The sequence below is a fragment of the Granulicella sibirica genome (assembly GCF_004115155.1).
Taxonomy (GTDB): domain Bacteria; phylum Acidobacteriota; class Terriglobia; order Terriglobales; family Acidobacteriaceae; genus Edaphobacter; species Edaphobacter sibiricus.
In genome coordinates, this window is record NZ_RDSM01000003.1 from 173,015 (window position 1) to 230,685 (window position 57,671).

The window sequence follows — 57,671 nt, forward strand, 5'->3', positions numbered from 1 at the left end:
CTTGCACAGGATCGCCCAATGAGACCGGGCTTCTCACTGCGGCATCGTATGCCGAGGCTTTCAGAGACCACTCCCGAAAGATACTGGGCTACTCCGCCGATCAGCGGACGATTGTGTGTGGCACCGTGAGAGGCTATTTTCTGCTCGAAGACGGGCGTCCCATCGGCGTAGCTCGTTCCCTCGGAGACGATGACGACTGCCCAGCCGATTCTGCGAACGGTGTTATCGAGGTTTGAGAGGAAGGTGTCACGGACGAAGGGTACCTCAGGCAGATAGACAAGGTGGGGCGCGTCGCCGGCATCTTGCTTGGCCAACGTCGATGCTGCGGCGAGCCAGCCAACGTCGCGCCCAAGGGTCTCGAAGATCGACACGGGCTGCGGGAGCGAACGGATATCCATCGCGAGGTCGAGGGTTGACTGAGCCACGAAGCGCGCGGCGCTTGCAAATCCTGGGCAGCGGTCGGTTGCGGCGATGTCATTGTCGATCGTCTTTGGGACACCGATAATCTGGATTTCGAAGTTCAGCTTATTGCAGAACTCGCGAAAGAGTTGCGCACCTCGCATGGTTCCGTTGCCGCCCATGAAGATAAGGTGCCGGACCTTTCTTTGTCGCAGATGCTCGACGCAGTGCTCCAGGTCTTCCTCGGTTGGCTTGAAGCGTGAGGAACTGAGGGACGCGCCGGGGCTGTTTCGAAGTGCGACAAGATGAGCCGGCGTCAGGTTGGTCAGTTCGATGAGGTCGCCTGTCGATAAACCTTTCATCCCGGAGCGTGCGCCGAAGATCTGGCTGATACGAGGCTGTGACATGGCCTCCTGAATGATGCTGGCGAGACTGGCATTGAAGACGGCCGTTGGGCCGCCTCCCTGCACAATCAACAGATTCTCTTCGGGCATGCGGTGTTCCTCTGGGTAGGCTACCGGGTGTTCGTCACGACTTGCTTATTGACTTTTCTGACTCTGTTCAGAGGCCTTGAGGAGGTCGTTGAGGGGGTCGAGGATTACGAAGTCCAGCAGTTCCTTGTGCAAACTTGCCCTGCTGAGGACCTCCTTCTGCGTGGTAAGCCAATCGGACGTTGGGGCATTCCGAGATTCAATGTACGCCATAGCCTCAAGACCCAGGAAGGCCAGTTGCGGCAGTTCTCCTCGACGCTGGCTCACTTCGGCAATGAGCGGGCGGGTTGCTGCGAGTGCGTTCACCGCTGAGGAGCTTGCGAGCCACGACATGAAGATGCCGTGCAACTGAGTCCGGTATGCTTCATGCTTCTCGGGATTGCGATCGTGCAGGTAGGCATCGACCAAGATGGGAAGAGTGCGGCGCGGGGAGGGATCGGGCGCGGTGAAGTCGGCCAGGTGGCCAACGGGCGTCACGGTCGAAGGGTGCTGCTCTTTAGAGCGCTCACGGTAATCGACAGGCTGCAGGATAGAGGTGAATAACGCAAGCTTCCGGGCTCCTTCTTCACTGCCTGCCATTTGTCTGAAGGCACGCTGTGGCTCTACGAGATGATTGACGCCAATTGCGTCAAGACGGAGGGAGGTGGCATCCAGGCGGCGATACATGTCCACCGTATCGCGTGCGGTGGCGGGAGACCAGAGACGTTCGGCCACAACAGCGGAGCGTGGCCAGATGCGTGACTCTTCGTTGATCCAGGAGAGATGATTGCTCCACATGCAGGCTTCTCCCCCGAGTACCAATTTCGCCTGGGCTGGCGACAACGTGTTGCCTTCGGGCAGAGGATCAGCCGCGTACATCTGCGCGGCTGAGTACATGTGATCGAGATACCAGGGCTGAGAGAGAAAGCCGCGGTGGCCTTGACGGGCTCCGTTGCCAAGAAACTCCGTTCCGCGCCAGCTTTGGATGATGACGTCGGATGAGAGCTCCGGTTCAAGGATCTCGTCCCAGCCGACCATCTGCTTGCCATGTTTTTTGAGGATAGCCTGCACGCGGAGATTGAAGTATGCCTGCAGGGCTTTGCCGTCTTTGAGGGAATGCTTCTGCATGAAGATGACGATGGCCGGGTTCGCCATCCAATCGACGGTCTTCGCCTCGTCTCCACCGATATGCATGTACTCATCGGGGAAGAGACCGGCCATTTCACCAAGTAAGACATCGAGGAACTTGTAGGTCGAGTCGCGCGTGGGGTCCATGACCGCGTTGAAGATCTTGTTCTCGTGCTCGACGTGGTAGGGGCCGGGCGCCGCTGCGAGTTCCGGGTAGCCCACGAACCAAGCGGTGGAGTGGCCGGGGATGTCAAATTCTGGAACCACGCGGATTCCTCGCGCCGACGCGTACTGAACGATGTTGCGAGCCTCTTCCTGCGTGTAGTACTGCCCCTCCGAGCCAAGTTCGTGGAGCTGCGGGAACTTTTTGCTCTCGATCCGGAAGCCGAAGTCTTCGGTCAGGTGCCAGTGGAGGACGTTCAGCTTTACGGCGGCCATGCCGTCGAGGGTTCTCAGCACCTGCTCGACCGGCATATAGCGGCGTCCGGCGTCGAGCATGAGGCCTCTCCACGGGAAGCGGGGGCTATCAACGATGTGGACGGGTGGGATAACGAAGCCGTTGGGGCTCGGCTGGACAAGCTGAAGGAACGTCTCGAAGCCATGCATCGCTCCGAAGATGGTCTTCGCGCGCAGAAGCACTTTGCCCTGCGCTCCGTTGACGTCGAGGGAGTAGCTTTCGTCGACGCCCAGGGTCGGCCGAGTCATTGACGTGTCGTCGACTTCGATGCTCAGGATGGCTTCCGCCGAGGAGCGTGGATTCTTATCCAGTTGCACGAGCGTCTGTGCTTCGAGGCGGTCCAGCAGTTGTCTCGCGCTGGCGATAAGAAGAGGGTTCGTTGCTCCTTTGAAGGACAGGGCGAACGCAGAAGTGATCGCGACAGGGTCGCCGGAGACGTTCAGCGTTGACGGGAGCGGCATCAGATCGTTCTCGAAAGGCGCCCGCTGGCCCCTGGAGTGAATGGCTCCGAAGAGCGACACGGTGGCGAGAAGCGGGAGCAGGCGCTTGACAAGTGTTTTGACGCTGGGGTTCGTGCAGTATGCGGCGAGATTCGAGAGGCCGGTGCCATTCGTGAGATTGCGTTTCATTTCGAGGGTCCTCCTGCGGGCTCTTGCGCACACCGCGACCTCATCTGTGCGCTTTCGTTTCCAGTAAACATGAGAAAACGATTATAAAAAACATTTCTTTGCGCTTGCTAGGATGCAAAACGTAATGCATACTAGCGTCACCCTTCTCATAACGAAGCAGTAACACGGTCTTTCGACTCGACACCTTGCATTCGCCATCACACTGGAGGCTCACCATGAACAAGCCCTGTAGAAGGAATGCTTTCCTTTCTTCGGATCGATCCGGATTGGAATCCATCCGCCGCTTTCTTCTTGTTGCCAGCCTTGCCCTTTGCTTCCTGGTATTGCGGGTGCCGCTGTCCGGGCAGACGGTGAACGCCACCCTGCGCGGAACGGTGACGGACGCGTCCGGCGGTGCAGTTCCGGCGGTTCATTTGAGTCTTGTGGAGCCCTCGACCGGACAGGTTGTGCGCGAGGCCACCTCAATGGCGAATGGAGACTATGAGTTCGGGGAACTGAAGCCGGGTACTTACGAGCTTCGGTCGACAGCGGCTGGATACAAGATGTTCGTGGCGGCGAACATCCTGCTGGATAGCGGTCAGATACGACGCGTCGATGCGCAGCTAGCGCTCGGTGAGGCGGCTGAAGAGGTGACGGTTTCAGCGGGAGCTGCGCTGATCGCTACTGAGTCGGCGACGATCCAGGGTGTGTTCTCGGCGAAGCAGCATGATGAATCACCGCAGGTAACGATCTATCCCACGACCTACTCGATGCTTACGACGCTTTCCGGCGTACAGGGCGGAACGGGAACGCCGATCGCGAATGGGCAGCAGCAGGCGCAGCAGACGCAGACCTTCGACGGTATTCCGAACGATCTGCAGGGAGCGCAGAGCAACAACGCGAACTTCTTCGAAGAGGTCTCGGCGACGCTGTTCAACGCGCCGGCGGAAAGCGCGGTTCCGGTGCAGATCAACGAGGTAACCAAGCGCGGCAGCAACTCGTTTCACGGCAAGGCGAGCTATCGCATCTACGATTCGGTCTTCAACGCAGAGGGTTTCTACGATACTTCGAAGACTCCTTACATCCAGCATGAGTGGAACATCGAAGGTGGCGGGCCGATCTGGAAGGATCGCACCTTCTTCTATGGGCAGTGGTTCGCGCAGCGGATTCCACTGGGAACGCAGTATCACGCGAGCGTTCCGACGACGAACTGGAGAGCGGGCGTATTCGCTACCACGATCATCGATCCGACTACCGGGCAGCCGTTCGCCAACAATACGATTCCGACCAGCCGCATCAGCTCTGTCGCTCTGGCGTTCCAGAACAACTATCTCCCGGCTCCGAATACTGCTTCGAGCAGCCAGGTCAACGACTACTCGTTTCACTTCCCCTTCAACAGCGATCTCTATCGCGGTGACTGGCCGATTGCGCGTGTCGATCACAACCTGACGAAGAACAACAGCTTCTTCGTTCGGTGGTTGATGCGGCAAACTCCTTACGTGCTGAATGACGGTTTGCCTTCGTTGGTTTGGACGCGTCTTCGGCGGCACCAGCAGTATGCCGCTGGCGATACGCACATCTTCTCGGCGCGGCTGTTGAACAACTTCCGGTTTGGCTACTCGACTGACTATCTTATCGATGGTCAGTCGGAGGCGGGACAGACTCCTCCGGATGGAAGCAAGGTGCTTTCGACGACGGGACTACAGGGATCGAATCCTAGCGGGCAGACTGGTCAAGGGTTCCCGACGGTTACTATTACTGGGTTGACTTCGCTGGTGAATGTTCCAGGTGGTACGAAGGCGAATAATCACATCATCACGGCGAATGATTCCATTAGCTGGCAGGTCGGAAGACATGTCTGGAAGTTCGGTGGCGATGTGGAGCACTTCGATAACTTCTACGGACGTGTAACCGACTACGGAACGTTTGCGTTCGATGGTTCGATCACTGGTAGCGCTTATGCGGACTTCCTGCTTGGTCTGCCGAGGACGACTCAGAGGACGAATCCGCTTGGAGACCGGGAGCAGACGCTGACGGAATATGGTCTGTATGCGGAGGATTCGTTCAAGCTGACGCGTAAGTTGAGCCTGGACTATGGCATCCGCTGGGATCTGTATGGAACGCCGAGCGCGCAGGATCACCTGATGTATAACTTCGATCCGACGACTGGAGATGTGATCGTGGATCCTGCAGCGCTCTCGAAGGTGAGTCCGCTGTATCCCTCGACGATCACGGTGAAGACTGGCGATGTGCAGGCGATTGCCGATAAAACGAACTTCGTTCCGCGTCTCGGAGCGGCTTACCAGTTGTCCGATCACTCGGTGGTGCGGGGTGGATATGGGATCTATATCTCTCGTCTTGGTACTGCTGGCGCGTTCAACAACTTCCTTCCCATCAATCCGCAGCTTGGTTCTACTGGGCCGTTCGCGTTGAGCGAGATCTATGCGCAGAACACGCCGAGTCCGACGACTCCAGCGTTGCTGTCGTTCCCGAATCCTTATCCCTCGAGCACAGCGCTTGCTTCGGTTCCGAGCCAGAGTGTAAATGCTTATCCGCGGAATATCTCGAATGGCCATATTCACCAGTTCAGCGGAACGTATGAGGTCGAGTGGCGAAAGATCGGCATTCGGAGTTCGTATGTCGGTTCGCGCAGCACGGGTTTGAACTATTCGTTGAATACGAACAATCCTCCTGCGGGGACGACGGCTTTTACGACGAGTTCGCGGCCTTATCCAAATCTTGTTTCGACTACGTTTCTGCGGTTCGATGGTGGAGCAAAGTATGACAGCCTCCAGGTCGATGTAAAGCGGCGCGCTGGCGGGTTTACGTTCAATGCGAATTACTCTTACTCGCGGAGCAAGGCAAACTTTCTCGATACCGAGAATGCGTATGACGTGCTGAGCCACTGGTCGAACGATGGTTTGACTCGTCGACACTATGCGGTTGGAAGCGTGGTCTATGCGCTTCCATTCGGACACGGACGGCAGTTCCTTTCAAACAGCAATGGCTATCTTGACCGGGCTGTCGGGGGCTGGTCGACGAACCTGATCACGTACCTTGCTTCGGGAACTTACTTTTCGCCTTCGTTCTCGGGCTCGGATCCTTCGCACACGAATACGTTTGGCGGACTTCCGGACCTGGTTGGCGATCCGAACGCGGTTCCTGGCGGTAAGAGCAAGACCGACTGGTTCAACGTGGCGGCGTTTTCGATTCCTCAATCCGGACACTTCGGCAACGCGCTTCCGAACAGCCTGGAGAGCCAGAAGCTCTACCTGACGCACCTTTCGCTCATCAAGGAGACGGCGATCACGGAACGGGTGAAGTTCCAGTTCATCACGCAGATCTCGAACCTCTTCAACCATCCGCAGTTTGTTCCTCCGAGCGGAAGCATCACCGTCGCGGGTGGAAACCAATTTACGACGCAGGTTGGAACGTTCAGTTCACTCGAGGTGGCGAAGCCACGGCAGATCACTTTCCAGGGAGGCTTCACCTTCTGAGTTGTTTGCGAGACAGGCTGTGGGGGGGGGTACCCCCCCCTCCCATAGCCCGCGTCTAACTTATTTCTTTTCAATAAGATGCATACCACAAACCGCTGTAACTTACTCATAATAAGGAACTTACGGCTAAATATTAGATATCAAAGAAGTTAGGAACGAGCAGCGCAGGAGTCACTGGGACAACGCGGCTTTTTTTCTTCTTCTTCCATTATAGTGATCTGACCTAACTAAACGGACATGGCTAACCCTATTGATTTGAATGGGTTAGGTGGTTTCGGGGCTTGACACGCGAATTTGCTGGTGTTTTTGAAGGTGCTTCTCGAAAGTTTTCTAAAAAAGGAGCTCGGCGATGGGAAAGAAAGAGCAAGGGATGCCAGAGGACAGCACCCGGAGGGACTTTCTCCGTCTTGGCGCAGTGGCGACGATCGGAATCAGTGCGGCAGCGGCTCTTCCGGCGCAGGCGCAGAAGACGTCTGTAGGGACGATGGTGAACGTGCCGTTCGAGGCGAAGACCCCGCGCATCGCGATCGTGGGCGTGGGCGGGCGGGGAACTTCGCTGCTGAAGAACCTGCTTGGGACCGATGCGGAGATTGTCGCACTTTGCGACATTTACGAGGAGAAGGCCAAGAAGGCACAGGCTCTGGTGGAAGCTGCGGGACGGAAGAAGCCGGAGATCTACTTCGGCAATGAGCACTCGTTCGAAGACCTGATGAAGCGAACGGATGTCGACCTGGTGATCGCGGCGACGTACTGGCAGTGGCATGCGCCGATTGGCGTGGCGGCGATGGAGAGCGGAAAGCATGCGGCGCTCGAGGTTCCGGCGGTGACCACGATGGAGGACTGCTGGAAGATCGTGAACACTTCGGAGAAGACGCGAAAGCACTGCCTGATTCTCGAGAACTGTTGTTATGGGTACAACGAGACGCTTGTGCTGCGGATGACGCATGCGGGCGAGCTTGGCGACCTGCTGTATGGCGAGGGGGCTTACCTGCATGACCTGCGCGACATCCTGTTCTCGAGCGAGGGCGAGGGGCTTTGGCGGCGGGCGTCGCATACCCAGCATGATGGGAACCTGTATCCGACGCACGGGCTTGGGCCGGTGGCGAACTTCATGGGGATCCAGCGTGGCGACCGGTTTACGACGATGGTCTCGATGAGCTCGAGGCAGCGCGGACTGGACGTCTACCGCGCGCAGACGGTGAAGGCGGGCGATCCGCGGATGGCAGAGAAGTACATTGCGGGCGATATGAACGTGTCGCTGGTGAAGACGGCCGGCGGAAAGCTGATCACGGTGAAGCACGACGTGGTGAATCCGAGGCCTTACTCGCGGGTGAATACGGTTTCGGGGACGAAAGGTTTGTTCGAGGATTATCCGCCGCGCATTTATATCGATGGGCAGGCGGGTGGTGAGAAGTATGGGACGCTCGATGCGTGGAAGCAGTATGAGCATCCGCTTTGGAAGAACGAAGGGGAGAACGCGAAGAAGATGGGCGGTCACGGCGGGATGGACTTCCTGATGCTGTTTCGGCTGGTGCAGTGCATGAAGGAAGGGCTGCCGCCAGATATGGATGTGTACGACGCCGCGGCCTGGTCGTCGATTGGGCCGCTTAGTTTTGATTCGGTGGCGCATGGGGGCGGGCCGGTGGACGTTCCGGACTTTACGCGTGGGCACTGGCGGGATCGCAGCGCTTCGGCGATTGCTTTGCAGGCGTAGCTTCCGTGGATGGGCGGAGGGAGTTACGAGACGGGTCGTTGCGGGCGGTTGTGCTTGCCGATGAAGGTGGGCGGGTGCAATCGCTGCTCGATGTGGACACGGGTGTGGAGTTTCTGCTGCAGGCGGAGGGGACGTGGCGGGAGCAAGAAGCTTCGCTGAATGCGCGGTTCGAGGATGGGTGGTGCGCGGGGATTGAGGAGTGTCTGCCCAGCGTTGGCAAGTGTGGGCCGGAGACTGACGGTGGGGCCGTGCCGGATCATGGGGATTTCTGGCAGACGCCCTGGGTGGTGGAGGACGGACAGGGTGGGGTGAGGCTGACGGCTTTGGGCTTCAGCCGGCCACTGCGGTTTACCAAGACGATGGCGCTGCGGGGCCGGGCTTTCCTGGTGGATTACGTGGTGGAGAATGTGGGCTCAGAGACGACTTCCTTTCTCTACGCCTGCCATCCGCTGCTTGCGGTTGAAGAGGGCGACGTTGTGGTGATGCCGGCGGAGGTTACGCGGCTTGCGGTGCATTCCTCTCTTGGGGCTCGGCTCGGTGGGGAGGTTTCGTGGCCGGAGCATGAGGGGATGGACCTGGGGCTTGTGCTGGGGCGGGATGCGGGGGTGGCGGAGATGCTTTACACCCCGCGGCTGACTGCCGGGTGGTGTGGGGTGTATCGGGCTAAGGCTGGGCAGGGGATTGTGCTGCGGTTTGATCCGGAGATGCTGCCTTACGTGGGGATGTGGCTCTGCTATGGGGGCTGGCCGGTCCCTGGAGCGGAGCCGGTGCAGTATGCCGTTGCGCTGGAACCTACGGTGGCTGCTTGCGGGACGCTGGCGGAGGCTGAGAGGCTTGGGGTGGCTCGGGTGCTTGCTGCGGGTGGTACGGGTGGTTGGTGGATTGAGTTTGAGGTTTCGCAGGCGGGGATGGGGTTGGAGGAGTTTCGGGGGTTTTGTGATGGGACGCGTTCGTAAGGCAGAAGCAAACGCAGATTCCCTTCGGGAATGACAACCGGATAGGCAACGGCAAGTGCAACGACATCCGCGGGGTGCCAGTTTCAGGGGTTGGGGTGGGTGGCTAGGAAGTGTTCGCGGAACAGGGGGTCGCGGAAGGCTTCGGTGCCGCCGGCGCGCTGGGTGGAGAGGGCTCCGGTGATGTTGCCGAGGGCGGCGGCGCGCGTGGGGGATTCGCCTCGGAGCCAGGCGGTGAGGAAGCCGGTGTTGAAGCTGTCGCCGGCTCCGATGGTGTCGATGGGCTGAACGGTTAGGGGTGCGATGTGGTCGCGCTGGGAGCCTTGCTGGACGATGGCTCCGCGGCTACCGCACTTGACGACGATGAGGGGGATGCGCGGGGAGAGCTTGTCGAGGGCTTCTTCGAGGTTAGAGGCGCGGGCGATGCGGAGGATCTCGTCCTCGTTGGGGATGAGGATGTCGATGAGGTCGAGGAGGGGCGAGAGGACGCCGGACCATTGGTCGGCGGGGTCGTCGTTGGTGTCGAGGGAGAGGGTGAGGCCGCGGGACTTGAGGATGGTGAAGAGGTAAGGGAGGTCGGGTGCGAGGGCGGTCTGGAGGAAGAGGGAGGAGAGATGGAAGTGGCGGGAGTCGGCGAGGTAGTCGATGTCGAGGTCGGCGAGGTTCATCTCGGCCATGACGCCGGGGTAGGTGAGGATGTGACGCTTTGAACCGTGGGGGAGGAGAACGGTGACGCCGGTGCCGAGGGTGGGGTGGAGGGTGGAGCGGGAGAGGTCCACGCCGCTGGAGCGGAGGCGTTCGAGGGCGATGGCGCCCATGTCGTCGCGGCCGGTCTGGGTGATGAAGCCGACACGGTTGCCGAGGACGGCGAGGTTGTGGGCGAGGATGGCGGAGGAGCCGCCGAGGGTGAGTTGGAAGGCGTCGCCGAGGAGTTCGCGCTCGACAGGCATGTGTTCTGGGAGGCCGTAGAGGATGAGGTCTAGATTGGTTTCACCGGCGAGCGTAAGATCGAAGCGTTTTGTGCTTGGGGAAGAATCGGGCATCGAACGAGGGGCTCTTTTCTTTTGAAATGAAGCGAGCGAGCAGCTTGTTTGTTATTATTACTTATCTTTACTTACGATTCGCGAAAAAGAGAGGAACATCTTTGCGATGGCAAGCACTCAAATGACGACTTTAGCAGGCTTTCTTGAACTTTCGGTCGAGGAGCAGGAAGCCCGCGGGCTGCGGTTTACGCCGCAGGAGATCGCGCAGCAGCCGGATACCTGGGAGGCGACGGCGCGGCTCTTCCGCGAGAACCAGGGGCGGATCTGCGAGTTTCTGGATAGCGTCGGGGTGCGGTCGGGGGTTGAGGCAAAGCCGGTGGTGCTGCTGGTGGGGGCGGGGACGTCGGACTATATCGGGCGGTCGCTGAGCTTGCTGCTGCGGCGGACGTGGGGATGCGAGGTTTCGGCTTGTGCGAGCACGGAGCTGCTGCCGAATCTCGAGGACATGATTGTGCCGGGGCGGAAGTATCTGTGGGTTTCGTTTTCACGCTCGGGCGACTCGCCGGAGGGTGTGGCGGTGATCGAGCAGGCGGTGAGGCTGTATCCGGAGATTGCGCACCTGGTGGTGACGTGCCATGCGGAGGCGGCGATGATTTCGGTGGCGAAGAAGGCGGACCGGTCGTGCGTGCTGGTGCTGGATGACGCGGTGAACGATCGCAGCCTGGCGATGACGAGCTCGTTTACGAACATGGTGGTAGTGGGGCAGTGTTTGGCGCATGCGTGGTCGTTCGACGAATATGAACGGGTGATGGAGCGGCTGGCTCGCGCAGGGCGGGAGATGCTGGTGAGTGCGGGGAAGGAAGCCGAGCGGCTGGCGTCGAAGGGGTATGGGCGGATTTGCCTGGTGGGTACGGGGGCGCTGGCGGGCGTGGCGAAGGAGAGCGCGCTGAAGGTGCTCGAGATGACGGCGGGGCAGGTGAAGACGATTCCAGAGACGGTGCTTGGGCTGCGGCATGGACCGATGGCGGCGCTGGATTCGGGGACGTTGTTTGTCTGCTTTGTTTCTCAGGATGGGCGGCGGGCACGGTATGCGGGGGATCTGCTGCGGGAGATTGGGGCGAAGGGTGTTGCGGCGGAGAGGATCGCGGTTGGGCCGGCTTCGATGCGGGAGGAGTTTCGTGGGTGCTGCGAATCATACCTGGCGGTTCCGGATGAGATTGGCGATGGATATCGGCCGGTGGTGGATGTGATCTTCGGGCAGTTGCTTGGGCTTTTCAACTCGGTGGCGCATGGGTTGAAGCCGGATGCTCCGAGCCCGGGGGGCGTGATCAGCCGCGTGGTGCAGGAGTTCCGGATTTACTGATCGGAGTAATGGATGCGCCGTAACGCTGTTGAAGGTACTGCAAAGAAGCCGGTGGAGGAGATCGAGGGCGGGGCGCAGATGCTCATCGAGGAGCGGCGTCAGCACATCCTCGGGCTGGTGCAGCAGCATGGGCGGGTGCTGGTGGATGACCTGTCGCAGGCGCTGGGGATTTCGCGGATTACGATTCGCAAGGATCTCGATGCGCTGCAGATGCGCGGGGTTCTGCAGAGGACGCATGGCGGGGCTCTGCTGCCACAGGCTGGGACGCTGTTCGATCCTTCACTGAAGGAGAAGGAGACGCAGCGGTCGGAAGAGAAGGTACGGATTTCGGCGGCGGCGGTGGAGCTGGTGAAGGAAGGTCAGTGCGTGCTGCTGGATTCGGGTACGACGACGTCGGCGATTGCACGGGCGCTGAAGAAGTTCAGCCGGCTGACGGTGATTACGAACGCGGTGAATATAGCGGCGGAGCTGAGCAGTACGGACTTCGAGGTGATCATGACGGGTGGGTCGCTGCGGAAGAACTCGTTCTCGCTGGTAGGGCCGCTCGCGGAAGAGATGCTTCATGAGATGCATGCGGACATACTGTTTCTCGGGGTGGATGGGTTCGACCTAGAGATGGGGTTGACGACGCCGAACATGATGGAGTCGCGGGTGAACCGGGCGATGGTGAAGGCTTCGACGATGGTGGTGACGGTGTGCGATTCGACGAAGTTCAATCGGCGGAGCTTGTCGAAGATTGTGGATATTGGCGCGATTCATCATGTGATTACGGACGACAAGCTGCCGAAGGCGACGGCGGATGCGATCCGGAAGATGGGTATTCAGTTGACGTTGGTTTAGGTCTGCTTAGGAGATCGTGTGGCGGAGATTGAGGATAAGTTTGTTGCGATGGTGTCGGCGAAGGCCGAGGTTACGTTGCCGTTGAGCCAGTTTCATCCGCGAAGCATGCTGCATACGGCAGAGCACGAGATTTTGCGGCCTCGGTTTCCGGTGATTGATTATCACAACCACCTGGATGCGCAGGATCCGGCGAAGGTGCTCGCGATCATGGACGAGTGCGGGATCGAGCACACCGTCAACATCACGATGATGGTTGGAGATGAGGCGCTGCGGCAGATGGAGCGGTATCGGCTGGCGAGTGAGACGCGGTTCTCGACGATCGGGTGGATGGACTGGTCGGACGCGACGCATCCGGAGTTCGTGGAGCGGAGTGTGAAGCGGCTGGAACGGCTGGTGGAGCATGGGGCTGTGGGGTTCAAGATATGGAAGGATCTTGGGCTGTCGGTGAGAGATGCTTCGGGCAAGTTGATGCAGGTCGACGATGAGCGGCTTGCGCCGATCTTCGATCGGGCAGGGGAGCTTGGGATTCCGGTGATGGTGCATATTGGGGATCCGCTGGCTTTCTTTGAGCCGATCGATGGAAACAACGAACGGTATGAAGAGCTGGCGGCGCATCCTGACTGGGGATTTCATGGGGCGCAGTTCAGCAAGGCGGAGCTGCTGGAGCAGAGGGATCGGGTGTTCGCGCGGCATCCGGGGACGACGTTCGTGGGGGCGCATATCGGGGAGGACTCTGAGAACCTTGAGCGCGTGACGGCGATGATGGAGGCGAACCCGAATGTGATGGTGGATATCAGCGCGCGGGCTTCGGAACTGGGGCGTCAGCCTTACTCGGCGCGGAAGTTCTTTCTGCGGTTTGCGGATCGGATTCTGTTTGGCGCGGACCTGGTGCCAGAGGTATCGATGTACCGGCTGTACTACCGGTTCCTGGAGACGGCGGATGAGTACTTCGAGTATCCGACGCATGCATCGGGGCAGGGGCGATGGAATATCTACGGGATCGATCTGCCGGACGATGTGCTGCGCAAGGTGTATCGGGGGAATGCGCTTCGCCTGCTTCCCCGGCTTTCTGCTTAGTGGTTGAGGGGCAGCGGCTGTACTCTGGATTCAGATCCAACGCATCCTGAACGGCTGGAGTGAATGCCATCGAAACGTCTGTGCTCGAGACGACCGACGCACCTATCAGCGGTATCGAACGCTTTGCCATTCAGCCTGTCCCGGACTATCTCAAGACGGTCCGGTGGCCGGATCTGTTTCTGCTTGTCAGCAACTTTCTTATCAATCCTTCGACGATCGTGATTGGCGGGCTTGCGGTTGCATCAGGGCTGTCATTCTGGTCTACCGTAGTTACGTCGACGCTTGGGATACTTACTGCGTTCTCGGCTTACATCATCATGGCAACCGTTGGTGTCGACTACGGCATTACGGGACAGGTTGCGTGCCGCATGGTGTTTGGGATCCAAGGGGCGAAGTGGCTTCCTTCGATCATGCGGGTGATTGCTTCGACTTACTGGTTTGCGGTGCAGACGATTGTTGCGGCTAGTGTTGTCGTTGCTATCCGGCACCAGCTTACTGGTGGGAGCTACTCGGTGGTGTGGACCGGGATTGTGCTTGCGAGTGCGCAGGTTGTGCTGGCGCTGGTTGGATACGACTGGCTGAAGCAACTCTCGCGCTATGGGTTTCCGATCAAGATCGGCGGGATCGGATATATGTTCTGGCTGCTTGCGCATGTGGCCGAGCCGAGCTACCGGCCATCTGCCGTGCTGCATTTTCAGGAGCATACAGGGTGGCACTATGGGTTGTGCGCGGTGTGGCTCAACAGCATGGTGGCGGCGTGGCTTACGATGATCACCGATGCGGCGGACTTTTGCCGGTATACCCGCAGCCGCGGGGACATGTGGTGGGGAACGATGCTCGCCGGTTTGCTTGCGACCGCGTTCTCGGTCTCGCTTGGAGCTTATGCAGGGTGCGCCTCGCTTGGACGTGAGTCGAACCCCTTCTCGCTGGCGGCTACTATCGATCCGCACTGGTTTACGCTTGGGCTTATCCTGCTGGTCATCACGCTCGACGAGACTACGATCAATGTGATGAATCTTTATACGGGCGGGCTCTCGCTGACTAACTTCATCGAGCGTCCGGGGCGGTTCTGGAATACCCTAGCGGTTGGCGTCGTCAGCGTTGCGCTTTCTGCCTTTCCTTCTCTTCTTACACGGCTTCTTCCGTTCACTACTTTTCTTGGGAATCTCTTTGCTCCGCTGGCTGGAGTGCTGCTCTTCCACTATCTCTTCGTCGCGCGCATGCATATCGACCTACCGGCGCTGTTCGATCCGGACGGCATCTATCGGTACTTTCATGGGGTAAATGTCGTCGCGATCGCGTGGTGCGTGCTGGGTTATGGCTTCTACTCCGTGCTGCCTACTGGTGCGCTGCCAGCCGTGCTTACGCCCGTGGTTACCGGGCTTGGCTATCTCCTCTCGATGCGCCTGCTTCCCCATCAGTTTCGCCAGAGCCTTGGATAAGTGATGTCTACACCGCGCCGCGTTCTCTTCGATACCGATCCCTCGCCTGATGATGCAGTTGCTTTTCTGGCCGCGCTCGCCTCGCCTGATGAGCTTGACGTGCTTGGGATCACGACTGTGGCGGGGAATGTTCCGCTTGAGCTTACGACAAAGAATGCGCTGAAGGCTCTCGAACTTGGGCGGCGAACCGGTGTTCCTGTTTATGCCGGGGCGTCCGCGCCTTTGGTCCGCAAGCTCGTTACGGCAGAGCACGTTCATGGCCGGACCGGATTTGATGGCTACGACCTGCCGGAGCCCACGATGCGGCCACAGGCGGCCTTTGCGCCGGATGCGATTGTCGATCTCGTGATGAGCCTTCCGGCGCGCACAGTTACGCTTTGCTGCGTGGCTCCGCTTACAAACATTGCGCTTGCGATGGCGCGGGAGCCACGTCTCGCTGAGTATCTCGAAGGCATCGTGCTGATGGGTGGGTCGATGTCCGAGGCTGGGAATATCACACCCGCTGCGGAGTTCAACTTCTATGTCGATCCCGAGGCTGCCGCGCGGGTTTTTGGAAGCGGCGCGCCGATTACGATGATTCCGCTCGATTGCACGCACCAGGCCCTCATTACAGATGCACGTCTTGAGATGCTGCGCAAAGCCGGAACGCCAGTTGGCGACGCTTTCTATCATCTGCTCGAGTTCAACAAGCGCTTCGATCGGAGTAAGTACGGCTGGGCCGGCGGCCCGCTGCATGATGCTACCGTGACGGCTTACCTGCTGCAGCCGGATATCTTCGAGGGGCGGCACGTGCATGTCGATATCGAATGCAGTAGTGTGCTCACGCTGGGTGCAAGCGTGGTGGACTGGTGGGGCGTGACGGATAAGACGCCGAACGTGACCGTGCTGAGAAGCATGGATGCGGATCGTTACTTCGAGCTTATCTTCGGGCGGCTGCTTCGGTTGTAGGAGTTAGTTGACGGGCCAAGATCCAACAAAGATGCCTCCCGCGAAGTTAGCGCGGGAGGCATCTTTGCGTGGCCTGCTGTTGAGTTGTGCCTAGAACTTATAGGCGAAGGAGAACTGAAGTACGCGTGGAGGCGTGGACTGGTTGACGGCGGTCAGGGTCTGGAAGCCACCTGCGCCGTTGTTCGGCGTAAGCGTGCAGGTCTGGTTGATGGTCTTGCCGTCTCCGCAGGTTGCGCCGCTGGCCAGGTACTGGACCTGGTTGATGCCGCTGCCTGCATAGACGAAGTAGTTGGCTGAGTTGAGAAGGTTGAAGGCCTGGACCTTGAGGGTGATGAAGTTACGTTCGCGGATCTGGAAGGCGCGCTCGATGCCGAGGTCGGTCTCGGTGATCGGTGGTCCGGTGAAGGAATTGAGTCCTTCGCCAGGCGCCAGGCCGTAGCCGGGAGAGTTGCCGCCTACGAGGCCGGCTGCTGTGTTGGCGGTTGATTGCAGGGCTGCGGAATCGTTGAGGGAAGCGCCGAGGGCCGAGGCACCGATGACGCCGGTGTACGGGCGGCCGGAGTTGAGCTGCGTGATCATGCTTACCTTGAAGCCATTGAGGATGGCGCGGGCTGTCTCGCTGCCGCCGGTGAGGACGGGAGAGTAGACACCGGCGATCGAGAGTCGCTGGCGTTGATCGAGGAGAGAAAGACCGTGGGTCTGGTTGAGGGCGAACTGGTTGTAGAAGTCGACGCCGCTCTGCGTGCTCTTGGCCCAGGTGTAGGAGACGATGACGTTCGCGCCCCTGGCGACCTGGCGGTTGAACTGCACGAAGAGCGAGTTGTAGTTATTGATGCCGGGGCTAATGAGGGCGTTGATCTGTCCTACGCTCGAGCTGATGAGGCCTTCCTGGAGGAGGTTGCTATCGAGGTTCGGAGCTGTGACGCTGGTGCCGTTTGGCAGCATGTACTGCGTTGTTCCGGTGGGCTGCTTGAGGTTCTCGTCATAGGCTGTCGAGGAGGTGAGGTGCATGCCGTGCGACCAAAGGCTTCCAACGGTAAGGATGGTTCCCTTGGCGATCTCCTGGTCGATCTGGAGGCTCGAGTTGATGACCGAGGGAGTTTTGTAGTTGCTGGCCACGGTGACGATATTTCCGCCGGTGCTGAAGAGCGGGCTTGAGGCTGGGAGCGCGGCGGGATAGGCGGGACTCTGGTTGGCCGCGATGGTTGCGGTGCTGAAGTCGAGCAGTGTCAGGCCTTTTTGCGAGATGCCGTTTTGTTGCGTGGAGTTCTGATAGTTGCCGCCGACGAAGATCTCGTAATAGAGACCGATGCCTCCGCGGACGACGGTCTTCTCGAAGGGCGAGTAGGAGAAGCCAAGCCTTGGGGAGACGCGCTCGTACTGATTGTGGAAGACCTGGGTGGCGGGGAGCGCGGGATTGCCGGCCGGGTTCGGATACTTCTGGAAGTCTTCGCGGATGCCGCCTGTGAGCGTGAGGTTTGGAAGGACGTGGTAGGTGTCGTTGACGAAGAAACCCATGAAGGGATCGCTGAAGTTGTACTTCGGATCGCCGGAGGTCTGCTCGAAGATGTTCCACTTACCGAGAGCGAAGGCCTGCGGGCTGAGGAAGATGTACTGGCCGAAGAATGCGCCGGGATTGTTATTCGAGATGGTGTCGTAGTTGAGGCTGTAGCCGGCGTCGAACTGGTTCTTTCCATGCAGCCAGGTGAGGTGATCGGCGAACTGCGTCTGGTACTCGCGCAGGTTGTTATAGGAGAAAGTCGCGTTGCCGAGGAGGATGGTCTGGGGCGACGTGAGGATCATCTCGGGGCTGGTGGTGGAGCCGGCGAGCCCAGAGGGGTTATAAAGCTGCTCGTCGCGGGCGTAGCTGACGTAGGCATCATTCACGAGTGAAGGGGTGAAGGTGTGGGTGAGGTGGACGGTGCCTACGTGATCGCGCACGCCGTTGTCGGCGAGGAGTTCGGTGCCGGCGAAGGACTCGGGGCTGAAGGTGATGATGCCGCCGGGGGATTGGAAGTGGTTGTAGTTATAAAGGACGGTGAGGTGGGTCTTGTCGCTGAACTGCCAGTCGAACTTGGGGAAGAACTCGTAGTCGTCGCGACGGCGGGCGCGCGGGCCGAGGTTGCTGTGGATGACGTTGAGCGCGTTCGAGACGCCCTGGAGATAGATTGGGTTCGTGGGGTTGGCGGTGGCCTGGTCCTGCGAGATGGTGGAGGCTACGGGGTAGTGGCTGTTGGGAGCGGGCAGCGTGGTGCCGAGAGGGACGCCGAAGGTGGTCTCATTGGTTGCGGCCTGGCCTGCGTTTACGGCGTAGAGGGGGTCCTTATGCCTCTGCTGCTCGTAGTCGAAGTAGAAGAACATCTTGTCCTTCTTGATGGGCCCGCCGATGTCGGCTCCGAACTGCTGGAGGACGTTGACGGGCTTCGGGTTGCCGGCGCCTTTGTCGACTGCGTCGTTGGCCCCGGTGCCGGAGTTGCGGTTGTAGTAGAAGGCATCGCCATGCCAGGTGTTTGTGCCGGATTTGGTTACGGTATTGATGAAGCCCGCGCCTGCTCCGCCGTAGCCGGCGTTGTAGACGTTGGGCTGAACCTGGAACTCCTGGATGGACTGCAGGCCGAAGACATACGGGATGCGGGTGAAGCCGCGGTTGTCGCCGTAGTAGTAGCTGGTCGAGTCGGAGCCATCGACGGTGAAGGAGCTTGAGCCGTTCGCGTTGGAGGCTCCGCCGGCGGTGTTGTTATAGCCGGAGAGATCGCCGCCGGACTGGCCGGCAAAGCTGATGTGGCCAAACTGCCCATCCGAGGTGACGTTCGGGGTGAGTAGGACGAGATCCGTATAACGGCGTCCGCTCAAGGGGAGACCATCGATTGTTGTTTTCTGGACGAGGGTGCCGACGGTGGTGTCGGTCGGGTTGAGGGCCGAGCCCTCGTCGCTCTGGACGACGACCATCTCGCTGACCTGGCCGAGGGCGAGGGTTGCGCCTGCGTCGGTCGTGTGGCCGACACCGACGACGAGGCCTTTTGTCTCGGATGTCTTGAAGCCCTGGGACGTGAAGGAGACGTCGTAGGTGCCAATCTTGAGGGCGGGGAAGCTGAAGCTTCCGCTGCCGTTCGTGGTCGAGGTGACGCGCTCGCCGGTTGCTTCATTCACGGCGACAACGCCTGCGTTCACGACCACATTTCCGGATGGATCGCGAACGACGCCGGTGAGTGATCCGGTCGATACTGCATTTTGTGCATAGGTGAAACAGGAGGAAGCTGCGATAAGCCCAAGGACAAGGCCGAGGCGCTTTGGAGCGGAAGGTCGAATCAATGAAGTCTCCGGTAAGCTGCTAAGGACGATCTCTGCACATCGTGGAAGAGCGTCGGATACGCCAGGCGGAAGCGCCTTCCGGGCCCACAACAATCGAAGAGCGAATGACCGATGGATTTCCCTTGAGGCTCGGCTCAGGAACTCGGCTCAAATGGAGAAGTGTTGCCATACTGTAAATCAACTTCGCGCGCCGACTCAAGCGAATTCACGTGTGCGTCATGACGTACGACAGGAGAGTATGCTCTTGAAACCCACTGCCCCGCGACGACCCGTTCTCATCGATACGGATACCGCTTCCGATGATGCTGTTGCGCTGATCATGGCGCTTCGCTCGCCCGCCGTTGAGGTGGTGGCGATCACCATCGTGGCGGGGAATGTGCCGGTTGAGCAGGGTGCGCGCAATGCTCTATACACGGCTGAGCTCTGTGGCTCGGACGTGCCCGTGTACGTTGGCGCTTCGAAGCCGATTGTGCGGGATCTCGAATCGGCGGAATGGTTTCATGGGCTTGATGGGCTTGGCGATCATGGATATGCTCCGGCTCGCCGTACGCCCGAGACGATGCATGCGGTCGATGCCATCATTGCGGCGGCTCATCAACATCCGGGACTCGAGGTGATTACGCTCGGGCCGCTGACCAACCTTGCCCTTGCGCTGCATCGGGATCCTTCGATCGTGAGCCGTATCAGCCGGTGTGTCGTGATGGGTGGGGCGCCGTGCTGCGAGGGGAACGTTACGCCTGCCGCGGAGTTCAACATCTGGGTCGACCCGGAGGCGGCGCGGATGGTGTTTGCCTCCGGACTGCCGATCGAGATGATCGGATGGCAGCTTTCGCGGGATGAGGCGGTGCTTAGTGCGGACGATATTGCCCGGATCCTGGCAATTGGGACGCCGCTTGCGTCGTTCGCGATTCAGAGCAACAGCGTGGCTGCCGGTGCTTACGAAGAGCAGACCGGTGAGCCGGGGATCTCGCTCCCGGATCCTATCGCGATGGCAGTTCTGCTCGAGCCCGGACTCAGCCTTTCGGCCAGCTCCCATGCCGTGCAGATCGAGACGATCAGCCCGTTGACGCGGGGGATGACGGTCGTGGACAAGCTGAATGTCTCGGGTGATCAGAGGAATGCCAGCGTCTGGGCTGCGAGCGGTAGGGCTGAGATCTGCTGGAAGCTGGATGTTCCCGGGTGGAAGGCTGCGCTTGAGCGAAGCCTTCGTTAGGCGGCCTGTGCACTATACCGGGCGTATAGCGCGAAAATTATGGGGGAGATGTCCCTTCCTCGTCAACGCATCTCGGAATGGGAGCGATTTAGCTGGATGCCTCCTGGCGGGATTTGAGCGATAATCCTCGGTAGAGCATTTCAAGATGCCGCCGGTTCGGCAACGATGGTCGGTTTCACCCCTTATAGGCGAGGTCAGTATGAACAACAGAATCTTCAGGATGCTCACGGGAGCATCTGCCGCAGTAGTTTGTTGCGTGTCGGTTAGCGGGGCGCAGACGGTGACCGGTACTGTAACCGGTATGGTGAGCGATCCCAGTGGGGCGGTGATCGCGGGCGCGCGGATCGTGGCGCACAACGTGGATACGGGCGTTGACTCGCCGGCCAAGTCGGATGCGGCGGGGCTTTATCGCATCGCCTTCCTGCCCATCGGTCACTACACGGTCGCGGTAAGTGCGACCGGCTTCGGCAACCAGAATATCCCGCAGTTCACGCTCGAAGCGCTCCAGACGACCACGTTCAACGTGAAGCTCACGGTGGGTGGGTCCGAGACCACGGTCAACGTCTCCGAAGCCGCCGAGATCCTCGACACCAACGATGCAACGCTGAGCGGCACCTTTACCGCCAACACCATCCAGAACTTTCCCCTCAACGGTCTCGACTTCTCCGCGCTCACGCTTTATCTCCCCGGCTCGGTCAGCACCTACGGGACGAGTGGCACGACGAGCATCGAGCGCAGCCTCAACAACAACGACACCGTGAATTTGAACGGAAACCGCGCCCAGGCGAACAACTTCACCCTGGACGGCATCGACGACAACGAGACCTTCAACAACCTCATCGCCTACAGCCCCGCGCCTGAATCGCTCCAGGAGATCAAGGTCCTCACCGCCAACTCCCCTGCCGACTATGGCAACGTCAACGGCGGAGGCATCGTCAGCATCCTTAAGAGCGGGACGAATGCCTTCCACGGCTCTGCCTACGGCTATGTGCAGGACTATCGCACCAACGCCAACTCTTATGGCAACAAGCATGGTCAGCCCATCGTTGCGATCAACCCCTACTCCCAGTCTCAGTTCGGCGGAACCTTCGGCGGTCCGATCAAGCGCGACAAGCTTTTCTTCTTTGTCGACTACCTTGGCTCCCGCTATCACAAGGGCGGAACCGGGCAGGCGAGCGTCTTCTCCCAAGCGATGCGTAACGGCGACTTCTCCGCGCTGCTTGCGGGAAGCAATCCCATCCAGCTCTATGACTCCGAAAACAACTACGCTCCCTACACGGGTAACCTCGGCGTTCCCGTCGTCAACCCGGTAGCCAAGTACCTGTTCGCTCATCCTGAGCTTTATCCCCTGCCGAACGCGACCGCTTCGGACGGTATCGTCGAGAATAACTTCCAGGGACCGACGCGCAGCTATAAGGCCAACAACCAGGGCGACGTCAAGATCGAGTACGATCCTCGCCCCTCCGACAAGATCACGGGCTTTTATTCGATGTCGACCGCCTACGATGGATCGACCGCGCTTCTGCCCGTCAGCTTTCCCGGCGTCAGCATCTACCCAAGCAGGCTCTTCGGGGCTAACTGGGTTCACATCTTCTCGCCGTCCATCGTGAACTCCGCCCGCGCCGGCTTCACTCGCACGGACTGGAACCAGGGCGCCCCGCAGGATCCTACCGGCCTGTTCGGGACGAAGGGTAATGCCGTGGTGGGTATCTCGTTTCCCAACCAGACTTTCAACGGATTCTCCAGCCAGAACATCAACGGCCTCAGCAGCGTCGGAACGGCGGCCTTCGACGGCGGCCTTATCGATAACACCTTCAGCTACGTCGACAACATTACCTGGCAGCGCGGCAAGCACACGATCACGGCGGGCATCCAGGCGCTTCGCTACCAGAACAACTATCCGACGAGCAACAACAACGGCTACCTGGGCAACATCGGCTACGGTGGCGGCTTCACCAGCAACCCAAACCTCAGCAATGCCCCAGGGTACGGCGGAGCCGACTTTCTGCTCGATCGCGTCTCCTCCGCCGCAGTCACGCTTGGCAGCGTCAACGTGGGCCAGAGGCAGTGGCGCACCGCAGGTTTCGTAAGCGACGACTTCAAAGCGATGCCGAATCTTACGATCAACATCGGCATTCGCTACGAGTACGACCAGCCGTGGCTCGAATCCAACAACAAGACCGGCAACGTCGATATCGCGACGGGCCAGGTTCAGTATGCCGGGAGCGTGCCCGTCGGCGCACCGGTGGGTTCCGGAATCTGCAGCACGCGCGCCTGCTATGACGGCAACCACACCCAGATCATGCCTCGCGTCGGCTTCTCGTACCAGGGCAACAGCCGTTTCGTTGTCCGCGGCGGCTATGGAGCGACCAGCTTCTACGAAGGCAACTCCTCGAACCAGCGGCTTACCTCGATCACGCCGTTCATCCAGGCTGTCAACGTCAACGTGGTGACTCCCACGGTTGCCAACGCCGGCGCTCCTCGCACCGCGGAGCAGGGCTTTACCGGCGGCACAACCCAGTACGGCGGAACCTTCAACGTCTACCCCAAGAACATCCAGCCGGCCTATGTTCAGGAGTACAACCTCACCACCGAGTATGCGGTGACCCGCAGCCTCTCGCTGCAGGTGGGTTACCTCGGTGAGGGCGGTCAGCACATCGAAGACTACGGCAACCTCAACCAGTACAAGGTCAACGGAGACCCAACCTCCGCTCCCTACTACAACAACCAGTACATCGGCGTGAACGCAGCCGACCCGTCGATCAGCATTGGAAGCAACCCGCTGTTGATTACCGAGTCCCGTGCCGCCATGAACTACAACGCACTCCAGGCTGTCCTTCGCCAGCGCACCACGCACGGCCTCGAGTTCACCCTCAACTACACGTACGGCAAGGCCCTTACGAACAGCCTCGGCAACTATAGCCTCAACGTCGCTGGGTACGGCAGCGCCGGAGCCTTCCAGGATTACTACAACAGTGCCGCGGACTGGGGTCCTGCCGGATACGACATCCGCCATAACTTCAGCGGCAATGGCGTCTACGCCCTTCCCGTGGGACGGGGCAAGGACTACTTCTCGCACGTCAACCGCGTCGTCGACGAGGCCATCGGCGGCTGGAAGCTGGCGGTCGCGGGCGTTGCCTATACGGGCTTTCCGGGCACCGTCACCGGTCCGGGAAACAACTCAAGCGGTTACGGAACCACCCGGCCGAACCAGTACCGCGCGCTCAAGATCGTAAACCGGTCCTTGGATCACTGGTTCGGAACTGACCCGTCGGCGACACCGTGCACCACGCCTGGAGTCGATAACGGTGTCTGCGCCTTCGGGACCCCAGCCAACAACACCTTCGGAACCGCGCGCAACGGCAACGTCCGCGGCCCCGGCTACCTCAACGTCGATATGTCAGCCTTCAAGGATTTTCATACCTTCCGCGAACAGACGATCGGCTTCCGCTTCGATGCCTTCAACGCCTTCAACATCAGCAGCTATGGCAATCCCGACACCGGCCTCACGAGCAGCACCTTCGGGAATGTCTCGAACCAGGGTGTACGGTCGACGGAACGGCATCTGCAGTTTTCGGGCAGCTACCGCTTCTAACTTGTCCTGCAAGGCAACAGCAAACCCGCCGTATCCGTATGTTCTCGGATACGGCGGGTTTCTTTTTCAAGCACGAGATTCTTGTTAGCGGGTGGTGGAGACCTGGTCGGCAGCGGCGGGGGTGTTTACCTGGTTGGCGGCGGGGAGCTTGGTGGTATCCCAGCCGCCGCCGAGGGCCTGGATGAGCTGGACGGCGGCGGTCATCTGGGCGGTGCGGAGGGTGACCTGGGTCTGCTGGTCGGAGAGCAGGGTGGTCTGGGCGGTGATGACGTTGAGGTAGGGGTCGAGGCCGGTCTTGTAGCGATCGGTGGCGATGTTGAGGTAGCGCTGGGCGGCATCTACGGCGACTTGCTGCTGGACGATCTGCTGCGAGTTGATACGGAGGGTGGCGATGTAGTCTTCGACCTGCTGGAAGGCGGTGAGGGTGGTCTGGCGGTAGGCGGCGACGTCGGCGTTGAAGTTGGCGGTGTACTGCGCTACGGTTGCGCGGCGGAGGCCGGCGTCGAAGATGGTCTCGGATGCGGTGGAACCGACGGACCAGAGGAAGGATGGGGCAGAGAAGAGGCTGCCGATGGTGGACGAGGAGAGTCCTCCGGAGCCGGTGAGGGACAGGGTGGGGTAGTAGGCGGCCTGCTCGATGCCGATGATGGCGTTGGCTTCGGCCATAGTGCGCTCGGCGGCGGCGATGTCGGGGCGGCGCTCGAGGAGCTGGGACGGGAGGCCGACGGGGATGGGCGGGAGCGGCGTGGTGAGGTTGCGGACGGGGAGGGAGAAGTCTGAGGCGGGCTTGCCGATGAGGGTGGCGATGGCGTGCTCGTAGATGGCGCGGTTGGTGGCGACACCGGTTCCGGCTTCGACGGCGTTGGCGAGGGTGACTTCGGCCTGGGCGACGGCTTCGGGGCTGTCGATGCCGGTGTCGACGAGGGCCTGGGTGAGCTTGAGGGATTCGCGGTCGGCTGCGATGGTGGCGTCGTAGACCTGCTGGAGGGCGTCCTGACCGCGGAGCTCGAAGTAGAACTCGGCGAGGGAGGCCTGCTCGGAGAGGCGTTCGTTTTCGAGATCGGCGGCGGAGACCTGGGTGGCGTACTGGTACTCGCGGACCTCGTTCTGGATTTTGCCCCAGAGGTCAGGTTCCCAGGAGACGTCGAAGGGGAGGGAGATGGAAGTCGCGGTCGAGCCGCTGCGGGTGGTGGTCGCGGTGGTTGCGGTGCTGTTGAGGTTGGAGAGGGTTCCGGGGGTGTGGGTGCGGGTGTAGTCGGGGGCGACGGCGAGGGTGGGGAAGAAGCTGGAGCGGGCTTCGCGGACCTGGGCGCGGGCGGCGAGGAAGTTCTGGAAGTACTGCTTGATGTTCTGGTTGTTGATGTCGAGCTGGTCTTCGAGGGTGTTGAGCTCGGGCTCTTGGAAGATTTCCCACCACTTGCCTTTGAGGGCGGCGTCGGATGGGTTGGCAGGCTTCCAGGCTCCGTCGGCGGCACCGGTGTAGGCAGTCGGGGAGGACTCCTTGAATGCGGGCGGCGCGGGGGTGACGGGCTTGACGTACTTCGGGCCTACGCGGCAACCGGCGACAGAGAGAGAGACGAGGGAAGCAGCGAGGAGTCTTGAGGCGGGTTTCATGTGTGTTTACCTGGTGGCCGGGCTGGCGTGGAGCGACGGCTCGGGATGCTTGTCGCGGCTGAAGCGCAGCCGGAGATTGTCCATGAAGAGGTAGATCACGGGTGTGGTGTAGAGGGTGAGGACCTGCGAGACGATGAGTCCGCCGATGATGGAGATGCCGAGGGGTCGGCGGAGCTCGGAGCCGATGCCGGTTCCGACGGCGAGGGGCACGGCTCCGAAGAGGGCGGCCATGGTGGTCATGAGGATGGGGCGGAAGCGGAGCATGGAAGCTTCGAAGATGGAGTCGCGGGTGTTCTTGCCCTCGTTGCGCTCGGCGTTGAGGGCGAAGTCGATCATCATGATGGCGTTCTTCTTGACGATTCCGATAAGCAGGATGATGCCGATGATGCTCATGACGTCGAGATCGGAGCCGGTGATGAGGAGGGCGAGCATGGCTCCGATGGAGGCGGAGGGGAGAGTGGAGAGGATGGTGAGCGGGTGGATCAGGCTCTCGTAGAGGATGCCGAGGACGATGTAGACGGCGAGGATCGCTGTGAGGATGAGGTAGGGTTCGGAGCTGAGAGAAGCCTGGAAAGCCTGGAGTGTGCCGGAGAACTCGCCGTGGACGCTGGGAGGGACGCCGAGACGCTGCTGGATCGCTTCGATCTCCTGGGTGGCCTGTCCGAGCGAAAAGCCGGGAGCGAGGTTGAAGGAGACGGTGACGGAGGGAAAGAGCCCGGTGTGATTGACGGAGAGGGGTGAGGTCGACGGGGCGTACTTGACGAGGGCGTCGAGGGGGATGGCTCCGTTGCCGACGGTGGGCACGAGCCAGGTCTGCTTGAGGCCGTCGGGACCGGCCCAGTACTTGGGCGCGACTTCCATGATGACGTAGTACTGGTTGAGTTCGGTGTAGATGGTGGAGACTTCGGCCTGGCCGAAGGCGTCGTAGAGGGCGGTGTCGAGGGATTGTGGCGTGACGCCGAGGCGTGCGGCGGTGGGGCGGTCATAGTCGAGCAGGGCCTGAAGGCCGCGGTTCTGCTGGTCGGTGTTGACGTCCTGGATGCCGGGGGTCTTCTTGAGTTCGGTGACGAGCATGGGGCCGAACTTCTGCAGTTCCTGGGTGGTGTCGGCGGCGAGGGTGTACTGGTACTGGGCGGAGGACTGGCGGCCACCGATGCGGATATCCTGCGCGGCCTGGAGGAAGGTGGCGGCTCCGGAGATGCGGGCGAGTTTGGGCCGGAGGCGGTTGATGATTTCGGCGGCGCTTGCCTTGCGTTCGGAGAGAGGCTTGAGGGCGATAAAGGTGAAGCCGCTGTTCACGGCTCCCTGGCCGCCGGTGAAGGCCATGACGTTGGCGACGCCGGGATCCGACTTGATGACGCTGACGGCCTCGCGGACGGAGGCGCTCATGGCGGTGAAGGAGGTGTCCTGCGGACCCTGCATGCCGCCCATCATGACGCCGGTGTCCTGCTGGGGGAAGAAGCCCTTGGGGACGCGGGCGATGAGGAAGATGTTCAGGCCGAGGGTTCCGAGGAAGACGAGGAGGATGAGGGCGGGGTGATCGAGCGTCCAGGTGAGGGTGACGCGGTAGAAGTTGAGGATGCGGTCGAAGACGCGCTCGGACCAGTTGTAGAGGCGGCCGTGCTGGATCTCCTTCTCCGGCTTGAGCAGCCGGGAGCACATCATCGGGGTCGTGGTTAGGGAGACGACCATGGAGACCAGGATGGCTGCCGAGAGCGTGATGGCGAACTCGCGGAAGAGGCGGCCGATGATGCCGCCCATCAAGAGCAAGGGGATAAAGACGGCGATGAGGGAGATGGAGATGGAGAAGACGGTGAAACCGATCTCCTCGGCTCCTTTGAGGGCTGCTTCGATGGGGTGGAAGCCCTCTTCGAGGTGGCGGGTGATGTTCTCCATGACGACGATGGCGTCGTCGACGACGAAGCCGCTGGCGATGGCGAGGGCCATGAGCGAGAGGTTGTCGATGGAGAAGCCGCAGAGGTACATCACTGCGCAGGTGCCGATAAGGGAGACAGGTACGGCGACAGCGGGGATGAGGGTGGCTCGGCCGTTGCGGAGGAAGATGAAGACGATGCCGATGACGAGGAAGACGCTGATGACAAGGGTGATCTCGATGTCGTTGACGGAGGCGCGAATGGTCGTCGTGCGATCGACGACGGTGATGATGTGCTGGCCCGAGGGGATGGTCGCCTGAAGGGAGGGAATCGCCGCCTTGATTCCATCGACGGTGGTGATGATGTTGGCGCCGGGCTGGCGGAAGATGATGATGTTCACGCCGGGCTTGCCGTTGAGATAGCCGGCCTGTCGCATACTCTGCTGCGAGTCGACGACGTCGGCGACATCCTGGAGGCGGACGGCAGCCCCGTTGTGATAGCCGACGATGAGGGGCTTGTAAAACTCGGCTTTGGAGATCTGATCGTTGGCGAGGATGTCGATGGTGGTGTCGCCGTTCGAGATCTGACCCTTGGCGGTGTTGGCGTTCTGGGCGGCGATGGCGGATTGAACGGTCTGGAGGCCGATCCCGTAGCTGGCGAGCTGGTTGGGGTTGAGCTCGACGCGGACGGCTGGGAGCGATGCTCCGACGACAGTGACCTGACCGACCCCGGTGATCTGGGAGATACGCTGCTCGATGACGGTGGAGGCTTCGTCGTAGAGGGCAGGGACGTCGTACACGTCGGACTGGACGCCGAGGACCATGATGGGCGAGTCGGCAGGATTGACCTTGCGGTAGGTGGGGTTCGCAGGGAGGTTGGCGGGAAGGTAAGTGCGAGCAGCGTTGATGCCGGCCTCTACGTCGCGGGCGGCTCCGTCGATGTTGCGGGAGAGATCAAATTGGAGGGTGACGCTGGTAGTGCCGATGGCCGACGACGAGGTCATCTCGGTGACGCCGGCGATGTGGCCGAACTGACGCTCGAGCGGGGTGGCGATGGAACTCGCCATGATGTCGGGGCTCGCGCCTGGGAGGGCGGCGGCGACGGTGATGGTGGGGAAGTCCACCTGCGGCAGCGGGGAGACGGGAAGGACGTTGAAGGCGATGATGCCGGCGAGGGCAACGGCGATGGTGAGGAGCGTTGTCGCTACAGGGCGATCGATGAAGAGGCGGGAGGGGTTCATACCGCCTCCGGCTGCTGTTCGGGCTGGGCTACTGTTGTCTTCGATGGGCGCTTGCCGGAGATACGGGCGCTGAGGTTGTCGAAGAAGATGTAGATGACGGGCGTGGTGTAGAGGGTGAGGACCTGCGAGAAGATGAGGCCGCCAACCATCGCGACGCCGAGGGGTTTGCGCAGCTCGGAGCCGATGCCGGACCCGAAGGCGAGTGGGATGCCTGAGAGCAGGGCAGCCATGGTGGTCATGAGGATGGGCCTGAAGCGGAGGATGGCCGCCTGATAGATGGCGTCCGTCGCGTTGAGGCCGTGGTGTCGCTCGCCTTCGAGGGCGAAGTCGACCATCATGATGCCGTTTTTCTTAACGATGCCTATGAGCAGGATGATTCCGATGATGCCGACGATGTCGAGATCGAGGTTGAAGAGACGAAGAGCGAGGAGGGCTCCGACACCGGCCGACGGAAGTGTTGAGAGGATGGTGATCGGATGGATGAAGCTCTCGTAGAGGACACCGAGGACGATGTAGACGGTGACGAGGGCTGCGAGGACGAGGATGGCCTCGTTCGAGAGGGAGCCTTCGAAGGCCGCGGCGGTGCCCTGGTAGTTGGCGACGACGCTCGGCGGGAGATCCGACTTGGCGAGGACCTCGTTGATGGCCGTGAGGGCCTGGCCGAGGGAGTAGCCGGTGTTGAGGTTAAACGAGATGGTGACCGCAGGGAACTGGCCCTGGTGATTGATCGAGAGCGCCTGGCTCTTCGATTCGAAGTGGGTGAAAGCGCTGAGCGGGACGGGGACGGAGGCGGTTGCCGTGGCTCCGGTCGCGCTTGTGGCTGCCGTGCCTCCGCCGCCAGATGAGGTGGAGGATGCGGTGCGACTGGTTCCGCTGGTGGAGGTGTTGTTTGCCGATGAGGTGCCGGTGGTGGTGCTGGCGCTCGAGATTACGTTCGAGCTTGTGCTTCCGCTGGAGGTAAGGGCGGAGGTGTTGCTTGAGGTGGTGGTGGCGTTCGAGGAGGACGCGTTGTTGGTGACGGCGTTCGAGTTCGAGTTGGTGGAGATGCCGGAGGTGGTGGTGGGGGTGAGGAGCGAGGTGGTTGTGGAGCTTGCGTTTCCGGCTCCTGCGGAGGATCCCTGGGTGGTGGCGGCGGTGGCTCCGACGGTTCCGGTTCCGGAGCTTGTGCCCTGGATGTAGATGTCGTGGAGACGCTCGGGCGTGAGCTGGAAGCGGGGATCGGTTTCGAGGATGACGTGGTACTGGTTCAACTGCGTGTACATCGTGTTGATCTGGCGCTGACCGAAGGCATCGTAGAGGGTGTTGTCGATGGCGTTCGGGGTGATGCCGAAGCGGGACGCGGTGGCGCGGTCGATGACGAGGGATTCGGCTTTGCCTCCAAGCTGCTGGTCGGTGACGACGTCAGCAAGCTGGGGGAGCTGCTTGAGACGGGCGACGACCTTGGCGGATACCTGGTCGAGCTCGGTCTGGCTTGGATCTTCAATCGTGTACTGGTACTCGGTGCGGCTGACGCGATCGTCGACGGTGAGGTCCTGGATCGGCTGCATGTAGAGCTTGATGCCGTCGACTTTTTCGAGATTGGGACCGAGACGGTCGATCACCTCGGTGGCGGAGATGCCACGGTCTTCGAGAGGCTTGAGATTGATCTGGATGCGGCCGCTGTTGAGGGTGGTGTTCGTTCCGTCGGGACCGATGAAGGAGGAGATGGAGTCGACGGCGGGATCCTGCAGGATGACTTTGCCGAGCTCCAACTGGCGCTTGGACATGGCGTCGAAGGAGATGGAGGCTGAGGCCTGGGTGATGCCCTGAATGATGCCGGTGTCCTGGGTGGGGAAGAAGCCCTTGGGGATGGTGATGTAGAGAACGACGGTGAGGATGAGGGTCGCAAGGGCGACGAGGAGGGTGAGGGTCTGGAAGCGCAGCACGAACTGCAGGGTGCGCCCATAGAAGTCGATGATGGATTCGAAGATGTGCTCGGAAACCTTGTAGAAGCGGCTCTGCTTCTCGGGCGGGGTGTAGGTGAGCAGGCGGGCCGACATCATCGGGGTAAGGGTGAGGGAGACGAAGGCCGAGATGAGGATTGTGACGGCGAGGGTGACGGCGAACTGGCGGAAGAGGCGTCCGGCGATGTCTCCCATAAAGAGGAGCGGTATCAGGACGGCGATGAGGGAGACGGTGAGCGAGAGGATGGTGAAGCCGATCTGCTCGGCGCCCTTGAGGGCGGCCTCCATGGGTTCTTCGCCCTCTTCGATGTAGCGGGAGATGTTCTCGATCATGACGATGGCATCGTCCACCACGAAGCCGGTGGAGATGGTGAGAGCCATCATGCTGAGGTTGTTGAGCGAGTAGCCGAAGAGGTACATCACGCCGAGCGTGCCGACGAGCGAGAGAGGCACGGCGATCGACGGAATGATGGTGGCGGAGATGGAGCGCAGAAAGAGGAAGATGACCATCACGACGAGGGCGATGGTGAGCATGAGCTCGAACTCGACGTCCTTGACGGAGGCGCGGATGGCGGTGGTGCGGTCGGTGACGATCTGGACGTGGACCGACTGGGGGAGGGTTGTCTCGAGCTGGGGCAGGAGGCGCTGGATAGAATCGACGACCTGGATGGTGTTGGCACCGGGCTGGCGCTGGATGTTGACGATGACGGCGGGAGTCGCGTTATTCCAGGCGGCGAGCTTATTGTTCTCGACACCGTCGAAGATGCGGGCGACCTGCGGAAGAAGGACGGGGGCTCCGTTGCGGTAGGCGACTACGACCTGCTTGTAGTCGTCGCTTGAGAGGAGCTGGTCGTTCGCGTTGATGGTGTAGTCCTGCGTGGGGCCGTCGAAGTTACCCTTGGCGGAGTTGAGCGAGTTGCTGGTGAGGGCGTTGCGGAGGTCTTCGAGGTTGATGCCGTAGTTCGAGAGGGCGGTGGGGTTGGCCTGGATGCGGACGGCGGGCTTCTGGCCACCGGAGATGGAAACAAGACCGACTCCGGAGATCTGGGAGATCTTGGGGGAGAGGCGGGTGTCTGCGAGGTCTTCGACCTGCGAGAGAGGGATCTCATTCGAGGTGAGGGCGAGGGTGAGGACGGGGGCGTCGGCGGGGTTCGACTTCGAGTAGATGGGTGGGGCGGGGAGGTTCGCGGGAAGGTAGCTCTGGCCGGCGTTGATGGCGGCCTGCACCTCTTGTTCAGCCACGTCGATATCGAGCGTGAGCTGGAACTGCATCACGATGACGGAGACACCACCGGCAGAGGTGGAGGTCATCTGGGAGAGGCCGGCGACCTGGCCGAACTGGCGCTCGAGCGGGGCGGTGACGGCGGAGGCGACTACGTCCGGACTGGCTCCGGGGTAGAAGGTGAGGACCTGCATGGTCGGATAGTTGACTTCAGGCAGTGCGGAGACGGGAAGCTGGAAGTAGGCCACGCCGCCGGCGAGAAAGATGGCGACCATGAGGAGAGCGGTCGCGACCGGGCGAAGGATAAAAGGGCGTGATGGGTTCATTTGCCCGGTGTCCCAGTCTGCGCGCCGGCGTTCGCGGAGTTCTTCGTTCCGGAGCTGCTGCCGTTGATCTGGACCTTGGTTCCTCCTTCGAGCCGGTCAAAGCCGCTGGTCGCCATGGTGAGATTGGGACCGATGCCTTGGACGGCGGTATTGGTGTCGTCGCTGGTGAGGACGGTGATGGGCTGCACGGCGACGGTGCCAGAGCTATTGGGGCCTGACTTGACGGCGTAGACGAACGACGCGGTTCCGTTATGCTGGACGGCGGCGGAGGGGATGAGGGTCGTGTTCTGCAGGGTGCGGACGTGGAGTCGCGCGTTGACGAACTGGTTCGGGTAGAGCTGGGACTGGGCGTTGGGGAAGCTGGCGCGGAACTTGACGGTTCCGGTGGTGGTGTCGATCTGGTTGTTCAGCGAGGTGAGCTTGCCGATGTCGAGGCGATTGTCGTTGGAGCGGTCGAAGGCGTCGACGGCGAGTTCACTGCGGCCGTGAAGCTGAGCCTGGACGCTGGGAAGGTCGTCTTCGGAGACGTTGAAGACGACGGTGATGGGCTGGACCTGAGTGATCACGACGAGGGTGGAACTCGATCCGGAGAAGATGGTGTTGCCGGGATCGACGAGGCGGAGGCCTACACGGCCCGTGATCGGCGCGACGATATGGCAGTAGCTGAGCTGGACGCGATCGGATTCGACGGTGCCCTCGTCTGCCTGGACGGTGCCTTCGTACTGGAGCACGGTCTGCTCCTGATCCTCAACCTGCTGGCGGGCGATGGCGTTGCGGGCGAAGGCGTCCTTGTAGCGGGCGTAGTCGATGCGGGCTTCGGCGAGGACTCCCTGATCGTGCTTGAGGGTGCCGAGGGCCTGGGTGAGGGCGGCTTCGTAGGGACGGGGATCGATCTCGACGAGGGCGTCGCCCTTGTGGACGAGCTGGCCTTCGCGGTAGTGGACCGCCATGACGCGGCCAGTGATCTGGCTATAGATGGTGACGGTGTTGGTGGGGGTGACGGTGCCGAGGGCGTCGACATAGATGTTCATGTTGCCGGTCTTCGACTGGGCCACCGTGATGGCGGCGGGGCCGTTCTGTCCTCGGCCGCCGGCTGCCGGGGCCTTGGCTGCGCCCGCGGCGGGCTCTTTTCTGGAGCGGTAGACGATAAATGCCGCAATGAGTAGGATGGCGAGCGTGATCCAGATCCAGAGATGTCGTCGCTTGCGGTGCTCAGGTGGCGTGGTGTTGTGCTCGACGAAGGAAGTACCGAGGTTACTTGCGGTTTGTGCTTCGAAGGATTCGCCGAGTTCCGGGCCGTCTGCCGGTTTACTACCTTGTTGCTGATCCATTCTGATCCTTCTTGATAGTCGTGCAGATGTTCAATTTGCGCGGAATTTCACCCGCGGGCGAGCGCGCTGGTACTTCTCCGCAGAGATCTCAAAACGTTTGACGTTTTGGAACTGTCTGGAAGTTTCGTTCTCAGCCTAGGTATTTCGCAGACGGAAGCCGTTTCCTTGCTTTTCGGGAGCGTGCGATCTGTCAGCTTCCAACGCGCCTTGATCGCTAACCCTTTTGTATGAGGGACTTGCGCGACTCACCGATTCGGCACTCGCCGGAGAAGCGACCCGATAATATTTGACCCGCCGGTCATTTTGCGCCTGCAGATCCGTCTTCTTCTACGACCGCGAAGCCCCACGGAGGCAGCGCCAGACTCGAGTTGGCCTGAACCGGAGCGTCATTCAGGAGGTTGCGGCCGGCGGCAAATCCGTAAGGAACACTTGACGGGTTGGCCGAGTAGTTGAGGACGTAATGGACGGGGTGGCCGTCGTGCAGGGTGCCACTCCGGATGATCATGGGGTAGTGAGCCTGCTGCGCGGGCGTGGTCAGACCGGCGCGAGTGACGGCTTCGGCCATGAGCTTCTCGAGGAGCGCGTCGGACGGCATAAAGCCGAGGTAGGTTACTTCGCCGCTCCCGTACTGGTTTCGGGTGATCGCGGCATAACGGCCCCAGGTGGGATGCTGGTAACGCGCGAGGACGGTTGCGGTGGTCGTCGGGGTGAGCAGTTCCATCCACCAGCGGGCCTGATTCTCCTTGGCGCCGACGTGGTAGGGGTCTCCTGCCAGGGAGACGTTGTCAGGCAGGGTGAACTGGTTGTAAGTGACGCCTGTGCTTTCGGTGAGCATGCCGGGCTGGTCGGTGTGGCGGACCTTGACGTTCTCGTCGGAGAAACCGCTTTTGAAGGTGTAGAAGACGTGTCCGCCGCTCTTCGCGAACTGATTGAGGCGGGTGAGTTCAGCGTCGGTCGCTGCGTAGAGGGCTGGGACGACGATGAGCTTGTAGGCGGAGAGATCGGTGGTGGAGGGGTCGATGAAGTCGACCTCGGCGTTGATGCGGTAGAGGGCGTCGTAAAAGGGGCGGAGGACGTCGTTGTAGGTCTCCTTCGAAGTCCAGCCGAACTTGAAGCTGTCGAAGGCGGTCAATGCGCGGTTGCTGACATAGATCGCGATCTTGTTGTGCTTCTGCATGTTGACGAGCCTGGGGCCGAGACGGGCCAGGTCGTCGCCTATTGTCTTCGCCTCATCGTAGGTGGCGTTTGGTTTTCCGTCCTGGCTGAGGAGGCCGCGCCAGTAGGTTTCGAATGCGTTGTTGGTGGTGCTCCAGTGCCAGTACTCGACCATGTTGGCTCCGGAGGCGAGGTGACTGAAGGCTTGCAGGCGGAGTTGGCCAGGATAGGGAAGCCACTCGGGAAAGCCCTGGGCCTCGGTTTCGATGAGAAGGTAGTTCTGGCCGTGACGGAGGGAGCGGGTGAGGTCGCCGCCGAAGGCTATTTCGGTGCCGGTGAGGTGGTCCTGGGTGGGGTGATAGATGTCGATGCCGGCGACGTCGAGAGTCTTGGCCGCGTCGAAGTGGTTGACCTGGGTCTGGACGCCGTAGGAGTAGCCGCGCCAGTCGAGGTCGAAGTTTTGCGTGACGAACTGGCCGGGGCGTGCGTGGGCGTGGACAAGGTCGCTCTGCCACTGCAGGTACTCGGTGACAAGGCCGCGCTGGAACTCGGCGAAGGCTGAGGCGAGGCTTGCGTTGATGGTGCCGGTGACGTCGGGGAAGTCGCTCCAGTCGTTGACGCGATTGCTCCAGTAGTCCAGACCGAACTCCTTGTTGAAGGCGTTCAGGTCAGGCCACTTCTGCTTCAGTTGCGTGACGAAGGCTGCCTGAACGTTGGGTCCGCTGGTGTGGTACGACTTCGTCTCGTTGTCGAGTTGATAGCCGATCACGCTCGGGTGATCTTTGACGTGGTCGACGAGGGCGATGATCATCGCCTTCGCCGCCGAGCGGAAGTGGACATTCGTGATGTCCATGTTCTGACGTGCGCCGTACTTGCCCGGTCCTTGCGGTGTGATGGCGAGGACGTCGGGATGCTCGCGTGCGAGCCAGGTGGGGACGGCGTAGGTCGGCGTGCCGACGATGACCTTGATGCCGGCCTTGTCCATCGCGTTGAGTACGCGGTCGACGTAGGAGAAGTCGAACTTGCCTTCCTGGGGTTCTTCGGTTCCCCACGTCGATTCCGCGATGCGGATGACGGAGATGTGCGCGGCCTTCATCATGGCGACGTCTTCGTCGAGGCGATCGGTGGGGGTGTACTCGGTGTAGTAGGCGGCTCCGAAGAGGATGGTGTCGGGGAGCCTGGGCGTCGGGCGAGCCTGGGAGAGGAGGGTGGGTGCGGCCGCCAATGCGGAGAGAGAGAATACGAGCCGGAGAGCGGTCCGGAGGGTCGGGCGAGTCGCGGTCATAAGGCTCCAGGCGTTACGTAGCACAGGACGGGGAAGATAGCTCGTTGAAGTCTACGTTGTTGGGCGTGAGCCGAGGATGAGGATTTCGACGAGTCGCTTCGCGCTTTGCGGCCAATCCGGCGTGGAAGCTACGTTCGAGACGCCGACGAGCGCACGAAGAAGATCGATGGGGTCGATGTCGGGGCGAATGTCGCCGCTTGCGATGGCACGGGAGACCAGGGCTTCTATCGCGTGTTTGACCAGGTCGCCTGTGGTGTCGAAGAGCCTGGATGGTCCGCCGACGATGGTATTGAGGGCCGGGGCGATGATCTGCTTGGCGGCGATGTAGTCGACGAAGAGGAGCATCCAGGCGCGCAGAGCTTCGACAGGCGGCAGGGTTTTCGCGAACTCTGCCTCGGCAGCAGCCAGCTTTCCTACCTCGGTGCGGTAGACGGCTTCGAGAAGAGCGTCGCGGGTGGGGAAGTGGCGGTAGAGGGTTCCGGGGCCGACTCCGGCCTGCCTGGCGACGTCGTCCAGGCTGATATTTGCGCCTTCGCGGGTAAAGGCCTCTTTGGCGATCTCGAGGATGCGGTCCCGGTTGCGCTGCGCGTCGGCGCGCGGTCTTCGCTCGGCGGGTTGTGATGGTTTCTCAGTCATGCTTCCGTCACGGAAAATTATTGCAACCGGAGAATGTCTCCGGTTGTCTGATACTTATTACGGAGAGCATCTCCGTTTTATGCGTGTCATAGCGGCGCGTCAACCGCGCTGCCTGGTTCCAATGAAAGGTCAAACTGCAGGGGGATGAAGATGGCGAACACTTTTGGTGCGAAGTCGACGACGGAAGATGTGCTTTCGGGTGTGAGGCTGGATGGCAGGCGGATTCTAGTTACCGGCGTTTCGGCTGGGATCGGCGTGGAGACGGCGCGGGCGCTGGTCGCGCATGGAGCCTATGTTGTCGGTGCGGCGCGGGATCTCGCAAAGGCCGAAGGCGCTACGGCGCAGGTGCGTGACGATGCGGCTGCGAATGGTGGCGGCTTCGAGCTGATTGCGCTTGATCTCTCCGACCTGAAAAGCGTTCGGGCTTGCGCGGATGAACTGCTGAAGAAAGGCGAACTCTTCGACGTGGTGATCGCGAATGCGGGCGTAATGGCGACACCGTTCGGGCATACCTCCGATGGCTTTGAGACGCAGTTCGGGACGAATCACCTGGGCCACTTTGTGCTCGTCAATCGGATTGCTTCCCTGATCCGAGACGGTGGACGGCTGATCAACCTTGCTTCCTCGGGACATCGGTTCGCGAACGTCGATCTAGTCGATCCAAACTTTGAACACACGACGTATGAGCCGTTTGTGGCTTACGGGCGATCGAAGACGGCGAATATTCTGTTCGCGGTCGAGTTCGATCGGCGGCACAAGGAGCGGGGCGTGCGGGCTGCGGCGGTTCATCCGGGCGGGATCTATACCGAGCTTGGCCGTCACATGGAGCCGGGGCAGCTCGAGGCGATGGTGGCGCAGATCAGCAAGCAACTCGAAGCGGAAGGCGGCGGCCCGTTTGAGTTCAAGACGATTCCGCAGGGCGCGGCGACGTCGGTCTGGGCGGGTGTCGTGGCTCCGGCTGAGGAGATTGGCGGACGGTACTGCGAGAACTGCCATGTCGGCAGGATTGTGGCGGACGATGTGACCATCAGCGCGATCAGCGAAGGTGTTCGTGCGTATGCGCTTGATCCTGACAATGCCAAGGCGCTCTGGAAGAAGAGCGAGGAGATGGTTGGGGAGTCCTTTTAGTACCTGCCGGTCCTGCTGAAAATCGGGATAGCGGTCTTACCACTGCCATCTCATCCCTTCGTCTGGTAGGATGCCCGGTTGAGTAGAGAAGCTTGGTCCAACGGTTGCGTGGAATCTATCCCGCGCCTCTGCCGCTGATCCCTTCTCCGCTCAATCGGGCGATTTATCTGATTTCAAACGAAGGACGAGGTGGTATGAGCAACGTCTCCAGGATTCTTCCCAAGGCTTCTTTCACGTGGCGCGTTTCGTCGGCTCTGCTTGTCTTCTGCGGACTGGTTCTACCGGTTTGCGCGCAGCAGCCGCTAAAGACACTGCTGGTTGGGGTGGACCGGCGTTCGGTTACTTCGCTTGATGGGGACTGGCATTATCTGGTGGATCAGCCACCAGCCAAGGGTCTTTATAAGCCGGATGGGACGGTGAAGGAAGACGGCTACGGGCTGAACACGCACCCGAACATCAGCAGCGGGCCGCATAACGATGAGTACGACTTTGCCACGGCTCCGACGATGAAGGTGCCGGGAGACTGGAACACGCAGGATCCGGCGTTGTTCCGGTTCGAGGGCGTGGTGTGGTTTGAGCGGGACTTCGACTTTCAGGCGAAGGCGGGGGCTCGGACGTTTTTACATATCGGCGCGGCGAACTACAAGTCGTTTGTGTGGATGAATGGGAAGCATGTTTGCGATCACGAGGGTGGGTTTACCCCGTTTGATTGCGAGGTGACGGCGATTTTGAAGCCGACGCAGAACTCCGTCGTGATTGCGGTGGACTCGACGCGGATGGTGGATGGTATTCCTTCGGTGTCGATCGACTGGTTCAACTATGGCGGACTGAACCGGGATGTATCTCTGGTGACGGTGCCGCCGGCGTTCATTGACGACTATGACGTCCACTTGAAGAAGGAGGCTACGTTTTCTTCAGTGAATGCGAATACGTTGACTGGGTATGTGCATGTCGTCGGTGCCGCTGCTGGTACGAATGTCACTGTCAGCGTTCCTGAAGCTGGGGTGAGGACGACGGCCAAGACGGATGGTGACGGTAAGGCGGCATTCGAGGTGAAGGCGAGCAAGCTTGAGCTTTGGTCTCATGAGACACCGAAGCTGTACAAGGTCGAGCTGGCTTCGGGTGAGGACAGGATCGATGAGGAGATCGGGTTCCGCGATATTCGGGTTGATGGGACGCGGATCCTGTTGAATGGGAAGGCAATCTTTCTGCAGGGCGCGAATATGCATGCCGAGGCTCCGATCCGGACGGGTCGCGCTTACAGCGATGAGGATGTAAAGAACATCTTCGGGTTTCTGAAGGATCTGAATGCGAACTTTGTGCGGCTTGCGCACTATCCGCATGATGAGCGCATGGAACGGATGGCGGACAAGCAGGGGATCATGATCTGGTCGGAGATTCCGCTGTGGCAGCATATCTCGTTCGAGAAGCCCGAGGTGTATGCGAAGGCTACGTTCATGCTGAACGAGATGATTCGGCGGGATAGGAACAAGGCTTCGGTGATCCTGTGGTCGGTTTCGAATGAGACGCCGAACAACCCGACGCGGACGAAGTTCCTGACGGATCTGGCGAACGAGGCGCGGAGGCTGGATGCGACGAGGCCGATTACGTCCGCGTTGATCGGACCGCATGCGAAGGGGGACCAGATCGTGCAGGATGATCCGCTGGCGAATGCTCTGGACGTGGTTGGGCAGAACGAGTACGTCGGTTGGTATGAGGGGACGCCGGATGAGGCAGACAAGCTGCATTGGACGATGCCGAATAAGCCTATCCTGATGTCGGAGTTTGGGGCAGAGGCGAAGTTCGGAGACCACGGTGGGAGGAACGATCGCTGGGCGGAGGAGCAGCAGGTGAACGTCTACGAACACCAGTTCGTGATGATCAACAAGATCCCGCAGGTGCGTGGGCTTGTGCCGTGGGTGCTGATGGACTTCCGCTCGCCGGGCCGCAATATTCCGAAGCTGCAGGATGGGTTCAATCGAAAAGGACTGTTCTCGGAGAAGGGGGAGAAGAAGCAGGCGTTCTATCTCTTCCAGAAGACGTACAAGGAGAGGTTGGTTGGTAAGGCGGAGTAGGCGGATGCTTAGTAGAGGATTTTGAGGGAAAACTGCACCTGGCGGGAAGTTCCGGCGGTCTTGCTGATGACGCCGAAGCCGGAGCCGGTGAGGATGTTCGCGGGCAGGCCGAGGTTAGCGATGTTGAAGACGTTGAAGAACTCCGAACGGAACTGGATGACGGCGAGTTCGCCCTTGCCTCGGTGGCCTACGGGCGTGTCCTTGATGAGGGAGACGTCGAAGTCGTAGAAGGCGGGGCCTCGGAAGGTGTTGCGGCCGAGGGTTCCGAAGCGGCCGGAGTTGGGGCCGGTCCCGCCGGGGATCCCGATGGGAATGCTGAAGAAGGATGCGTTGCCGTCGCCGAGGCCGAAGTAGTCCTCGCGCTTGGTTCGGGCGGTGGAGAGCGCGGGAGTTGTGATGAGGTCGGGGCGGTCGGCGGAGCCTGCTCCGGCTCCCGTCTGCTGAACGCCGGAGTAGACGGTGAAGGGAGAGCCGCTGGTGATGGTCGAGATGCTGATGACCTCCCATCCGGAACGGAGTTTCATGGGGAGCTGTTCGAGAGTCTGGATGCTCTCGAGGTGAAGGTCCTGGGCGGCGCTGAGGGAGAAGACGTGGGTTGTGTCGAACGAGGATGGGCCTTTTTCGGGGTGGGTGTCGAAGGGGTCTTGCGGGGAGGTGAGGGTGACCGCTCCGGAGGCTCCGGCGTTGAGACCGCCTGAGACGGTGCTTGTATCGTCGAGCGACTTCGACCAGGTGTAGCTTGCCTGGAGACCCGGGCCGCCATGGCCGGTTGTCCCCTGGAGCGAGGCCTGGAGGGCGTGGTAGCTGGAGTGCGAGGTGGCTCGGATGAGTTGCTCGGTGCCGAAGCCGCCGGTGACGTTTCCCTGCGCGTCGAACTCGGTGTGGCGGGCGAAGGCCGGGGTCGCGCCGGGGTAGGCGTTGGGGAAGCTGATGCGCGGCAGACGCATGGCTGCGGTTCCGATGTAGGTGGCGGAGGCGTTGAGGCTGCCGAAGGAACGCTCGAGGCCGGCGGTCCAGGTTCCGAGGTAGGCGTTGCCGAACTTGGGGTCGACGCCGCTGACGCTGATGGGATTGATCTGGTCTCCGGGAGAGATGGCGGCGAGGTCGCGCTCGTAGCGGTCGACGTCGAACAGGGTGTTGGGGGCGACGGCCTTGGTGTTGTTGTTGGGGAAGATGTCGGCGCCGTCCGGGGTGTAGGCGCGGGGGAGTTTGGAGGCGTCGATCTGGTAGCCGTAGGGAATGGGGTTCGCGCTGGAGGAGGTGAGGCGCGGATAGATGGCGAAGGGGGAGCCGCCGGTGAGGAGGTTGTCCTGCCAGATGTTGGGCGGGACGGTGGTGAGGGCTCCGCCGGCGTGGAGGATGAGGTGCTGGGGGAGTTGGGTGTCGAGCTGGACGCGGGGGGACCAGTTGAAGCGGCTGTTGTCGTATGCCGGTTGCGGGTTGACGACGAAGATCTGGCCGAGGGCGTTGTTGGCGTCGCGGAGGCTGGAGGTGCGGTGAGCGCGCTCTTCGATGGGGGTGTAGTGCTCGTAGCGGAGGCCGTAGTTGAGGGTGAAGCGGTCGTTGATCTTCCAGGTGTCCTGAATCCAGGCTCCCCAGGCGCTGCGGCTGGTGGCGGCGGGTCCGATGTGCTCTCCGCCGGAGGTGAAGGGGGAGGCGACGGCTACGTTGTAGTTGAAGGCGCTGCCGACGAGAAAGCTGGAGAGCGTGTCGGGAAGCGGGTCGCCGGCGTGAATGACGTGGGCGCCGGACTGCGAGCGGATCTCGACGGGGGAGTAGGCGGCGCCGCCACCGAAGTCGAATTCGCCGTTGAGGCTCTGGCCGAAGTAGCTTGTGTCGCGGTTGAGGCGAACCTCGGCACCTGCCTTGACGTTATGGCGTTTGGTGGTGAAACTGGCGGATTGGCGGAGGGAAAACAGGTTATTGAAGGCCGCGATCACACTTCCGGCGGTGGAATTGAAGGATTCGTAGAGGCCGTCGTTGAACTTGATGGCAGGGTCGGTGTGGTTGTTGGTGATGAAGGCGGGGGTGGTGCGGGTGATGTCGAACTGGGTTTCGAGGATGAGGCGGGGGGAGGCGGTGCGGGCGTAGTCGAAGGTGACGTTGCGCTGGTGATCGCGGTACTGGACGCCGAAGGAGGGGTCGAGGGCGGTTTGGTCGGGGTTTGTGGTGGGGCCGATCAGGTTGTCGAAGGAGACGCGGCCGAAGAAGTGGTTTTTCGGGCCGGCCTGATGGTCGAGGCGGACGGAGAACTGGTCGGAGGTGGTGAGGATCTTGGCGGAGGTGGCGTAGGTGTGGACGCCGAAGGCTCCCTGGGGGTAGTTGGGGAGGGGGTAGCGGGCGAGAATTTTGGCTATGCCGGGATCGATGCGGACGGTGAGGGGATCGCCGGGAAAGGCTGTGGAATCAATGCCTGAGCGCTCCTGGGCGGTGGGGACGGGGAATACCTGGGTGGTTCCAAGGACCTGGCGGAGGGCTTGAAGTTCAACAAAGTAGAAGGTTTTGCCCTCACCGTCGTAGATGTGCGGGAGGATGACGGGTCCGCCGTTGGTGAGGCCGAACTCGTTGCGGCGGAAGGGTGGGATTCGACCGGGATTTGCGGGGGAGGAGTGGTCGAAGTAGTTGCGGGCGTCGAGTGAGGAGTTGCGGATGAATTCGAAGAAAGAGCCGTGAATACGGGCATTTCCGGAGCGCGTGGAGATGTTGGTGAAGCCGGAGGAGCCGTGGCCGATCTCGGCGGGCATCCAGCCGGAGGTGGAATCGATGGCCTGGATGGCGTCCACGTTGAAGTTGGAGAAGGTGGAGCCGCCCATTTCGGGGTCGCTGGTTTCGGCTCCGTCCATGGCGAAGGTGGCCTCGACGCCGCGCTGGCCGTTGATGGCGAACTGGGGGGTGTAATTGGTTCCGTTGGAGTCGGTGCTTGTGCCGACGGAGAGCAGGAGAAGGGCGCTGAAATCGCGTTTATTCAGGGGAATTTCGCTGGCGGCGGAGCTGGCGAGGGATTCGGCCGGGGGCTTGGGGGCTTCCTGCGCGGAGTCGGTGGGGGTTTGGGAGTAAGCCGACGGGACGAGGAGGACGAGCGCGGCGATGGGGAGGCAGAGCTTCATGCGGATCGGGGCCTTATGTTGTTGATCCGAGTACAGTAACAGGCGGGGTGCGCGGCTGGCGCGTTTTGTGGTGCAGGATGCGGTCCAATGTACGGTAAACGTGGTTAGCGGGCCGGTAGAAAACGTGGTGAGGGGTGCGTCTTTCTTGGGCGGATGCGTTTTCGCAGCATGTTTTTCCGAAGTGCTGATGAAGGACGGGGTCTTCGCGGGCAGAGTCTGTCAAGTAGCGGCTGCTTTTGCCGTGATGGGAGTTCGCGAAACGACATTACAAAACTGTTACCGGGGCATGAACGCGCGCACCTGAGAATGGGGTATGACTTCTTCCCCAAAACGTAACGACCGGGGCGGCTTTCAGGCTGCCGTCCTCGCGGGTAACGAAGTCCCGGCCGAGCTTTCGCTGACGCGTGGCGGGCAGAAGCTGGCGCTGAACTGGCTTGTGCTTGGCTTCATGATCCTGTTCCATGTCGCTGCCGTGGCGGCGTTCTTCTTCTTTAGCTGGTCGGCACTGGCGGTTGCGGTCGCGCTCCACTTCGTGGCGATCAACGTCGGGATCGGGATGGGATACCACAGGCTGCTGACGCATCGCGGGTACAAGGTTCCGCGCTGGGTGGAGCATGTGCTTGCGGTTTGCGCGACGTTGAGTCTTGAAGGCGGCCCGCTGGTGTGGGTGGCGACGCACCGGATGCATCACCAACACACGGACAAGCCGGGTGATCCGCACTCGCCGTACGAGGGCGCGTGGTGGTCGCATGCGGGTTGGGTGATCTACGGGACAGGGGCGAGCGGAGAGCCGCAACTGATCTCGAAGTATGCGCCGGACCTGCAGCGGGATCCGTTTTATCCGTGGCTGACGCGTTTCCATTGGGTTCCGCTGACGGTGGTTGCACTTGTGCTGCTGGCGGTGGGCGGCTGGTCCTGGGTGCTGTGGGGAATCTTTTTCCGGGTGACGTTTGGGCTGCATGCGACGTGGCTGGTGAACTCGGCGACGCACATGTGGGGCTCGCGGCGGTTCGACACGCGGGACGAATCGAGAAACAACTGGTGGGTGGCCCTGCTGACGGGCGGCGAGGGATGGCACAACAACCATCACGCGCACCCGGTTTCGGCGCGGCATGGCATGGCGTGGTACGAGTTCGACCCTAACTACTATGGAATCTGGCTGTTGGGCAAGATGGGGATCGCCACGCACATCAACGCGCTCACGCTTGGGCAGGCGACAACGAGGGCGGTTCCGGCAGTTGTCGCGCCGGGTTCCCTGCATGATTAGCGCGATACTCTGCCTCACTCCACGAAGGTTGTATAGCGGATATCTGGCATCAGATGTCATAATGAGCCGATCCACTCCATGAAAGAAACCAATCTCGCGACCGAACGAACCTTTCCTTCTTCCTCTGGCAGGATGTTTGGAGATTACTTCACCCCTGCACGCTCCTGGGACTTCAAGAAGACGGAACTTCTGGATGCGCGTGCACGCCGCATCTTTGAGAATACGGCGCTTGCCTGTTCGGTGGATGCTTATCCCTTTCACATGCCTTTGCAGGCAAAGGCGGGTCCGTGCGTGACGGCGGACGGCCACCAGATGCTGATGATGTCGTCCTACGATTACCTGGGCTTGATCGGTGATCCGAGGATTGACGAGGCTGCGATCCAAGCGGTACTACGCTACGGCACGAGCACGAGCGGCGCGCGCCTGCTGACGGGAACGCTCGACATCCATCGGACCATGGAAGCCGATCTAGCAGCGTTTAAAGGCACCGAGGACGCGCTCACCTTCAGCTCGGGATACATGGCGAACCTTGGCGTGATCTACGGGCTCTTCGGGCCTGCGGATCGCGTCATCATCGACGAACTCTGTCATCGCAGCCTGCATGATGCCTGTCGTATGTCGGGGGTCAAGGTTCAGAGGTTCCGGCACAACGATCCGAACTCGGTCCGGGAAGAGTTGCAGCGGGAGAATACGGCGAACCGCACGCTGATCATCTCGGACGGCGTTTTTTCGATGGACGGCGACATCTGCTGCCTGCCGGAGCTTGTTGCGCTCAAGAAGGAGTTTGGCTGCTTCCTTCTGATCGACGAGGCGCATGCTTCGGGCGTGCTCGGCGCGACGGGGCGGGGAACAGACGAACACTTCGGGATTGCGACGGACGAGGTCGACATCTGGACGGGCTCGCTGGCAAAGTCGATTCCTTCGAACGGTGGTTTTGTCGCCGTGTCGCAGGAGGTTGCGATCTACCTGCAACATGCTTCGTCTCCGTACATTTTTTCGGCTGCCATGACAGCTTCCTCGGTTGCGGCGATTTCGATGGGGCTGTCGATCCTGAAGGAAGAGCCGGATCGCGTGGCCCGGCTGAAGTGGAATGGCGACTTTCTGCGCGCCGGGCTGCAGGAGCTTGGGTACGATACGGGTCTTTCGGAGACGGCGGTGATCCCGGTGATTCTGAAGGACGAGGCTCGGACGGCGCTGTTTGCGCGGAAGCTGCGTGACTTCGGGATTATTGCGGCCCCGGTGATGTTTCCGGCGGTGTCGCAGGGCCTGGCGCGGCTTCGGCTGTGCGTAACGGCGGCGCATACGAAGGAGCACCTGGACTTCGTGCTGGACGTGTTTCGCCAGATGGCTTCGAACTAGCGGTGGCGGTACTGGTGACGGGCGCGAGCGGCTTCCTCGGAGGCCGGCTCGCGGAGGTCCTTGCGGCACGGGGCGAGGATGTGGTGATCCTTGCGCGGGCTAAGTCGGATCTGAAGCACCTTGCGGGAACCAAGGTTCGGGTGGTGCGGGGGGATCTCTCGGACGCCGCCGCGCTTGGGGAGGCGGTTCGGGATGCGACGCAGATCTTTCATTGCGCGGCGTGTTCGACGGACTGGGCTTCGTGGAAGACTTACTTCGATGCGAATGTGGTGGGGACCAAGAATCTGCTTGCGGCGGCGCGTGGGGCTGCGAAGCTGGAGCGGTTTGTCCATGTGAGTACGACGGATGTGTACGGGTATCCGGTGGTTCCTTGTGGGGAGGAGCATCCGATTGTCGATGCCGGGTTGCCTTATAACCAGACCAAAGGGCAGGGGGAAGCGTTGGTCTGGAAGGCTTTTCGCGAGGATGGGCTGCCGGTGACGGTGGTGCGGCCGGCTACGATCTATGGCCCCCGGGGGAAGGACTTTACGGTCGAGATCGGGGAGATGCTGAGGCTGCGGTTGATGGCTACGATCGATGGTGGGCGAGCACCGGGTGGTTTCGCTTATGTCGATAATGTGGTGGATGGGATGCTTGCGGCTGCTGCGTCCGGATCGGCGGTGGGGGAGGCTTATAACCTATGCGACGGTACGGGGGCGACGTGGCTTGAGTATCTGAGACTATTTGCGGCTCGGCTTAAGACGCCTATGCCCTGGATCAACCTGTCGTTTCGGGCGGCTGATTCGCTGGCAGGGGTGCTTCAAATTCCGCATCGGCTGCTAAGGCTGGGGGGGCGGCCTCTGCTGACGCGGCATGCGGTGATTCTGCTGGGGCGGGATCAGGAGTTTCCGATTGCCAAGGCTGTGCGGGAGTTTGGGTTCAGACCGCTTGTTTCGCTTGAGGAGGGGATCGAGCGATCGGCGGGGTGGCTGCGGAGTCGATCGCGGTAGCGTCACGGGATGCGCTGCACCCATTGGCTTCGCCAGGCAGGAGCGTCGAAGGGATCGGCAAAATACTGCGTTTCATGGACGACCTTACCGTTGCGGAACTCCATCATGCTCACGGTGTACACGGGCAGTCCCTTGTAGACGATGGTGTATTCCGTGGTCCAGAGATTACCGCTTCCGATGATTCGCCTAACGCTGAAGCCTGACGGCTTGCCTGGATGATGGCTCCGCAAAGCCTGCAAATTTCGTCGCCCGAGGATTCGCTCGCCTGACTGGGGATAGTCGCAGATGGCGTCGTTATCGTAGATATCATGTTCGGCGTTTGCATCGCCGACTGCCGACGCGTGCCAGTGCGCGTCGAGGGCTTTCCGTATTTCTTCTTCCTGCATGGACTGCTCCAAGACGGCTGTTCTTCAGGATCTCACTCGCGGAATGAATCCGGGGCTGCCGGTATTCACGACGTCGTTGAGTCTCTGCCTGGTCTGTATGCGATTGATCAGTTCGAGATCCTCTTCCGGAAGGGCGGAGACGTTGAAGTTCTCTTTTGCGCGCTCCGCCGTCCTTGGCGTGGTCAGCAACGCTGTGCCACGCTGCGCCGCCCAGGCTAAGAGTACCTGCGCCGGAGTCTTTCCAACGCGCGCCGCGATTGCCAGAACGACCGGATCTTCGAGAGGTCCTGGCCTCATTCCATGGCCTAAGGGCGCGAAGGCCAGGAACACAATGCCCTTCTCCTTACAGAATTCGAGAAGATCCGTTTCCGGCAGATAGGGATGGGATTCGACCTGGACGACGGCCGGCTTGATTCGAGCTGATTCGTAGAGGGCCATGAGGCCGTTCAACGTGATGTCAGACAGCCCTATGGCGCGGCACTTGCCTTGATCCTGGAGAGCTTCCATCGCTCTCCAGGTATCGAGCAGAGTTACGCCCTTGTCGTAGAGGACATTGCCATTCTGATCCCGCGGATCCTGCTCCTCTCCGGGTTGAAACGCAAACGGAGTGTGGATGAGATAGAGATCCAGATACTTGAGGCGAAGCCTTTCGAGACTCGTTTCAAAGGCGGGTGCGACACGCTCAGGCCGATGGTTGGAGTTCCACAGTTTTGTGGTGATAAAGAGGTCTTCCCGGGCGATTCGTCCAGAGGCAAGTCCTGCCTGGAGGGCTTCGCCCACCTCGCGCTCGTTGCGGTACCGCTCCGCGCAATCGAAGTGGCGAAATCCGGCTTCGAGCGCATCGCGGGTGGCGCTTATGGTTACGGCTGCATCTGGAATCAGTGTGCCAAACCCGAGCACAGGTATCTGGCCGGTCCCGTGGCCGAGTGGAATTCTCGCTAACCGGAGATCAGAAGACTGAGCCATGGGACGCCTCCGCGCTCTTTGCGTCCACCATTATCGCCTGAATCGAATTTCAAGCTGAGATATTCGGCGTCAGCGACTCGCCGCCAGGCCAGGAATAGGCGCGGAAGGCGAGGACGGCATTAAGGCCTCCGAAGGCGAAAGAGTTCGAGAGGCAGGCTTCTACTTGTTTGGGACGCGGCTCGTTGGGGATGACGTCGAGATCGCACTCGGGGTCTTGCGTGGTGTAGTTGGCGGTGGGGGGGAGGATTCCGTTGCGGAGGGTGAGGATGGAGGCTACGGCTTCGAGGGCTCCGGCGGCACCCAAGGTGTGGCCGTGCATGGACTTGGTCGAGCTGATGGCGAGGTGGTTGGCGTGGGGGCCGAAGACCTCGCGGATGGCGGCGGTTTCGGTGCGGTCGTTGGCGACGGTGGCAGTGCCGTGGGCGTTGATGTAGCCGAACTGCTCGGGGGCCAGGCCAGAGTCGCGGATGGCTTTGCTCATGGCGCGGGCAGCTCCGATGTGGGAGGGCTGGGTGAGGTGGCTGGCGTCGGAGGTCATGCCGAAGCCTACGATCTCGGCTAACGGGGTTGCGCCGCGGGCCAGGGCTGCTTCCAAGGGCTCGAGGACGAGCATGGCTCCGCCTTCGCCGAGGATGAGGCCGGAGCGGTCGGCGGAGAAGGGGCGGCAGGTGTCCTTGCTGATGACGCGCATGGCCTCCCAGGCCTTGAGATTGCCGATGAATACGGTGGCTTCGCTGCCTCCTGTGATGGCCGCAGGGGCGATGCCGGAGCGGACGAGGTGGAAAGCCTGTCCGATGGCGTGGGCGGAGGAGGAGCAGGCGGTGGAGATGGTGTAGGCGGGTCCCTGGAGGCCGTAGCGGATGGAGATGTGGCTGGCGCCGGCGTTGCTCATGCTGAGGGGGATGGTGAGCGGGTGGACGCGGGTTCGGTTGTGGTGGAAGAGTTCCCAGTAGCCGGCTTCCTCGGCTGCGCGGCCGCCGAGCGAGGAGCCGGTGATGACGGCGGCGTCTTCGCGGAGGGCTTCGGTCCACTCGATGCCGGATTGCTTGACGGCCTCCTCGGCGGCGATGAGGGCGAACTGGGCGAAGCGGTCGAGGAAGGCGAGGTCTTTGGCGGGGAAGTGCTGCTCGGGGACGTAGCCTTTGACCTCGGCGGCGTTCTTGAAGCGGAGGTCGCTGACGTCGATGGAGGTGATTTCGGAGATTGCGGGAGTGCCGCTGGCGAGGCTGCTCCAGAAGGCTTCCTGATTGTTGCCGAGGGCGCTGATGACGCCCATGCCGGTGATGACGACACGATGCATTTAGACGGCGGGCGAAGGCTCGGACTTCGCGGGATTCGCGGCCTTGGCTTCTTTCTCGGCTAACAGGAGGTTGATGCCGTCGACCATCTGGCCGATATTGCTGACCGACTTGGCCTGCTCGTCGTCGATGTGAATGTCGAACTCACCCTCGAGGTCGAAGAGGAGGTTGAGGCGGTCGAGTGAATCGATGCCGAGCTGCTCGAAGGTGGTCTCGGGGTGCAGCGTCTCCGGCGAGATCTGACGTGCGGTTGCCACTACCCGGACTACGCGTTCCTGAACACTTTCGGACATCAATTTCCCCCTGGTGCTGCGTTTGGTGCCTCGATATGTCTCTTCACTTCATTGTAACGATGCACTGTGAGGATACACCGGCGCGGCGGTCAGGCGGTGGCCTGCGCGGGCTGGCCGCCATCGATCTCGTAGGGGGAGCGGGCGGGTTTCGCGGGCGCCTTCGCGGCTTCGGCAGAGACGTTCTGGAGGTACTTCGCCTTGGCGTGATGGAGCTGCTGGACCTGCTCTGGCTGCAGGGGGCGGGCGGTGCCGAGCTGGTGGGCGATGAGGGCGACGTGGGCGAGATGCTCGACGGTCTCCATCTTCATGAAGGCTTCGAGGAGGTTCTTGCCGTAGCTGACGGCCCCGTGGTTTTCAAGGAGGATGGACTCGTGGCCGGGCAGGTACGGGCGAAGGCTCTCGGCAACTTCGCTTGTGCCGGTAGTCGCGTAGCGGGCGAGGGGCACGGGGCCTACGGTCATGACGGCTTCCTGGCAGAGCACCTCGTCGAGGGCGCGGCCGGAGCAGGCGAAGGCGGTGGCGATGGGGGGATGAGAGTGAATGACTGCCTGAACGTCGGGGCGGTGCTTGTAGACGGCGAGATGCATGGAGATCTCGCTGGTGACGTTACGGGTTCCGGCGAGAAGGCGTCCCTGGAGGTCGACGATCACCATGTCAGTTGCTTTGACAAGGCCTTTGCTGACCCCGGTGGGGGTGACGAGGAGACGATGGGCGTCCAGTCGCGCGGAGAGGTTTCCCGACGTCCCGGGGGTGAACCCGAGACGCGAGAGCCACTTGCTGAACCGGACCAGATCCCGCCGCAAACCTTCTTCTGCCCTACACGCGCTTTCGTTCAAGGGGATGCTCCTCGTTCGTCCCAAGCTTCTGGGAGCTAGCTTTGCAGAATGTTGAACGATGCCGGGGCGGCCGGAGTCTCCGGCTTCGAGGCAAGCGATTCTTGCAGCTTACGCCAACCTTTGCCAAGCCGGTCGGACGCGAGAAAAAGATGGCCGGCGGTGAGGCCACCGACGACCTTGTGATGGCCCACGGCGGCCAGGCCCATCGAGGCGATACAGCCGCATTGGGAGCAGTCCGGATCCCCTCCAAACTGGCATGGGGTGATCTTTGTTTTGAGGTCGGCGGAGATGGTTTCGGTTGTACGGGCGAAGATGCAGGCTTCAGGACTCGTGGGCGGGGTGGCGATCTCGTCGATGACGAGGTCGTGCATGTCGAGTTTGGGGAAGAGGGGGCGGAGGCGACGCAGCTCGTTCATCACGAGGACGCGCTGGGCGGGCGAGAGGATCTCGGGGTCGGTGGCTCCACGCTGCGGGGTGAAGAGGCTGAACCAGATCTTCCGGATGGCGGGGTTGGCGCTCCAGAAGGTGAGGAACTCCTCGAGGTAGCCAGGGCGGGAGGCGATCTGGGAGGTGATGGTGGAGTGGATGGTGACCTGGGCGCCGAGGATGTTCTTGAGGATGCGCTCGTAGGTGGCGGGCTTGCGGCGCTCGTCGTGCTCGGGCTGGAGGCCGTCGATGGAGACGACGACATTGAGCTTCTTGTACTTGCGCCACTCGGCGGGGACGACGCGGAAGGCGCTGGTAACGATCTGGGTGTGGATGCCGCGGGCTTCGATCTGGGGGATGAGCTGCTCGAGCTCGCGGTAGCGGACGAAGGGGTCGCCGCCGACGAGAGAGAGGTGGAGGGGCTTGCGATCGTCGAGGATGGCGAGGATGCGGGTGACGAGCTCGTCGCCTTTGAAGTCGGAGAGCTGGCGGAGGAGGGTGTCGCTGCCGAGGTGGGCGGCGTCGAAGGCGTAGCAGCCGGGGCAGCGGAGCGGGCACTCCTTGGTGATTTCGATGGACAGCGAGGGGGCGCGGCCAGAGAGGATGGTGGCCCAGGCTTGAAGGACTTCGGATGTCTGCATTGCGTCTCCGGAAACAGGCTGGAGGGAATTCCAGTGTTTCGTTATCGAAAGGGTGCCGTTCGCCCTTGCGGGACCGTCACTTTCGCGGAGAGCGGATCAGACCTGGATGGGGAGGGTGTACATGCCGAGTGCCGGACTTGGCAGGGGCGAGGCGTGAACCGCAGCGATGAGGCCGCTGAAGCTTCCGGGAGTCGATGGGCCGGCTGGTCGAAGGACGAAGGCGAGCGAGCGGAGAACCTTGAGAGACAGGGCTACGACGCTGTTGCCATGGCGCGCCAGCAAGAGAACAAGGCAGAGGAAGGTCGCGAGAGCGACGAGCCCGAGCTCAACATCCTGACCGCCGTAGAGGAAGCGATCGAAGTGGCAGAATGCCTCGCTCCAGGGGGTAAGAACAACCAGCACCGCAGTGAGCATGAGGATGACCCGGCTTCCGGTCATCCATGCCCATGACATTCCTGTGGAGGGCACCCGGTCTGTTCTTGTGGATCGAATCATGGCCTACGGGTAGTCTACGCCTATTTGCGTGTTGGTCGAGCAGACGCCATGCCTGTAGCGCGCCGTTTTGGGACAGGAGAGGACGGTCGGTGCGTTAAGCGCGTCCGCGGCAAAGGCCCAAAGACCTTTGCCGCGGAGTTGATGGAGGAGAAGATTTAGGCTGCGAAGCTTGGCCGCTGAAGGGGGCTCCTTCGGCTGCTGTGCGTGGGGGTGAACTGTCCGGTGGTGTCGCCGTTGACGACCGAGCTGAGGATGCGGACGATGTCTTCGAGAGCCTCGGACTGGTGGGTGAGTTCTCCGGCGGCTTCGGCGCTTTGCTGAGCGCTGGCCGCGGAGGTCTGGGTGAGTTGCTCCATCTGGGAGATGGCCTGGGTAATGTTGCCGATGCCGTGGGTCTGTTCGGTGCTGCCGAGGTTGATCTGGTCCACGAGGAGCTTGACCTTGCCGGACTCTTCGGTGACTGCCTTGATGGCGATGGTGACCTCGTCGACTTTGTCCTTGCCGCTGTTGGACTTGTTGATGGATTCCTCGATGAGTGTTGCAGTGTCTCGAGCGGCCTGGGCGGAGCGCTGGGCGAGGCTGCGGACCTCATCAGCGACGACGGCGAATCCGCTTCCGGCTTCCCCGGCGCGGGCGGCTTCGACGGCTGCGTTGAGGGCGAGGATGTTGGTCTGGAAGGCGATCTCGTCGATGACCTTGATGATGCGCGAGATCTTGCCGCTGGAGGTGTTGATTTCGTCCATGGCGAGGACGAGCTCGGCAAGGGAGCGGTTGGTGACGGTGAACTTATCCTGCGACATGGACATCAGGTCGGCAGCGCTGCGGCAGTTGTCGGAGTTGCGCTGAGCCATGGAATTGATCTCTTCGGACGAGGCGGAGGTCTCTTCAAGAGAGGCGGCCTGGTTGGAGGAGTCGCGGGAGAGGGAGCTGCTTGAGGAGGCGATCTGGGTGGCCGAGGTGCCGATGCGGACGGCTCCGTCGGAGAGCCGGTCCACGAGTTCGCGGAGCGGGTGCGAGACCTGCTTCTCGAGTACGAAGACGGAGGCGGCGGCGAAGGCGGCGGCAAGAAGGAAGAGAACGAGACCAAGGAAACTCTGATGGCTGTTCGAGGTAGTGATGGCGTCGAGTTCAGCCTGGAAGTCGCGGGTGCCGATGGTTTCGTGCAGCTCGCTGAGAGAGTGCTGCAGCTTCACCGTCTCCTGCTCGATGCCTGTGAGGGCGGCCTGATCCTGCGACGAGAGATTCGTGGACCCGATCATCTTGGCGTAGGTGGATTTGGCGCGGCTATGAAGGTCATTGAAGGAGTCGAGTGCGGTGGCGGCCTCCTGCTGCAGGGCAGGGTTGTAGGCGAGCTTCTCGCGAGCGTTCTGGAGGGCTGTGGCACCGGCACGGGCGTCGGCGTCGGACGCGTTCAGGACGGAGGAGTCCTGCTGCATGACGGCGTCTTTGTAGCCCTTGGTCAGCTTCTGGAAGCTGGCTTCGGCGATCTGGATGTTGGAAGCCGCGGGAAAGAGCGACTCCGACGCGATGTTGATGTGTTTCTGGGTGGCGGAGGTGGTGACCTCCACCATGCCCAGGAACAGGATGTAACCGACCGCCAGCACACCGATGCTGAGCAGCAGCTTGCCTCGAATACTCATGATGAAATGCCTCAGTCTGTGCGCTAGTTGGGAAGAGATCGGGCCTTATTCGGCGTTGTCGAAGTTGATCTGGATGGTGACGGTTGCGACGCCATCGCCGGGAGCGAACTTCCAGCGCTTGACAGCGTCTTCGGCGGCGGCGGAGAGAATCTTGTTGGTGCCCTGACCCTCGACTTTGGTGACGGCTCCGGTTGCATCGACGGTGGTGAGAACACGGACGCTGCCGGTGATGTGCATGCGCTTTGCCATCTCGGGATAGACGGGCGCGATCTTGTGGACGACAGCGCGGTCATCCGCGTGGAGAGCGGCGGGGGTGAGAATGCCGAAGGCGAGAACGAGGGCGGGGGCGAAGCGGGCGAAGGGCGACGTCTTCTGGATGCGCATCTTTTTAGTGCTCCTATGTGGAATATGCATTTCCGAAAATTGGGTGCGACGGTTCAGAACTTCAGGTCTTCGATACGGGGTGGACTGCGAACTACGAGAGACGCTGCACCCTATCGGCAGAGGTCTTCGTTTTTTTCAATGACGGCAGGAAATTTTCTGGCGGAAGTGGGCTCCGGCCTTGTCTTGCGGCCTCTCGCCTCTATTTCTCTTTCGCTGCATGGGCTCTTCGGGGCATGAAGCGCGATGCGGAAGAGGCATGTTCAGAAGACGACGGGAGTCTTAGGATTCTGGTTCAGAGGGACTGACGTCATGAGCATGACAAGCTATGCAACGAGCGAGAGCTATCAGAATGGGATAGAGGTAAAGCGCGGGGAGTTCGACGGAATCGAGATGGCCGAAGGCGCACTGCGTCTTCCGGTCTCGCACCGATCGGATACCGTGAGGGCGGTTCTTGGGGTTGAGATTTCGCGTGCCCCGCGCCGGGCTGCCTAGACTTGACCCTCTAGTGCGCCGCGGGATCCGGCGGAGGCGCCGTCCTGGGGAAGGCGTGCGCGAGGTAGGCGGCGACCGCGTCGAACTCCTCGTCCGTGGCTACTGCTCCACGGCCAGCCATGACCTGGACGAGGTCGTTCCACTCCTTGGGGTCCATGCGCTTGTTTGCCGATACCTTTGCAGCGTGGCAACCGGAGCAGGTACGGAGCATGAGTTCGCGGCCAGGGCCGGGGGGGAAGAGAGCGGCGTCGGCGGCGGGCATCCCCTTGGGTAAGGCTGATGTGGCTGGAGCTGAGGCTGCGGTCTGGGCTGCCTGGGTGGGCGGAGCGACCTTGGACGGGGTGGACGAGGCGGCGGTGGGACCCTCGAGCGAATAGACGACGAGCGCGTCGCTCTCGAGCTTGGCTCCGATGAGGCCGCCGCCGGTGGCGACGATTGCGATGTATTGCCTGCCAGTTGAATCGGCGTAGGTGATGGGGGTGGACTCGGCAGAGGCTGGGAGTTTGGCTGTCCAGATCTCCTTGCCGGTGGCGGTTTCGAAGGCGCGGAAGCGGGCGTCGTCGGTGGCTCCAACGAAGGTGAGGCCGGAGGCGGTGAGGATGGCTCCGCCGAGGCCGGGGCGTCCGGTCTTCTGCTTACCTTCGGGGAAGCTGTCGGTGACGCCGAGGGTGGAGCGCCAGGCGATCTTGCCGGTGTTGACGTTGACGGCGACCAACTGGCCCCAGGGCGTGGGGGTGCAGGGGAGATGCGTGTCAGGGTTCCAGAACCGGGTGAGACCGGCGAGCGGGCCGGAGTTGTTGTAGCTGCCGTCGGGGTTCCTGACGATCCGCATGGGCTGGGAGAGGTTGTTGACGTTGGCGATGAAGAGGCCAAGTTTAGGGTCGAAGGCTCCGCCGTAGAAGTTGACGCCGCCCTGGGTGCCGGGCATGGTGACGGTGTAGCGGTCGAGCTGGGGCGGGGTGAACTCGACTTCGCCGAGGAGCATGTTGTTGTCGTCGACGTACTTCTTGCACCAGGCTGCGTGGTCGGGCGTGTCGTTGTAGAGGGTGGCGCGGGAGATGGTGGTCTGCGAGAGGGGCTCGGGCAGGACGGGGAAGGGTTGGGTGGGCGAAGTCTCTTCGCCGGGGACGTTGCTCTTGGGGACGGGGCGCTCCTCGACGCCGTAGATGGGCTTGCCGGTGACGCGGTCGAGGATGAACATCAGGCCGTTCTTGTTGACGGTGGCGACGGCGGGGATGGTCTTGCCATCGTGCTGGACGTCGAAGAGGGTGGGTGGAGACTGGGTGTCCATGTCCCAGATGTCGTGGTGGACAACCTGGAAGTACCAGAGGAGCTTGCCGGTGTCGGCGCTGACGGCGACGAGGGTGGATCCGAAGAGGTTGTTGCCGGGGCGGTCGACGCCGACGCGGTCGTTGTTAGGCGCGCCGAAGGGCATGTACAGGATGCCGCGGGCCATGTCGACGGTCATGTAGCCCCAGACGTTGACGCCCGAGCGATCCTTCCAGCTATCGCCGGACCAGGTGTCATGACCGGTTTCGCCGGGGCGGGGGACGGAGTGGAAGGTCCAGACGAGCTTGCCGGTCTTGGCATCCCAGGCGCGGGTGTCGCCGGCGGGGCCAAGGCCGCCGTCTTTGCCTCCGGGACCTTCGCCGGGGCCGGAGCCGGTGATGACGAGGTCCTTGTAGATGACGGGAGGCGACGGGAGGATGTAGCTCTTGTCCATGCCGGTGGTCATGACCTCGGGGGTCTTGAGGTCAACCATACCGTTGACGCCGAAGCCGGGGTTGAGCTGGCCGGTGGCGGCGCTGATGGAGTACATGCGGCCGCGACGGGTTCCGAAGATGATGGCGGGGGCGGCGCCTTCGCCGGCCCAGTAGGAGGCTCCACGCAGGGATGCGTTATCGCCGTCGGGAATGTTGAAGGCCCACTTCTCCTGGCCGGTGGCGGAGTCTAGCGCGACGACTCGGCTGTATGGGGTGACCACGTACATGGTCGTACCAATGACGAGGGGCTGGGTCTCCGACTGGTGAAGCGCGCTGACGTTGGCGGGCTTCATGTGATAGGTCCAGGCGACCTTGAGGCTGGCGACGTTGGCGGGGGTGATCTGGGTGAGCGGGGAGTAGCGCTGCTGGCCGAGGTCGCGGCCGACCATGGGCCAGTCGCCAGGTGCGGTGGCGGGCTGGGTCTGGGCTCCTTTGCCGATGGCTAACAGGGGCATGAGGAAGAGAGAGCTGATGAGGGTGGCTGACCATCCCCTGCTGAGTGGGGGTCTTTGTTCCGTTTGATTTACCTGCTTAGCGAGTTGCGCGAGTCGTGGATTGCGGATCACGTGGTTTTATCCCCAGCTCGCCTGTCAGCATATTCAGGAGAGGGATCTGTATATCACCTGTAAAAATGCAGTGTCAAAGAGGCGTGGCTTGCATTTGCGGGATTTTGCAACAGGTTTGAGTGCATATCACGTTTGTGGCTTATAAACGTAGAGGCACTTCGAGATACCGATATCGGTGGGTTCAACTATGAAGATTGATCTGACGGGTAAGACGGCTGTGGTGACGGGCGCGAGCCGCGGGCTTGGTGAAGCGATGTCGAAGTCTTTCGCCGAGGCTGGAGCGCAGGTGGCGCTTGTGGCGCGGAATGTGGCGAAGCTGGAAGGCGTGCGGGATGCGATCGTTGCAGCGGGCGGCGTGGCCGAATTGTTTGCGGGCGATGTGACGTCGGAGAGCGATGTGGCGGCGATCGCCGAGGCTGTGACGAAGAAGTTCGGTGCGCCGCAGATCGTGGTGAATAATGCGGGGTCGAATATTCGTAAGTCGCTGGTGGAGTTTACGCTCGAGGAGTTCAAGAGCGTGATGGACTCGAGCCTGATCTCGACGTTCCTGGTGAGCCGTGCGTTTGTGCCGGGGATGAAGGGTACGGGCTATGGGCGAGTGATCAATATGACTTCGATCATGGCGCATATCTCGCTTCCGGGAAGGACGGCTTACTCGTCGGCGAAGGCTTCGCTGCTTGGGTTTACACGGTCGCTGGCGCTGGAGCTGGCGGGTGAGGGAATTACCGTCAACGGCATCAGTCCGGGACCTTTTGGGACGGAGATGAATGCTGCGGTGATGAATAACCCTGAGGTGAATGCGCAGTTCCTGGCGAGTTTGCCGGTGGGGCGTTGGGGCAAGGTCGAAGAGATCGGGGCGTTGGCTTGCTACCTATGCTCGGACTATGCGGGGTTTATTACGGGCACGGATATCTTGATTGATGGTGGGTGGACGG

General features: G+C 61.4%; 37 protein-coding genes and 1 pseudogene (2 of these 38 running past the window's edge). 17 read left to right on the forward strand and 21 right to left on the reverse strand.

What is annotated here, in order from left to right; translation table 11 throughout:
- Positions 1-893 carry the 5' portion of a diphosphate--fructose-6-phosphate 1-phosphotransferase gene (locus tag GRAN_RS17600; RefSeq protein WP_128914366.1) on the reverse strand. The gene continues 304 nt to the left of window position 1, outside the view, so only the first 893 of its 1,197 coding nucleotides appear in the window; the start codon lies at positions 891-893; its stop codon lies off the left edge, out of view.
- Positions 894-938: 45 nt separating this feature from the next.
- Positions 939-3,083 (reverse strand): beta-N-acetylhexosaminidase, encoded by a 2,145-nt coding sequence (locus GRAN_RS17605; RefSeq protein WP_128914367.1) that lies wholly within the window; start codon positions 3,081-3,083, stop codon positions 939-941.
- A 215-nt stretch (positions 3,084-3,298) separates the two neighbouring features.
- Between GRAN_RS17605 and GRAN_RS17610 the strand changes: the two genes are divergently transcribed.
- From GRAN_RS17610 to GRAN_RS17620, 3 genes are all read left to right on the forward strand, one after another.
- Positions 3,299-6,559 (forward strand): TonB-dependent receptor domain-containing protein, encoded by a 3,261-nt coding sequence (locus tag GRAN_RS17610; RefSeq protein ID WP_128914368.1) that lies wholly within the window; start codon positions 3,299-3,301, stop codon positions 6,557-6,559.
- 349 nt (positions 6,560-6,908) lie between these two features.
- The gene (locus GRAN_RS17615; protein WP_128914369.1) at positions 6,909-8,273 is read left to right on the forward strand and encodes a Gfo/Idh/MocA family protein; all 1,365 of its coding nucleotides are present in this window, start codon (positions 6,909-6,911) and stop codon (positions 8,271-8,273) included.
- Between the two features lie 38 nt (positions 8,274-8,311).
- Positions 8,312-9,229 carry an aldose epimerase family protein gene (locus tag GRAN_RS17620; protein ID WP_241654903.1) on the forward strand — a complete coding sequence of 306 codons (918 nt, stop codon included), beginning with the start codon at positions 8,312-8,314 and terminating at the stop codon, positions 9,227-9,229.
- A gap of 83 nt (positions 9,230-9,312) precedes the next feature.
- Here the strand turns inward: GRAN_RS17620 and GRAN_RS17625 are convergent, their stop codons facing one another.
- Positions 9,313-10,269: a carbohydrate kinase family protein gene (locus GRAN_RS17625; protein WP_128914371.1), complete on the reverse strand. Its 957-nt coding sequence runs from the start codon at positions 10,267-10,269 to the stop codon at positions 9,313-9,315.
- A gap of 106 nt (positions 10,270-10,375) precedes the next feature.
- On the opposite strand from GRAN_RS17625, the gene GRAN_RS17630 reads away from it, so the two are divergent.
- The 5 genes from GRAN_RS17630 to GRAN_RS17650 are packed head-to-tail and all read left to right on the forward strand — an operon-like array spanning position 10,376 to position 15,879.
- Complete coding sequence (locus GRAN_RS17630; RefSeq protein ID WP_241654912.1) at positions 10,376-11,572, forward strand: SIS domain-containing protein; 1,197 nt, start codon at positions 10,376-10,378, stop codon at positions 11,570-11,572.
- 12 nt (positions 11,573-11,584) lie between these two features.
- Complete coding sequence (agaR, locus tag GRAN_RS17635; RefSeq protein ID WP_241654914.1) at positions 11,585-12,412, forward strand: transcriptional repressor AgaR; 828 nt, start codon at positions 11,585-11,587, stop codon at positions 12,410-12,412.
- A gap of 18 nt (positions 12,413-12,430) precedes the next feature.
- Positions 12,431-13,489, forward strand: a complete 1,059-nt coding sequence (locus GRAN_RS17640) for an amidohydrolase family protein (RefSeq protein ID WP_128914372.1) — start codon at positions 12,431-12,433, stop codon at positions 13,487-13,489.
- A gap of 59 nt (positions 13,490-13,548) precedes the next feature.
- Positions 13,549-14,931, forward strand: a complete 1,383-nt coding sequence (locus GRAN_RS17645; RefSeq protein WP_128914373.1) for a purine-cytosine permease family protein — start codon at positions 13,549-13,551, stop codon at positions 14,929-14,931.
- Positions 14,932-14,934: 3 nt separating this feature from the next.
- A complete protein-coding gene (locus GRAN_RS17650; RefSeq protein ID WP_128914374.1) occupies positions 14,935-15,879 on the forward strand; it encodes a nucleoside hydrolase in 945 nt (314 codons plus the stop codon).
- A 90-nt stretch (positions 15,880-15,969) separates the two neighbouring features.
- Here the strand turns inward: GRAN_RS17650 and GRAN_RS17655 are convergent, their stop codons facing one another.
- Entirely contained in the window at positions 15,970-19,191 is a 3,222-nt protein-coding gene (locus GRAN_RS17655; protein WP_128914375.1) for a TonB-dependent receptor, read from the reverse strand.
- A 244-nt stretch (positions 19,192-19,435) separates the two neighbouring features.
- Between GRAN_RS17655 and GRAN_RS17660 the strand changes: the two genes are divergently transcribed.
- Both GRAN_RS17660 and GRAN_RS17665 read left to right on the forward strand, forming a co-directional pair.
- Positions 19,436-20,404 (forward strand): nucleoside hydrolase, encoded by a 969-nt coding sequence (locus GRAN_RS17660; protein WP_206662801.1) that lies wholly within the window; start codon positions 19,436-19,438, stop codon positions 20,402-20,404.
- Between the two features lie 199 nt (positions 20,405-20,603).
- Complete coding sequence (locus GRAN_RS17665) at positions 20,604-23,999, forward strand: TonB-dependent receptor (protein WP_128914377.1); 3,396 nt, start codon at positions 20,604-20,606, stop codon at positions 23,997-23,999.
- Between the two features lie 84 nt (positions 24,000-24,083).
- Here the strand turns inward: GRAN_RS17665 and GRAN_RS17670 are convergent, their stop codons facing one another.
- The 6 genes from GRAN_RS17670 to GRAN_RS17695 form a co-directional block, all read right to left on the reverse strand.
- Entirely contained in the window at positions 24,084-25,613 is a 1,530-nt protein-coding gene (locus GRAN_RS17670; protein ID WP_128914378.1) for an efflux transporter outer membrane subunit, read from the reverse strand.
- A gap of 6 nt (positions 25,614-25,619) precedes the next feature.
- Complete coding sequence (locus tag GRAN_RS17675; RefSeq protein WP_128914379.1) at positions 25,620-28,727, reverse strand: efflux RND transporter permease subunit; 3,108 nt, start codon at positions 28,725-28,727, stop codon at positions 25,620-25,622.
- Positions 28,724-32,218, reverse strand: a complete 3,495-nt coding sequence (locus GRAN_RS17680) for an efflux RND transporter permease subunit (RefSeq protein WP_128914380.1) — start codon at positions 32,216-32,218, stop codon at positions 28,724-28,726. Before GRAN_RS17680 ends, GRAN_RS17675 begins: the two co-directional genes overlap by 4 nt.
- Positions 32,215-33,549, reverse strand: coding sequence for an efflux RND transporter periplasmic adaptor subunit (locus GRAN_RS17685; RefSeq protein ID WP_128914381.1), 1,335 nt, complete (start codon positions 33,547-33,549; stop codon positions 32,215-32,217). Before GRAN_RS17685 ends, GRAN_RS17680 begins: the two co-directional genes overlap by 4 nt.
- A gap of 298 nt (positions 33,550-33,847) precedes the next feature.
- Positions 33,848-35,989, reverse strand: coding sequence for a beta-galactosidase (locus GRAN_RS17690; RefSeq protein ID WP_128914382.1), 2,142 nt, complete (start codon positions 35,987-35,989; stop codon positions 33,848-33,850).
- A 51-nt stretch (positions 35,990-36,040) separates the two neighbouring features.
- A complete protein-coding gene (locus tag GRAN_RS17695; protein WP_128914383.1) occupies positions 36,041-36,625 on the reverse strand; it encodes a TetR/AcrR family transcriptional regulator in 585 nt (194 codons plus the stop codon).
- A gap of 150 nt (positions 36,626-36,775) precedes the next feature.
- On the opposite strand from GRAN_RS17695, the gene GRAN_RS17700 reads away from it, so the two are divergent.
- Both GRAN_RS17700 and GRAN_RS17705 read left to right on the forward strand, forming a co-directional pair.
- On the forward strand, positions 36,776-37,753 hold the full coding sequence (locus GRAN_RS17700; RefSeq protein ID WP_128914384.1) for an SDR family NAD(P)-dependent oxidoreductase: 978 nt from the start codon (positions 36,776-36,778) through the stop codon (positions 37,751-37,753).
- 194 nt (positions 37,754-37,947) lie between these two features.
- Entirely contained in the window at positions 37,948-39,828 is a 1,881-nt protein-coding gene (locus GRAN_RS17705; protein WP_128914385.1) for a glycoside hydrolase family 2 protein, read from the forward strand.
- An 8-nt stretch (positions 39,829-39,836) separates the two neighbouring features.
- Here the strand turns inward: GRAN_RS17705 and GRAN_RS17710 are convergent, their stop codons facing one another.
- Positions 39,837-42,935, reverse strand: coding sequence for a TonB-dependent receptor domain-containing protein (locus GRAN_RS17710; protein ID WP_128914386.1), 3,099 nt, complete (start codon positions 42,933-42,935; stop codon positions 39,837-39,839).
- Positions 42,936-43,248: 313 nt separating this feature from the next.
- On the opposite strand from GRAN_RS17710, the gene GRAN_RS17715 reads away from it, so the two are divergent.
- The 3 genes from GRAN_RS17715 (at position 43,249) to GRAN_RS17725 (ending at position 46,550) form a co-directional block, all read left to right on the forward strand.
- Positions 43,249-44,202, forward strand: a complete 954-nt coding sequence (locus GRAN_RS17715; protein WP_128914387.1) for an acyl-CoA desaturase — start codon at positions 43,249-43,251, stop codon at positions 44,200-44,202.
- 78 nt (positions 44,203-44,280) lie between these two features.
- Entirely contained in the window at positions 44,281-45,561 is a 1,281-nt protein-coding gene (locus GRAN_RS17720) for an aminotransferase class I/II-fold pyridoxal phosphate-dependent enzyme (protein WP_128914388.1), read from the forward strand.
- Positions 45,562-45,563: 2 nt separating this feature from the next.
- On the forward strand, positions 45,564-46,550 hold the full coding sequence (locus GRAN_RS17725; RefSeq protein ID WP_128914389.1) for an NAD-dependent epimerase/dehydratase family protein: 987 nt from the start codon (positions 45,564-45,566) through the stop codon (positions 46,548-46,550).
- A gap of 2 nt (positions 46,551-46,552) precedes the next feature.
- On the opposite strand, the gene GRAN_RS17730 is transcribed toward GRAN_RS17725, so the two are convergent.
- The 9 genes and pseudogenes from GRAN_RS17730 to GRAN_RS17770 all read right to left on the reverse strand — a co-directional run bounded on the left by GRAN_RS17730 (position 46,553) and on the right by GRAN_RS17770 (position 53,915).
- Positions 46,553-46,936, reverse strand: a complete 384-nt coding sequence (locus GRAN_RS17730; protein ID WP_128914390.1) for a nuclear transport factor 2-like protein — start codon at positions 46,934-46,936, stop codon at positions 46,553-46,555.
- Between the two features lie 24 nt (positions 46,937-46,960).
- Positions 46,961-47,902 (reverse strand): aldo/keto reductase, encoded by a 942-nt coding sequence (locus tag GRAN_RS17735; RefSeq protein ID WP_128914391.1) that lies wholly within the window; start codon positions 47,900-47,902, stop codon positions 46,961-46,963.
- A gap of 49 nt (positions 47,903-47,951) precedes the next feature.
- Positions 47,952-49,202, reverse strand: coding sequence for a beta-ketoacyl-[acyl-carrier-protein] synthase family protein (locus GRAN_RS17740; protein WP_128914392.1), 1,251 nt, complete (start codon positions 49,200-49,202; stop codon positions 47,952-47,954).
- Complete coding sequence (locus GRAN_RS17745; protein WP_128914393.1) at positions 49,203-49,493, reverse strand: acyl carrier protein; 291 nt, start codon at positions 49,491-49,493, stop codon at positions 49,203-49,205. It lies immediately after the preceding gene.
- 89 nt (positions 49,494-49,582) lie between these two features.
- Entirely contained in the window at positions 49,583-50,329 is a 747-nt protein-coding gene (locus GRAN_RS17750) for a class II aldolase/adducin family protein (protein ID WP_241654916.1), read from the reverse strand.
- Positions 50,330-50,364: 35 nt separating this feature from the next.
- Complete coding sequence (locus GRAN_RS17755; RefSeq protein WP_128914394.1) at positions 50,365-51,396, reverse strand: radical SAM protein; 1,032 nt, start codon at positions 51,394-51,396, stop codon at positions 50,365-50,367.
- A 96-nt stretch (positions 51,397-51,492) separates the two neighbouring features.
- Positions 51,493-51,834: a hypothetical protein gene (locus GRAN_RS17760; RefSeq protein WP_128914395.1), complete on the reverse strand. Its 342-nt coding sequence runs from the start codon at positions 51,832-51,834 to the stop codon at positions 51,493-51,495.
- Positions 51,835-52,046: 212 nt separating this feature from the next.
- Positions 52,047-52,643 (reverse strand): annotated as a pseudogene (locus tag GRAN_RS27300) (methyl-accepting chemotaxis protein); the annotation flags it as partial.
- A gap of 933 nt (positions 52,644-53,576) precedes the next feature.
- Positions 53,577-53,915, reverse strand: a complete 339-nt coding sequence (locus tag GRAN_RS17770) for an energy transducer TonB (protein WP_161571025.1) — start codon at positions 53,913-53,915, stop codon at positions 53,577-53,579.
- A 309-nt stretch (positions 53,916-54,224) separates the two neighbouring features.
- On the opposite strand from GRAN_RS17770, the gene GRAN_RS17775 reads away from it, so the two are divergent.
- Positions 54,225-54,407, forward strand: coding sequence for a hypothetical protein (locus tag GRAN_RS17775; RefSeq protein WP_128914398.1), 183 nt, complete (start codon positions 54,225-54,227; stop codon positions 54,405-54,407).
- Between the two features lie 10 nt (positions 54,408-54,417).
- On the opposite strand, the gene GRAN_RS26755 is transcribed toward GRAN_RS17775, so the two are convergent.
- Positions 54,418-56,736 (reverse strand): outer membrane protein assembly factor BamB family protein, encoded by a 2,319-nt coding sequence (locus GRAN_RS26755; protein ID WP_128914399.1) that lies wholly within the window; start codon positions 56,734-56,736, stop codon positions 54,418-54,420.
- A gap of 187 nt (positions 56,737-56,923) precedes the next feature.
- Here GRAN_RS26755 and GRAN_RS17785 point away from each other — a divergent pair, with 187 nt between their 5' ends.
- Positions 56,924-57,671: the 5' portion of an SDR family NAD(P)-dependent oxidoreductase gene (locus GRAN_RS17785; protein ID WP_128914400.1), read on the forward strand. 8 nt of this gene lie beyond the right edge of the window; only the first 748 of its 756 coding nucleotides appear in the window; it begins with the start codon at positions 56,924-56,926; its stop codon lies off the right edge, out of view.

Coding starts and splice junctions, on each gene's coding strand:
- GRAN_RS17705 (WP_128914385.1), top strand. CDS start 37,948: ATGAGCAACGTCTCCAGGATTCTTCCCAAGGCTTCTTTCACGTGGCGC.
- GRAN_RS17605 (WP_128914367.1), bottom strand. CDS start 3,083: ATGAAACGCAATCTCACGAATGGCACCGGCCTCTCGAATCTCGCCGCA.
- GRAN_RS17680 (WP_128914380.1), bottom strand. CDS start 32,218: ATGAACCCATCACGCCCTTTTATCCTTCGCCCGGTCGCGACCGCTCTC.
- GRAN_RS17650 (WP_128914374.1), top strand. CDS start 14,935: ATGTCTACACCGCGCCGCGTTCTCTTCGATACCGATCCCTCGCCTGAT.
- GRAN_RS17770 (WP_161571025.1), bottom strand. CDS start 53,915: ATGCGCATCCAGAAGACGTCGCCCTTCGCCCGCTTCGCCCCCGCCCTC.
- GRAN_RS17685 (WP_128914381.1), bottom strand. CDS start 33,549: ATGGATCAGCAACAAGGTAGTAAACCGGCAGACGGCCCGGAACTCGGC.
- GRAN_RS17715 (WP_128914387.1), top strand. CDS start 43,249: ATGACTTCTTCCCCAAAACGTAACGACCGGGGCGGCTTTCAGGCTGCC.
- GRAN_RS17665 (WP_128914377.1), top strand. CDS start 20,604: ATGAACAACAGAATCTTCAGGATGCTCACGGGAGCATCTGCCGCAGTA.
- GRAN_RS17730 (WP_128914390.1), bottom strand. CDS start 46,936: ATGCAGGAAGAAGAAATACGGAAAGCCCTCGACGCGCACTGGCACGCG.
- GRAN_RS17625 (WP_128914371.1), bottom strand. CDS start 10,269: ATGCCCGATTCTTCCCCAAGCACAAAACGCTTCGATCTTACGCTCGCC.
- GRAN_RS17690 (WP_128914382.1), bottom strand. CDS start 35,989: ATGACCGCGACTCGCCCGACCCTCCGGACCGCTCTCCGGCTCGTATTC.
- GRAN_RS17775 (WP_128914398.1), top strand. CDS start 54,225: ATGAGCATGACAAGCTATGCAACGAGCGAGAGCTATCAGAATGGGATA.
- GRAN_RS17735 (WP_128914391.1), bottom strand. CDS start 47,902: ATGGCTCAGTCTTCTGATCTCCGGTTAGCGAGAATTCCACTCGGCCAC.
- agaR (WP_241654914.1), top strand. CDS start 11,585: ATGCGCCGTAACGCTGTTGAAGGTACTGCAAAGAAGCCGGTGGAGGAG.
- GRAN_RS17615 (WP_128914369.1), top strand. CDS start 6,909: ATGGGAAAGAAAGAGCAAGGGATGCCAGAGGACAGCACCCGGAGGGAC.
- GRAN_RS17610 (WP_128914368.1), top strand. CDS start 3,299: ATGAACAAGCCCTGTAGAAGGAATGCTTTCCTTTCTTCGGATCGATCC.
- GRAN_RS17745 (WP_128914393.1), bottom strand. CDS start 49,493: ATGTCCGAAAGTGTTCAGGAACGCGTAGTCCGGGTAGTGGCAACCGCA.
- GRAN_RS17700 (WP_128914384.1), top strand. CDS start 36,776: ATGGCGAACACTTTTGGTGCGAAGTCGACGACGGAAGATGTGCTTTCG.
- GRAN_RS17755 (WP_128914394.1), bottom strand. CDS start 51,396: ATGCAGACATCCGAAGTCCTTCAAGCCTGGGCCACCATCCTCTCTGGC.
- GRAN_RS17740 (WP_128914392.1), bottom strand. CDS start 49,202: ATGCATCGTGTCGTCATCACCGGCATGGGCGTCATCAGCGCCCTCGGC.
- GRAN_RS17720 (WP_128914388.1), top strand. CDS start 44,281: ATGAAAGAAACCAATCTCGCGACCGAACGAACCTTTCCTTCTTCCTCT.
- GRAN_RS17695 (WP_128914383.1), bottom strand. CDS start 36,625: ATGACTGAGAAACCATCACAACCCGCCGAGCGAAGACCGCGCGCCGAC.
- GRAN_RS17670 (WP_128914378.1), bottom strand. CDS start 25,613: ATGAAACCCGCCTCAAGACTCCTCGCTGCTTCCCTCGTCTCTCTCTCT.
- GRAN_RS17675 (WP_128914379.1), bottom strand. CDS start 28,727: ATGAACCCCTCCCGCCTCTTCATCGATCGCCCTGTAGCGACAACGCTC.
- GRAN_RS17760 (WP_128914395.1), bottom strand. CDS start 51,834: ATGACCGGAAGCCGGGTCATCCTCATGCTCACTGCGGTGCTGGTTGTT.
- GRAN_RS17710 (WP_128914386.1), bottom strand. CDS start 42,935: ATGAAGCTCTGCCTCCCCATCGCCGCGCTCGTCCTCCTCGTCCCGTCG.
- GRAN_RS17630 (WP_241654912.1), top strand. CDS start 10,376: ATGGCAAGCACTCAAATGACGACTTTAGCAGGCTTTCTTGAACTTTCG.